Below are 57,083 nucleotides of genomic sequence, written 5' to 3'. Positions count from 1 at the left end.
GCCCAGGAAGGCCAGCTCCGCGGCGGTCTCGGCGGCGTAGACGGTGACGATCTTCCCGGAGGGCTGCTTGAACCGCCCGAGCATCTCGTAGTCCACCGAGGGCGCGGGCATTCCGCATTCCTCCTCGAATTCCCGTAGCGCCACGGCGAACGGATCCTCGTCCTCGCCGTACACACCCTTGGGAATCGACCAGGCCGCCTCGTCCTTGCCGGTCCAGTACGGGCCGCCCGGATGCACGATCCACACCTCGAGCACACCGGCATCGTCGATCCGGTACAGCAGAATCCCGGCGCTCGTGACAGCCATCGATCCACCTTTCCGGCACCGGCCTGTGCGCCCGCACCCACACGGTAGTTCCTCCGGGCAGACTGAGACCCGGCAACCGTGCCCCCGAACCGGAAGGACCCAGCCGTGACCGATACGACCGGCGATCATCCCGTCACCGCCCGCGCGAACGGACCCGGCGTCGTGCTCGACCTGCCGGAAGGCCTCGGTGTCGCTCTCGACATCGCGCAGGCCCGAGCGCTACTGGACCAGCTGCAGGCGGCGATCGAGGAGGCCGAGCAGCTGGAGGTCTGATTCCGGACAGCGGTGCCGGTTCGGGCGAACGCCTGCGCGGCGGGTGTCCGCCGGTGATCATCGAGGGGCGGGTTCCGGCGGAGGACGCGACAGGCTGCCGGGACCGTTCCCGAACCGAAGGAGTCCTCGTGTCGAAGAAGGTCGCCCGCCGGGCCGCCGCCCTCGCCGGTCTGGTCGCCGCCCCGGTCGTCCTCGGTGCCACCGTGGGACCCGGGACCGCCGCTGCGGCGCCGTGGCGCATCGGTCCGCTCTACCGCGCCGAATTCGCGGGGCCGGAAGGCAGCGCCGTCTGCTCCAAGGCCGAGGCGTTCGATCGGTCCATCGGTGCTGTCGTCCTCGTGTCGTGTTCGTGGGATCCCGCGGCGAATGCCTGGTTCTACGTCGTCTTCAACCCGAGGACCTGGTCGTAGCCGACCCGACCGGCGGCGGGCCGCATCGAAACGGGCCTGCCCACCGGCGAGCACATCGTAGAATCGGGAAAACTCCTGTGGGCCTGTTCCGCAACGGCGCCGAGGGACAGACTGCCATGCACTCATCATCCGAGCCGAGCCGATGACCACCCCCACGGTCGAACCGCGTCCCCGTGACCGCCGGCTGTCGGAAATCCCGGACGCCCTGGCATCCCGGCACCAGGCGACCGCCATGCTGCGCACCCGCCGCTACGCCGTGTTCCTGGACTTCGACGGCACCCTCGCCCACCTCGCGGACGATCCCAGTGCGGCCACCCTCGTGGACGGCGCGGCGGAGGAGCTCGCCCGGCTCGCCCGGTACTGCCCGGTCGGCGTGATCAGCGGCCGCGATGTGGCCGACCTGCAGGCGCGGGTCGGCGTGCCCGGCCTCTGGTACGCGGGTAGCCACGGTTTCGAGCTCATGGGTCCGGACGGCACGTACCACCGGCACGAGGCCGCCGATCGCGCGGTGCCCGACCTCGGGCAGCTCGCCGTCGCCCTCCGGGACAGCCTGGCCGCCGTGCCCGGCGTTCTGGTCGAGCCCAAGCGTTTCACCGTCGCCGTTCATCATCGCCACGTCGCCGGGGACCGGATGGATGAGGTCCTCGCGGCGGTGCGCGATGCGGCCGGCCGGGACGGCCCGCTGCGGGTCACGCACGGACGCGGGGTCACCGAACTGCGCCCCGACGTCGAGTGGGACAAGGGACGGGCGGTGGCCTGGGTACTCGAGCACGTCCGCGGCGCAGGCGACCCCATGCCGGTCTACATCGGCGACGACCTCACCGGCGACGAGGCGTTCGGGGCCCTGACGTCGACCGGGATCGGCGTCGTCGTGCGCCACCCCGGGGAGGGTGACCGGCGGTCGACGGCCCAGTTCGCGGTCGACGGCCCGGACCGGGTTCGCGAGATCCTGCAGCGGCTGGCGGATCTGCTCGGCAGCGACCCGGGGATCGCGCCGCCCCCGGACGACGCCTGGACGATGTTCTTCGACGGTTACGACCCGTCCACCGAGAAGCTGCGCGAGGCCCTCTGCACGGTCGGCAACGGCTACTTCGCCACCCGCGGCTGCGCTCCCGAATCCCGGGCCGACGGCGTGCACTACCCCGGCACCTACGTGGCCGGCATCTTCAACCGGCTCGACGACGAGGTCTCGGGGAGCATCGTCGACCACGAGAGTCTGGTGAACCTGCCGAACTGGCTGCCGGTGACCTTCCGCGTCGACGGCGGGCAGTGGTTCGACCTCGACTCGGCCGAACTGCTCGACTACCACCAGTACCTCGATCTGCGCCGCGCTGTCCTCACCCGGCGGCTGCGTTTCCGCGACGCCGCGGGCCGCACCACCTCGGTGCGGCAGCGGCGGTTCGTCGCCATGAACGTCCCGCACGCCTGCGCCCTCGAGACGACGATCGCGGCCGAGGACTGGTCGGGCCGGCTCGAGATCCGTTCCCTGCTGGACGGCACGGTCCGGAACTCCCTCGTCGAGCGCTACCGCGCCCTCGCCGACGAGCACCTCGGGCCGCTGCAGTCCACCGCCCTGTCGGCCGACTCGGTGCTGCTGGCGGTGCAGACCAACCAGTCGCGGATCCCGGTGGCGATGGCGGCCCGGCACACGGTGTGGTGCGGCGGGGAACCGGTTGCGGCCGAGTGCCGGTTGGTCGACGGCGGCGACCGGATCGGACACGAGATCGTCGTCGACGTCGACCCCGACCGGGCCGTGACGCTCGAGAAGATCGTGACGGTGTTCACCGGACGTGACCCGGCGGTGTCCGAACCGGCCGACGAAGCCGCGCGGTGGCTCCCCCGGCTGGGCCGGTTCGACGAACTGCTCGACGGCCACGTGCTCGCCTGGGGATACCTGTGGGATCACCTGGGCATCGACTACGAGGGTCCGGGTCACGGCCACGCCCTGCGCGTCGTCCGGTTCCATCTTCTGCATCTGCTGCAGACCGTCTCCGCGAACACCACCGACCTCGACGTGGGCGTGCCGGCCCGTGGGCTGCACGGTGAGGCGTACCGCGGGCACGTCTTCTGGGACGAGCTGTTCGTGTTCCCGGTGCTCAACCTGCGGCTGCCCGCGCTGACCCGGTCGCTGCTGCGCTACCGCTACCGTCGCCTGCGGGAGGCGCGCCGGATGGCACGCGAAGCCGGGCACCGGGGCGCGATGTTCCCGTGGCAGTCGGGCAGCGACGGCCGCGAGGAGAGCCCGCAGCTCCACCTCAACCCCAGATCCGGGCGGTGGAACCCGGATCCGAGCCGGCGCCAGCACCACATCGGCATCGCGATCGCCTACAACGTGTGGCAGTACTACCAGGTCACCGGCGACCTGGAGTTCCTGATCGAGTACGGCGCCGAGATGCTCGTCGAGATCGCCCGCTTCTACGCCGACCTCGCGTCCTACGACGAGACTCGCGACCGGTACAGCATCCGGGGAGTCATCGGCCCCGACGAGTTCCACTCCGGCTACCCCGGCGCCCCGTACGACGGGATCGACAACAACGCGTACACCAACGTCATGTCGGTCTGGGTGATCCTGCGGGCGCTGGAGACACTCGACCTGCTCCCGCTGCAGATCCGCTCGTATCTGACCCAGGCGCTGGGGCTGCACGCGCAGGAGACGACACGCTGGGAGGACATCACACGCAAGATGTTCGTCCCGTTCCACGACCGTGTCCTCAGCCAGTTCGAGGGGTACGACGAGCTCGCCGAGCTGGACTGGGACGGCTACCGGCGCCGCTACGGCGACATCCAGCGACTCGACCGGATCCTCGAGGCCGAAGGCGACGACGTCAACTGTTACCGGGCGTCGAAGCAGGCCGACGTGCTGATGCTGTTCTATCTGCTGTCCGCCGACGAACTGCAGGAACTGCTCGAACGGCTCGGCTACCGGTTCCCGACCGAGGAGATCCCGCGGACCATCGACTACTACATGGCGCGAACCTCGCACGGCTCCACCCTGAGCGGGGTGGTCCATTCCTGGGTGCTGGCCCGAGCCCACCGGGACGAGGCCGTGGACTACTTCTACCAGGCGCTGAAGGCCGACATCGCCGACATCCAGGGCGGCACCACCATGGAGGGCATTCATCTCGCGGCCATGGCCGGCAGCGTCGACTTCTTGCAGCGGTGCGTCCCCGGCCTCGAAACCCGCGGCGGCCGGCTCGTGTTCTCCCCGCAGTGGCCCGAGCCGCTGGGCGCCCTGGAGTTCCCCATCTTCTACCGGGGTTACCGTCTTCGCCTGCGCATCAAAGGCAGAGAGGTCCAGGTGAGCGCGGGCCCCGGGAACCAGGCGCCGATCGAGATCGAATGCCGCGGCCGCGTCGCGCATCTGCAGCCGGGAGGCACGGTTCGCCTGAGCTAGTGCGACGACGGACCGCCCTGCGGCGCGCGACCGCGAACGTCGATCGCCACGGTTCCCGCGTGCAGGTCGAGGATCATCCGTTCGGTTTCCCCCGCGGCCGTGTCCGACCGCGACATCTGCCTGGAGCGGCCCTCGTCGATCACGTGCCGGTGCGAGGGCGAGAACAGCGCCTGCATCTCACCGAAAAGACCCGCGGCACCGGCTCCGTTCGCCGGTGGCCGATTCTTGCGCCAGTAGACCCAGCCTCGACGCTCCGCCCACAGCCCGAGCCGATCGAGCAGCAGCACGGCGACGACGAGCGCGACGGCACCTGCCAGCAGATACATGACTCTCCTCGGGGCGGCGGCCGACATGTCCGAGGATAGAGCGCCGAGTCCCGTCCACGCCCCGTCGGCGCCGCCCTCTCGGGACCAACGGCCCTGGAACGAGCACGGTTCCGCGGTTCACGATGAGAACGAGCCCGCTCCCGCGGGCCGGGATCGGGAGGATGGGCCGTGGATTCTGCTGCCTCGTATGTCCGGAAGCAGGCCGTCGTCACCGGCCTGGTGAACGTCGTCGTCAATCCACTGCTGGCGTGGGCGGGCAAGCGCGGCACGTCCTTCGTGCCGCTGTGGTCCGCGGACGGGATCGTCGTCGACATCGCGCTGACCGCGATCATCCTCTCCGTGCTCGTCGCCGGGTTCTCCGCCGCCGGGGTGCGTCGGGCGCTGCGCGGAGGGCTCGACGCAACCACCGCAGACGCCCCGCAGGCCGGTCGGTGGCTGTCGCGGTTGCCGTCCGGGACCTGGTCTCTGGGTCTGTCGCTCGGGGCGGCCGCCGCGGCCGTCTCCGTGCTCGCGATCTGGGTGCTGCACCTGCTCGGTGTGTCCGGGCTGTCGACGGGATGGTTCCTGGTGCTGAAGGCCGTCTACGGCGGTGTCCTCGGCTACCTCGTCGCGCGCTGGGTGATGGTCCGGCAGCTGTCGGCGAATCGGACGGCGCAGCTCCCGAGGAGCAACAATGCCGGACGGTGACTCCACTGCGACCGACCGGCAGCTGCCGGTTTTCGAGCAACGGGTCGTACGCGCGCGGGTGGTCGACGCCCCCGCCGGGGACACGTTCGCCGCGATCCGCCGCATCGACTTCATGCGATCCCCGGTGATCGCCGCCCCCAATCTGGCCCGGATGGCCTTCGACGCCGTGCGCGCGCCGCGGCACCGGACGGTGCGGGCGCGCCGCGCGGTCCGTCTCGGGGACCTGATCGGTCCGCAGGGCGGCTTCGAGGTGGTCGCCGAGGAACCGGGGCGCGAACTCGTGCTCGGCTTCGTCGGCCGGTGGTGGGAGCCGGGGTACGGCCGTGTCGACTGGGATCCCGGCACGCCCCTGTCGAGCATCTCGGTTCCCGAATGCGGGGTCGGCACATGGAGTTTCACCGTCCTACCGTATGACGCGCGGACCTGCGTCCTGCTCACCGAGATCCGGGTGCACGGCACCGACGAACGCGCCCGCAGACTCTTCCGCCGATACTGGACGGCGGTCGGACCGTTCGTGCGGGCCATGGCACGGCCGATTCTGTCGATGATCGCGGCCGAGGCCCGGCGCCGACCGGAAGTCCCCTCGTAGACATCGCACCGGCGGAACAGGGTGTGAGCCGCCGCAACCGGCCGCCCGCGCCGGTCAGGCCGAGTCGTCCGGCCGTTCGGCCTCGGGGGCGAGGGTGAAGTAGTTCTCCTCTTCCTGCACGAAGTGCAGCCGCAGCAGCGCGTGCAGCCCGTACAGGCAGGCGAGCAGGTCGTCGCACTGGTCCGGGCTCAGCGCGCCGGCGGCGTCGGCCTGCGCCAGATGTGTACGCATGCGGCGGCTGAGGCGGTCGATCTCGGCGTGCATCCGGCTCATCGTCGCGGTCGCCTCCCCACTGCCGAGCGGGACCGCGAGCGCCGGGTACAGCTCGGTGTCCTCGGCCCGTTCGTGCGGCAGCAGCGTGTCGAACAGGAACGTGTCGGTGCGGCGCAGCGCGGTGTGAGCGGCGGGCAGATCACCGGAGGCGAGCAGCTGGGCGGTGTCGCGCAGGAGCGACAGGTCGTCGCGCAGGACGTCGTGTTCGGCCGAGAACCGGTGCAGCATCGCCTCGGTGTCGTCGGGCAGCGCCAGCTCCCGGTCCCGGTCGCCGCGTAGGGCGCGCAGCGCGTTGAGGATGACCGCGACGTCGATGCCCTCCTGCAGCAGCGCACCCACCGCGGGGGGCAGGTATCCGAACGCGGCGAATCCCATGGCGACCAGCGACAGGCTCATCCCGACGACCGCGCTCTGCACGGCGATGCGCCGGGAGCGGCGGGCGATCTCCATGGCGTCGGCGAGCCGGTCGAGCCGGTCGGTGGTGAGCACGATGTCCGCCGCCTCCGAGCTCGCCGTGGATCCGCGGGCACCCATCGCGACTCCGACGGTCGCCGCGGCGAGGGCCGGTGCGTCGTTGACGCCGTCGCCGACCATCACCGTGACCGCCGCCTCCCGCTCGGCACGGACGCCGTTCACCTTGTCGGCCGGGGTCTGCTCGGCGTACACGCCGTCGAGGCCGAGGACGGAGCCGATCTCCTCGGCCGGTTCGCGACGGTCGCCGGTGAGCATGACCAGCCGGTCCAGGCCGGCCGCGCGCAGCCGCCGCAGGGTGCGCGCGGCGTCGCGGCGCAGGGGGTCCACGAGCAGCAGGGCGCCGGCCAGATCGCCGTCGACGGTGACCCAGGCGACGACGGCGCCGTCGAGGGCGGCGCGGCTGAGCACCGCCCGCGCCCAGCCCGGCGCGTCGTCGGGCAGGACCAGGCTGCCGACGGTGACGCGGTGGCCGTCGACGGTCGCGGCCACGCCGGTACCGGCCTGCTCGGCGACGTCGGTGGGCAGCGACAGGGGCAGCCCGCGCATCTTCGCCTCCTGCACGATCGCCTCGGCGAGCACGTGCGGGGACAGCTGATCGGCGGACGCCGCCAGGCGCAGCACCTCGGTGCCGTCGCCGCCGGGTGCGGTGACGATGTCGGTGCCGGCGGGCCGGCCACTGGTGAGCGTTCCCGTCTTGTCCATCACCAGGGTGGTCGCGTGCCCGAGGTTCTCGAGTGCGCCGCCACTGCGGATCACCACCCCCAGACGCGAAGCGCGGGAGAGACCGGAGACGATCGCGACGGGCGCGGCGAGCAGAAGTGGGCACGGGGTCGCCACCACCAGCACGGCGACGGCGCGGGTGGCCGAGCCGCTGATCAGCCACGCGAGCCCCGCCACCGTCAGCGACAGCGGCAGGAACCACGCGGCGACCCGGTCGGCGATCCGCACCACCGGGGCGCTCTCGGCGGCGGCCTCGCGGGCCAGGCGCACGATGCCGGCGTAGGTGCTGTCCTCGGCGGTGGCGCGGGCGTGGAGCTCGAAGGCGCCGCCGGCAGCGACGACGCCGCTGCGTACGGCCTCCCCGGTGCGGCGCTGCACGTGCATCGGTTCGCCGGTGAGGACCGACTCGTCGAGCACCGCGAGCTCGGAGGCGACCCAGCCGTCGACCGGCACCACCTCCCCTGGCCCCACGACCAGGGTGTCTCCGGGCACCACGTCGCCGAGCGGCACGACCTCCACCTCGTCGCCGACGCGGCGACGGGCGGTGTGCGGGGCGTGCTCGAGCAGGGCACGCAGGTCCTTGGTGGCACGACGTTCCGCGGCCGCGTCGAGGGCCTGCCCGGAGGCGAGCATCACGCCGATGAGCGCCCCGGCGACGTATTCGCCGACGAGCAGGGTGCCGACCAGGGACAGCACCGCGATCAGGTCCACCCCGACGCGTCCGCGCCGCAGCGCATCGATCACCCACCAGGTGGCGGGGACGATCGCGACGACGGTGCCGGCGATCCAGCACGCGTCGGCGACGGCGTGCGCGTCGAGAAGCCACGCGATGCCCCCGACCGTCAGGGCGGTGAGGGTGACGGCGAGCAGCGTGGGTTCGAAGGCACGGCGAAGCTTCTCCCGCCGCGCGGATTCCGGTTGCGTCGCCACTGCCGCAGTCTCCCGTTCCGCACCTGGGCCGTTGTGTCGACCTTCACCGTGCCACCCTCAGCCGTCGGCCGGTAGGGACGGAAGTCGGTCCCGGGTCGCCGTCCCGTCAGATCCCGCGTCCCGGGTTGAGGATCCCGGTCGGGTCGAACGCCGCCTTGACGCGGTGCATGAGGGCGCGCTCGACGGGGCCGACCTGTGTTTCGAGGTACGGCTGCTTGAGCACTCCGATGCCGTGCTCACCGCTGATCGACCCGCCGAGCGCCAGGCATTCGGCGACCATCTCGTCGAACGCCTGCCGGGCGCGTCGCGCGACGGCCTCGTCGGCGGCGTCGAACACGATGGTGGGGTGCAGGTTTCCGTCCGCCGCGTGCCCGAACGTGCCGATGAGCAGGTCGTGCCGCGCGGCGATCGCCTCGATGGCGGCGAGCATCTCGGGCAGGCGGGGCACGGGGACGGCCAGGTCGTCGAGCAGGGTGCTGCCACACCGCTCGAGCGCGGTGAGCGCCACCCGCCGCGCGGCCATGAATTCCTCCCCCTCGACCGGGTCGGCGGTGTCGTACACCTCCGTCGCGCCCGCCGCGGTGCAGGCCAGCGCGCACACCCGGGCCTCGGCGGCGGCGTCGCGCCCGTCGCACTGGACGAGCAGCAGTGCGCCGGCCGTGCGGTCGAGGCCCATGTGCGTCATGTCGTCGACGGCGGCGATGGTGGTCCGGTCCATCAGTTCGACGAGGCACGGTTCGGCCTGCTCACGGATGGCCAGGACCGCAGCGACTGCGTGCGCGGTGCCCGGGAAGCTCGCGACCACCGTGGCGGCCGCGGTTGCGGCGGCGCGCAGCCGCACCGTGGCCTCGACGATGACGGCGAGGGTGCCCTCGGAGCCGACGAGCAGTTGCGTGAGGTTCAGTCCCGCCACGTTCTTCCGGGTGGTGGCGCCGGTGTGGATGATCTGCCCGTCGGCGAGCACCGCCTTGATGCGGGCGACATGGTCGGCCGTGACGCCGTACTTCGCGCAGCAGGTGCCGCCGGCGTTGGTGGCGAGGTTGCCGCCGATGGTGGAGACGGCGCGGCTGCCGGGATCCGGCACGTACCACAACCCCCGCTCGGCGGCCGCGGCGGCGAGATCACCGTTGATCACGCCGGGTTGCACTGTGGCGGTGCGTGATTCGGTGTCGATGTCGAGGATGGCGTTCATCTTCTCGACACTGAGCACGATGCCGCCGTCGAGGGCGTTGGCCGCGCCCGCGAGGCCGGTGCCGGCGCCGCGGGTGACGACGGGGATGCCGTGCCGGTGCGCGACGGTCAGGGTGGCGACGACGTCGTCGGCGTCCCGGGCCCGGACCAGCGCGAGCGGCGTCCCGGCGGGCGTGAGCAGCGACTGGTCGCGCCGGTAGGCGAGCATCCGGTCCGGATCGGTGACGACGGCGTCGCCGACGGCGGCGACGAGTGCGGCAACGGCCTGCCCGGTGCCGGGGACAGAAGTTACGGCGCCGGCGTTCACGGGACCGTCCGATCGAGAACGGGGGTGGGCTGCCGGTAGGCGACGGGGAACCCGAGCGACCCGAGGCTCCAGTCGATCAGGCGGCACGGGACGACGGCCCCGGCCTGGCCGGTCACGGCCGACCAGGCGAGGGAACCGCCGGTCGGGTCGAGTGTCTGCTGGTCCATGAACGCCCTCTCGTCGTGAGGCCTGCCGCCGATCGGGAAGAATTGTCAGACAAGTACACAAGCGTGTCAAGGATGCATGTGCGGCGTCGTGCAAGAATGCAGGGATTCGTGCAGGTCCGTGCGGGTGCGCGGAGAGCCGGAAGGAGCGGAGCGTTGGCCGGACGCGTCGAAGCCCTGTCGATCGTCGACGCCCTCGCCCTCGAACTCCGCCGACGGGTCTTCGCCGGCGAGCTGACACACGAGGATGCGCTCACCGAGGCCGAGGTCTCGCGCGCCTACGAGGTCGCCAGGCCGACCGCCAAGGCGGCCATCGAGAAGCTCGTGGGCGAGGGTCTGCTGCAGCGCAGTGTCCACAAGACCGCCCGCGTGCCCCACCTGGGTCCCGACGACGTGCGCGACATCTACCGCACCCGAGCCCACCTGGAATCCGTGGTGTTGCGGGCGCTGGCCGAGACCCGCACGGTGCCGGCGGCGGCGTCGGCTGCCAATGCCGAGATCGCCGCCATGACCGAGGGGGACCCGCTCACCGTCGTCGATCCCGACATGCGCTTCCACGCCGCTCTGGTGGACGCGCTGGGCAGCCCGCGCACCAGCCGCATGTTCGGTTCGCTCGTGTCCGAGGTCCGGTTGTGCATGGTGCAGGTGCAGGGCAAACAACTGCTCACCACCGCGAGCATCGCCGCCGAACACCAGCAGATTCTCGACGCCGTCCTGAGCGGCGACGGCGAGGCGGCGGTCGAGGCGATCACCCGCCACCTCGGACGCGCACGGGAACGCCTCGTCGCCGCACTCGGCGGCAGCCCGGGTCCGGAAGCCACCCTCCCGGAGCCTGCGTAACCACCTCCCCCGCCGTGCCGGGCCGACGCCGCACGCATGTGGGTGCTCGCCACCCCTCTACGGGACCTCTCGTGGCTGCGCCTAGAATCAACGTGTTAACGCCATGTAACAGTCTCCTCACAGTCAGGTAGGTGAGCGTGTCGACCGCGGACCGCATTGCAGAGATCTACGAACAGGTGAAGGCGCGCAACGCCGGTGAACCCGAGTTCCATCAGGCAGCCGCCGAGGTGTTCGAGTCCCTGCACGTCGTTCTCGAGCGCCACCCCCGGTACTTCGAATCCGGACTCATCGAGCGGCTCACCGAACCCGAGCGGCAGATCATCTTCCGGGTGCCGTGGACCGACGACCAGGGCAACGTGCACGTCAACCGCGGCTTCCGGGTGCAGTACAACAGCGTGCTCGGTCCGTACAAGGGCGGCCTGCGCTTCCACCCGAGCGTCAACCTCGGCATCGTGAAGTTCCTCGGGTTCGAGCAGATCTTCAAGAACGCCCTCACCGGCCTGCCCATCGGCGGCGGCAAGGGCGGCTCGGACTTCGACCCCAAGGGACGGTCGGAGCAGGAGGTCATGCGCTTCTGCCAGTCCTTCATGACCGAGCTGCACCGCCACGTCGGCGAGTACACCGACGTCCCGGCCGGCGACATCGGCGTCGGCGGACGCGAGATCGGCTACCTGTTCGGCCAGTACAAGCGCCTGACCAACTCCTACGAGTCGGGCGTCCTCACCGGCAAGGGTCTGACCTGGGGCGGTTCGCAGGTGCGCAAGGAGGCGACCGGCTACGGCGTCGCCTACTTCGTGGCGGAGATGGCCAAGTCCGTGAACTCCTCGCTCGAGGGTCGCAAGGTCGTCGTCTCCGGGTCGGGCAACGTGGCGATCTACGCGATCCAGAAGGTGCACCAGCTCGGCGGCATCGCCATCGCCTGCTCCGACTCCTCCGGCTACATCGTCGACCAGAACGGCATCGACCTCGAGCTGCTCAAGGAGATCAAGGAAGTCCGTCGCGGCCGCATCAGCGAGTACGTCGACGAGCGTCCCGACGCGCAGTACTTCCCCGGTGGTTCGATCTGGGACGTGCCGTGCGACGTCGCGATCCCCTGCGCCACCCAGAACGAGCTGGACGAGACCGCCGCGAAGACCCTGGTGAACAACGGCGTGCGCGTCGTCGCCGAGGGCGCGAACATGCCCACCACCCCCGGCGGCATCGCGGTGTTCCGCGAGGCGGGCGTCGCGTTCGCCCCGGGCAAGGCCGCCAACGCCGGCGGCGTGGCGACCTCCGCCCTCGAGATGCAGCAGAACGCCTCCCGCGACTCGTGGCACTTCGACTACACCGACGAGCGCCTCGCCGGCATCATGCGCGACATCCACCAGAACTGCGTGGACACCGCCGCCGAGTACGGCAAGCCCGGTGACTACGTCCACGGCGCCAACATCGCCGGCTTCGTGAAGGTGGCCGACGCGATGTTCGCGCTCGGCGTCATCTGACCCGAACCCACGCCGACGGCGAGGGGCGGGCACCCGGATTCCGGTGCCCGCCCCTCGCCGTCTCTGCGTTCTCGGATCGGTCCGTGTGCTACACCTGCCCGCCGGAAGGCTCGGACGACGGACCCGCTCCGCGCTCGTCGTCGGCGCCGGCCTTGCGGGCGGCTTCGCGCATCTCGATGCCGTCGCTGATCCAGTCCCCGATTTCGCGGGTGACCTCCCGGACCGCGCCGGTGATGATGCCGGCGATATTGCCGACGTGCGTCGCCGCGGATTCGGTCAGTTCCTGAAACGTGTCCTTGTTGCGTTCGAACCTACCCACCATGGCGGTACCCCCTTCAGGCGCTGTCGTGGGCGAGGGTACCCGCGACCGGCACGCTGCGCTCGATGAGCACCGACGTCGTGGGCTCCTCCGTGACCCAACTCGGCGGCAGGGCCAGCTTCACGATCTTGCGCCACACCGAACCGACCTGGGCGAGCAGTCCGCCGGTGTTGTAGGGCAGGCCGTGCCGTTCGCACAGCTCCCGCACCTGGGGTGCCAGCTCCGGGTACCGGTGCGCAGGCAGGTCCGGGAACAGGTGGTGCTCGATCTGGTGCGAGAGGTTGCCGGACATGATGTGGAACAACGGCGTGCCGGTGATGTTCGCGCTGCCGAGCAACTGGCGCACATACCATTCGCCGCGGGTCTCGTGCGCGGTCTCCTCCTCGGTGAAGGACTGCACCCCCGACGGGAAGTGCCCGCAGAAGATGATGGAGAAGGCCCACACGTTGCGGACGAGGTTCGCGGCGACGTTGCCGAGCAGCGCCGGCACGAACATCGGCCCGGACAGCAGCGGGAAGGCGACATAGTCCTTGACCACCTGGCCACGCGCCTTGCGCCACCAGCCCCTGGCGAGCGGGATCACGTCGCGCCAGCTCCGTTTGCCGGCGACCACGTTCTCGACCTCGGCGTCGTGCAGCATCACGCCCCACTCGAACAACAGCATCAGTGCCGTCGCGTAGACGGGATTGCCGAGGTAGTACGGGTGCCAGCGCTGCGCCGGGTCCATCCGAAGGATGCCGTAGCCGACGTCGCGGTCCATGCCGAGGATGTTGGTGTAGGTGTGGTGCAGGAAGTTGTGCGAGTGCCGCCACTGGTCGGCGGGACATACGGTGTCCCACTCGAAGTTGCGGGAGTTCAGTTCCGGTTCCCGCATCCAGTCGTACTGGCCGTGCATCACATTGTGGCCGATCTCCATGTTGTCGAGGATCTTCGACACACTCAGCGCCGCCACGCCCGCCACCCAGGCCGGCGGCAGGAAGCCCACGAACAACAGTGCGCGACCGGCGATCTCGAAGCGTCGCTGCGTCCCGACGATGCGATATATGTACTCACGGTCGGCCGCGCCGAGCGAGGCGACGGTGCGTTCGCGCAGCGCGTCGAGTTCGCGGCCGATCTCCTCGACCTGCTCGCGGCGCAGCACGACCGGTGCCGGGTCGGGTTCGCGACGGCCGGCCAGGAATGCGGGAAGGGGAAGGGACAAACCGAACATGCTGTCCTCCAGGTGTTTCGATGGGGTCAGAGGTCGAAGGCCGCGTCGCCGAGGGGGACGTTGACGCAGATCTGCACCTCGGCGCCGGGCTCGTCGTCCGTCTCGCCGGTGCGCACGTCGCGGGTGCAGCCGGACAGCCGGGTCACCGTACAGGAGTGGCAGATTCCCATGCGGCAGCCGTGCTCCGGGGTGAGTCCGGCCGCCTCGGCCTGCTCGAGGGCGGTGACGCCGCTGTTGTCGGCGCGGATCCCGGAGGCAGCGAAGGTCACGGTGCCGCTCGCGTCGTCGTCGCGGACCACCGCGGGCGGCGTGAACTGCTCGGTGTGCAGCAGATGCGTGGCGTCGGCGTCACCGTAGACCGCCCGCACGCCGTCGACGAGGGCTGCCGGGCCGCAGACGTAGGCGGGCGCGCCGGCGAACCAGGGTGCGACCTGCTCGAGATGGTCCCGCTCGAAGTGGCCTCGCACGGCACCGTCCGCCGCCCGGGTGTAGCCGAAGGTCACGTCGATACCGGGGTGGGCGTCGGCCAGGGATTCGATGGCCTCCCGGTGCGGCACGTGCGCGGCGGTCGGCGCGTAGTGCAGGAAGGCGACGGTCCCGGAATGGCCCTCGTCGGCGAGGGTGCGCAGCATCGACAGCACCGGAGTGATGCCGCTGCCGCCGCTGACGAGCACGAGCCGGTCCGGCCGCTGCGCGGGCAGGCAGAACTCGCCGGCGGCGGCCGCGAGGTCGACGACGTCGCCCGCGGCGGCGTGCTCGTGCAAGTGCCGTGAGACGACACCGTCCGGCCGCACCCCGACGGTGAGCTGAATGCGTCCGTCGGGGCGATGCTGGGAACCGACCGGCGAGTAGGTGCGGCTGTGCCGCACGCCGTCCACCACCACGCCGAGTTGCACGTGCTGGCCGGCCCGGAACCCGAGGGGCCGGGCCGGATGCAGCTCGAGCGTCACCGACCCGGGGACGGTTCGGTCAACATGCGTGATTCGGGCCCGGGTGCGCTGCAGGGCCAGGAGAGGATCGGCCAGTTCGAGGTACCGGTCCGGGTGATGCGGGGCGGAGAGCACGTTCAGCGCCTTGATCAGGGCTTTTCGTCCGATATCCGGCCCCGCGGCGCGTCGGGCGCGATGAAGCAGTGTCATGGCGTCGCTCCTCTCGAGCGAGTCTCCAATTTCAGTGTACAAACGTGCACTGAACTCAGTGTGCCAGGCCCGCCCGGCCCGCTGTCAACGTCGATGTGGCCGCCGTCACCCCCGTCCCCGGCCACCGGTTCACCGCACTGCCTAGACTCGAACCCGTGTCCGCAGCCCCCGTTCCCGAACCCGCGACGCGGGCTGCGCGCAAGGAGCGCACCCGCCAGGCCCTGCTCGACGCCGCGCTCGAGCTCTCGGCCGATCGCAGCTTCGCCACGGTGAGCCTGCGCGAGGTGGCCCGTCGGGCCGGAATCGTGCCCACGGCGTTCTACCGCCACTTCGACTCGATGGAAGAACTCGGCGTCGCGCTCGCCGCCGACACCATGCGCATGCTCCGCCGGCTGCTGCGCGAGGCCCGGCGTGCGCGCGGCCCGTCCTCGGCGCGAGCATCGCTCGAGACCCTGGTGCGGCAGGTCCGCGCCCACGAACAGGCGTTCCGGTTCCTCGCCCGCGAGCGCCACGGCGGGCAACCGGCCGTCGCGCGCACCGTCACCGTCGAATTGCGGCTGATCACCAGCGAACTCTCCGTCGACCTCTCCCGCATGCCCGGCATGGCGGACTGGGAGGTCGACGACCTGGAGATGGCGGCCGACCTGCTGGTGACCGCCATGCTCGAGGTGGTGCTCGAACTGCTCGACGTGGACCGGCCCGGCGGACCGGCGGAAGCCGAGGTCCTGGCGCGCGCCGAGAAACAGATGCGTCTCATCGTTCTCGGCATGGGGGCCTGGAGACCTACCCACCGCTGACGGCAACCCGTACGGTGGGCGCCATGTTCGAGACCACGCGCGTCACCCTCGGAGACCTCACCTTCGACGTCCACACCGCCGGGCCCGTCGACGGCACGCCGGTCGTGCTGCTGCACGGCTTCCCGGAGACCGCCCGCAGCTGGGAGTCCGTCGCCCCGCAGCTCGCGGAGGCGGGACTCCGGGTACTCGCGCCCGACCAGCGGGGCTACTCCCCCGGTGCCCGCCCGGACGTAGTGGCGGCCTACACCGTCGACCTGCTCGTCGGCGACGTCGTCGGGCTGCTCGACGCGACCGGGCTCGACCGGGCCCACCTGGTGGGGCACGACTGGGGGGCGGCCGTGGCCTGGCAGGTCGCGGCACACCACCCCGACCGCATCACGACCCTGACCGCGGTGTCGGTGCCGCACCCCGCGGCCTACGGTTGGGCCCTGCGCGAGGACGCCGATCAGCAGGCCCGCGCGGCCTACATCAAGCTGCTCCGGCAGGAGGGAAAGGCCGAGCACGTCCTGCTCGAGGACGAAGCTCGTCGGCTGCGCGCGATGTACGGCGACCGGGTGAGCTCCGAGTCGATCGACGAGTACGTGCGCGTGCTGTCCGAGCCCGGCGCCCTGACCGCCACGCTCAACTGGTACCGCGCCATGACACGCGAGTTCGCCGAACTCGCGCCGGTGCGGGTGCCCACCACCTACGTGTGGAGCACAGCGGATTCGGCCCTCGGCCGGGCGGGCGCCGAGCGCTGCGGCGAGTTCGTCGAAGCGCCATACGAATTCGTCGTCCTCGACGACGTCAGCCACTGGGTTCCCGAGGAGGCGCCGGACGCGCTGGCGAAGGCGATCCTCGCCCGGATCGACGACCGGCCGTGAGCGGATGTCCGCACGAGACGCCGTGACCACGGCACGGCACCGCCGGCTCGGCGCGGTCGCGGCCGCCGCCTTCTCCGTGCTGGCCGCGGCCTGCACCGATCCCGGGCCGTCGACCGGGTCCGGGGCGTCGACCGGGTCCGATCCGGGTCCGGCCTACAGTTCCTATGTGGCCCTGGGGGACTCGTTCACGGCAGGCCCGATGATCCCGCCCCGGGTCGACCCGGCATGCGCCCGCTCGGGCAGCAACTATCCCCATGCCGTGGCCCGGACACTCGGCATCGAGGACTTCCGCGACGTGTCGTGCAGTTCCGCGACGACAGCGAACCTGTCAGGGCCCCAAGTAGTCTCGTCGGGCTCCACTGTGGCCGCCCAGTACGAGGCGCTCACCCCCGACACCGAGCTGGTCACCGTCGGGATCGGTGGCAACGACATCGGCCTGGTCGCCCTGGCCGGGTCGTGTCTCGCGCTCGATCGCTCGTCCGGAAGGGCCTCGGCACCGGCCGGACCCCTGTGCGCGACCGCGAACGTCCGCGACGGCGTCGATCTCGTGGATCGCGCGATCGACGACTTCGCGCCGACCTACGGCGCGATCGTGCAGGAGATCCGCGACCGCGCCCCGCAGGCGCGCATCCTGCTGGTCGGCTACCCGACCGGGATCCGGGACGGCGGCTGCTATCCCGATCAGCCGATCCTGCCGGACGACGCGACGTACCTGCAGGCCAAGATCGACCGACTCAACGCCGCGATGCGGCAGCAGGCCGACGCGGCGGGTGTCGACTACGTCGACCTGCGCGAGTCCACAGTGGGGCACGATGCGTGCCAGCCGGCCGCGCAACGCTGGACCGAGGGCCTGTTCCCGTCCCAGCCGGCGGCCCCCCTCCATCCCAACGCGGACGGCCATCGCAACGCCGCGGAACAGGTGCTGGTCACCATCGCGGACTAGATCGGACCGGATCGCGATCGTCGCTTCGGTCCATCCGAGGAGTGGCGGGCCTCGACAGACCATGACTTTAGAAGCAATTTTAAAGTATGCGCATGGATGAGGTGTCGTTCCCGGACCTGCAGTTGCGGGGCAAGGCCACGGTCGAGCGGCTCCGGCGCTCACCGGCGCAGTCGCTGCGGGTGCGCCGGCGCGATGCGGAGGACCTGGTGCTCACCACCGCGGCGCGGGCGGAGCTCGAGCACGCGGCGGCGTCGGTGACGACGCGGATGTTCGTGGCGGTGATGCGACGTGACACCCGCGCGCGGGAGCTGGTGACCGAGGTGCTGCCCGAGGTGTTCCCGTGGGTGACGTTCCTCTCCCGCGAGGAGGTCCAGGAGTTCGTGCTCGAGCTGGTCTCGACGCTGCGCGCTGCAGAATCGCTCGACAACCCGGCCCCGGCGGTACAGGTGATCGATGCCTGGCGGCACACCGCCGAAGCGCTGGCCGACCCGGACCTTGCGGCCCTGCTCGCCGCCGACACCGACGAAGACCACGGTGTGGTTTCCCCGCCGGGCGCTGCGTGAGCCCCGAACGCGGTGACCGGGTCGCCCCGCCCGCCGACCCCACCGGCGGGTGGGAGTTACGGTTCGCCACCACCGACGCCGTCAAGGGTGGGAAGCGCTGTGTCAGCAGGCGCCGTCGAACACCCTCACCGCGTGGAACGAGCTGCGCGCCCGCCCCGAGACACCGGCACCGACCTCGCGACACCATCAACTCAAAGGCTCTCTGGCCACCGCCGCGCACGGCGGGACGGTGACGGAGCAGTGGCAGTACGAGGTCACCGCCGGCGGACGGCTGTGGTATCTCGTCGACACCGCTCGCCGCACCCTGTGGATCAAGGCCGCCGGCACTGCGCACCCCAAGTCCACCGAATAGTCGACGGTGCTGACACTCGAAGCACTCAGCCGGTGTGCTGCAACAGAAGGCATTCGATCCCCGTCGCAGCGGTGCCGGGCCCTCCCTCGATGAACCCTCTCCGGAATCTCCGCTCATTCAGCGCTCGCGACACGCCTCACCGCCCGAACGGCCTGGTGATTCCACACTTCCGAAATACGGCCCGACAGCAGGGTCGATCGCCGATCGGCACAGGACCGTGAGCTCGTCGACCACCGCGTCGAGCGGCGCCGAGCTGCGTTGTGCCTGGGCGAGCACCAGCGCGCCCTCGAGCGCGCCGACGACGAGCACCGCCAGCGACCGTGCGCGTTCCGGACCGACCCCGTCCGCGACGAGGGCGTCGGCGAGCAGGTCGCACCAGGTCTCGAACGCGGCGCCTGCGACGTCGCGGGCGCCGCGTTCGGTGCCCAGGGCGGCCGCGACGATCGGGCAGCCGACCGCGTAGTCACCGTCCTCGAGCCCGCGGCGCCACAGGTCGGCGAGCGCCCGCAGCGCACTGGAGGTGTCCGAGGCTTCCAGCACCCGCGTCACCCCGTCGCCCAGGTGATCGGCGGCGCTGCGCGTGGCCTCCTCGACGAGCTGCGCCTTTCCGCCCGGGAAATGGTGGTACACCGACCCGCGGGGCGCTCCGCTGTGGGCGAGCACGTCGGCGAACGAGGTCGCGGCGACGCCCCGCTCCCGGATGAGCCGGATCGCGCTGCGGATCATCGCGGCACGGGGGCCGGTGGTCGGGTCGCTGCGCCTCGCCATGTTCCTGCTCCGCTCTTGCCGCCGATTTCTATGTATGTTGTCATACTTAAGTCCGGTTCGCGCCGGAACGGACCCGTTCTTCCCGAGGAGTCGTCGTGACCGAGATCGCCGCCCCGCCCCACCCCTTCGACGCCGCCGTGGCGCTCGAGCCCACGGAGGACGGTCACACGCGGGGGCGGACCAGCCCCGAGTACACGAACATGGTCGGCCCGTTCGGCGGCGTCACCGCCGCCGCCCTGCTGCGGGCCGTCCAGCAGCACCCGGACCGGCTCGGCGATCCCATCTCCCTGACCGTCAACTACGCCGGCCCGGTCGCCGACGGCGAGTTCGACATCACCGTGCGGGCGGTCCGCACCAACCGCACCAACCAGCACTGGCTGCTCGAGCTGACGCAGGACGGCATGGTCACCACCACCGCCACCGCGGTGTTCGGCACCCGCCGCGACACCTGGTCGGACACCGAGCTCGACGTTCCGGAGGTGCCGCCCGCGGAGACGGTTCCCGCCCGGACCTTTCCGGACTTCATCGCCTGGGCCCGCAACTACGAGATGCGGTTCGTCGAGGGCGCGGTGCCCGAGCAGGACGCCGCCGAGCACCCCGACTCCACCACGACACTGTGGGTGCGCGACGCACCGGTCCGCCCACTCGACTTCCCGGCGCTGACGGCGTTGTGCGACGTCTTCTACCCGAGGGTGTTCCTGCGGCGCGGCCGGTACATGCCGGCCGGGACCGTGTCCCTGACCGTGTACTTCCACGCCGACGCCGCACAGCTCGACGCCCAGGGCGACGACTTCGTGCTGGGCACCGCGCGCACGCACCGCTTCTCGCAGGGCTACTTCGACCAGGCCGCCCAGCTGTGGAGCCGCGACGGCACGCTGCTCGCCACGAGCCACCAGCTCGTCTACTTCAAGGACTGACCCTCCGGGGCCCGCACCGCGAGCAGCGCCACCAGCCCGGCGCCGAGCACGACGAGCAGACCGGCGATGCCGGCCCGGTCCGCGCCGAACGTCCAGGCGAAGAGCCCGAACAGGGTCGGGGCCAGGAACGACACGGCGCGGCCGGTCGTCGCGTAGAGCCCGAACATCTGGCCCTCCCGTCCGGCGGGGGTGATGCGTGCGAGGAAGGTGCGGGCCGACGACTGCGCGGGCCCGACGAACAGGCACAGCAGCAGACCGAAAATCCAGAACATCACCGGCCCCGACACCAGAAGCAGCACGATGCCGACGGCCATCATGGCGGTGAGTGAGGCGACGATCACCGCCTTGGGGCCGACCCGGTCGTCGAAGCGCCCCGCCGCGAGGGCACCGAGCGCCGACACCACGTTCGCGGCCACACCGAACAGCAGTACGTCGGCGGCGTCGATGCCGTACACGTTCACCGCGAGCACCGCGCCGAACGTGAACACCCCGGCCAGACCGTCGCGGAACAGTGCCGACGCGCCGAGATAGCCGACGGTGCGCCGGTCCATCGCCCACAGCTCGCGGAGGTCGCGCAGCAGCACCCGGTAGGAGTGCACGATCCCGGTCCGTTCCGCGCCGGGATCGGCGCCGGTGGGCCGAACCTCGGGCACCGCGAGCAGCACCGGGACGGCGAAGATCGCGAACCACACCGCCGCGGCCAGCACCACCAGGCGGATGTTGAGACCTGCCTCGGTGCTCACCCCGAGGAAGCCGCGGGTGTCGCCGTCGCCGGCGATGAAACCGAAGTACCCGAGCAGCAACAGCAGCAGCCCGCCGACGTAGCCCATGGCCCAGCCCAGACCGGAGACCCGGCCCATGTTCTCCTCGGTGGAGACCTGCCGGAGCATGGCGTTGTAGGGCACCTGCGCGAGTTCGACGACGACCGACGACACCCCCAGCAGCACGAGGCCCAGCCACAGGTAACGGTGGTCGTCGCGCACGAACACCATCGCCGCCATGAGCGCGACGCCGGTGTAGGACAGCACCGCGAGGGACCGCTTGCGCCGGCCGGCCGCGTCGTAGCGCTGCCCCGAGACGGGGGCGGTGATCGCGATGACGAACCCCGAGATGCCCAGCGCCCACCCGAGCCACGTGCTCGCCGACATCGACCCCGGCAGGTCGTCGCCCACGGCGTCGGTGAGATACACGGAGAAGACGAAGGTCAGCACCACCGCGTGGTAGGCCGACGACCCGAAGTCCCACATGCCCCAGGCGAAGACCTGGCGCCGCGAGGTGGCCTCCCCGATCCCGGCGACGGCGTCCGTGTGCGCACTCATGCCCGCAGCCTAGGAGATCGTCGCGCCGAGAACCGGCCTCTGACGATCCGCGCGATCCCCCGTCAGCCGCGAACACAATCGCGTTCGCGGCTGACCGGGTGGTTCGCGGACGTCCTCTCCAATGTGCACTTGATTGCATATGCACCTCGGTGCATACTCGCGGCATGGCACTGGAACACGCGCTGCTCGCCGCACTCGTCGAGCGGTCCGGCTCCGGCTACGAGCTCGCCCGCCGGTTCGACAAGTCGATCGGCTTCTTCCACAGCGCAACCCACCAGCAGATCTACCGCGTGCTGCGGCGGATGGAGGAGAGCGGCTGGATCACCGGCCGCACCGTGCCCCAGGACGGGCGACCCGACAAGAAGGTCTACCGCGTCAGCGCCGCTGGACGCACCGAACTGGACCGCTGGATCTCCCAGCCCTCCGACCCCGAGCAACTACGCAGCGACCTCGCCGTGAAGATCCGCGCCGCCGGGCCCGACACCCTCCCCGCCCTCCTCGCGGAGCTCACCCGCCACCGCGACGCCCACGCCGCACGCCTCGAGGTGTACCGCACCATCGAGAAACGCGACTTCCCCGCACCTCACCGGCTCACCGGGCCCTCACTCCACCAGTACTTGGTCCTGCGCGGCGGCATCCGCGTCGAGCAGGGTTTCGCGGACTGGTGCCAGGAAGTGCTCGACGCCCTCACCATCGAGGACAACACGTGACGAATCCGTATCCCCACCTGCTCTCCCCCCTCGATCTCGGGCCGTTCACCGTGCCCAACCGGGTCGTGATGGGCTCGATGCACACCGGTCTCGAGGACCGGGCCAGGAACACCGGTCGCCTCGCCGCGTATTTCGCCGAGCGCGCCCGCGGCGGCGTCGGCCTCATCGTCACCGGCGGCTACGCCCCCAACCGGACCGGCTGGCTGCTGCCGTTCGGCGCCAAACTCACCAACCGGCTCGAGGCCCGCCGGCACCGGACGATCACCGATGCGGTCCACGCGGAAGGCGGCCGCATCCTGCTGCAGATCCTGCACGCCGGGCGCTACAGCTACTGGCCGCTGAGTGTGTCCGCGTCGTCGATCAAGGCACCGATCAACCCGTTCCGCCCGCGCAGGCTCACCTCGTGGGGGGTGCGGCGGCAGATCCGCGCCTACGTCCGCTGCGCCCGCCTCGCCCAGCAGGCCGGCTACGACGGCGTCGAGATCATGGGCGGCGAAGGGTACTTCATCAACCAGTTCCTCGCCGAGCGCACCAACCGCCGGACCGACGCGTGGGGCGGCAGCGCCGAGAACCGTCGCCGGCTGCCCGTCGAGATCGTCCGCCGCACCCGCGAGGCCGTCGGGCCGAACTTCGGGATCTGCTTCCGGCTGTCCATGGCCGACCTCGTCGAAGGCGGCCAGCGCTGGGACGAGATCGTCGCCCTCGCCCAGGAGATCGAACGCGCGGGCGCCACGCTGATCAACACCGACATCGGCTGGCACGAGTCGCGGGTGCCCACCATCGTCACCTCCGTCCCGCGCGCCGCGTTCGCGGACGTCACCGCCGAGCTGGCGAAGCACGTCGGGATCCCGGTCGCAGCCTCCAACCGGATCAACATGCCCGAGACGGCCGAGGAGATCCTCGCTCGCGGCGACGCACAGCTGATCTCGATGGCGCGGCCGATGCTGGCCGACCCGGAATGGGTCCGCAAGGCCGCCGCCGGCGTACCCGACGAGATCAACACCTGCATCGCCTGCAATCAGGCCTGCCTCGACCACGCCTTCGTCAACAAGCACGTCTCGTGCCTGCTCAACCCCCGCGCCGGCCGGGAGACCGAACTGCTGCTCGCCCCCACCCGCCGCCGCAAGACCGTCGCGGTCGTCGGCGCCGGACCTGCCGGACTCGCGGCGGCCGTGAACCTGGCCCGTCGCGGCCACTCCGTCACCCTGTTCGAAGCCGACGACGAGATCGGCGGCCAGTTCGGCATCGCCCGCCGCATCCCCGGCAAGGAGGAGTTCGCCGAGACCGTGCGGTACTTCCGCCGCCAGCTGGAGCTGACGAAGGTGCAGGTCCGCCTCGGTACCCGCGCGGGCGCCGACGACCTGATCGGCGCGTACGACGAGGTGGTCGTCGCGACCGGCGTCACCCCCCGCGTGCCCGCAATCCCCGGCATCGATCATCCCAGCGTGCTGTCCTACCCGCAGGTCGTCCGGGACGGTGCGCCCGTCGGCGCCCGTGTCGCCGTGATCGGGGCGGGCGGGATCGGCGTCGACGTCTCCGAGTTCCTCACCCACGACCGTTCCCCCACCCTCGACCTGGCCGAATGGAAGCGCGAGTGGGGCGTCACCGACCCGAAGGCCGCCCCGGGGGCACTCACCGCGCCCCGCCCGTCGCCGTCGCCGCGGGAGGTGTTCCTGCTGCAGCGCAAGCCCGGCCCGATCGGGAAGGGCCTCGGCAAGACCAGCGGATGGGTGCACCGGGCGTCCCTGAAGCACAAGAAGGTGCACGAGATCTGCGGTGTCAACTACGAGCGGATCGACGACGCCGGCCTGCACATCAGCTTCGGTGCGGAGCGCCGTGACCCGAAGGTGCTCGACGTCGACAACGTGGTGATCTGCGCGGGGCAGGAACCGGTCCGTGACCTCGTCGATCGGCTCACCGCCGCGGGCGTGACCACCCACGTCATCGGCGGGGCCGACGTCGCCGCGGAGCTCGACGCCAAGCGCGCGATCGAGCAGGGCACCCGCCTCGCGGATCGCATCTGAACCGGCCGCCGCTACGCTGAGCGACCATGACTCTGCCGACTCCCACCCCCGACGCCCGAGCCGTCGTGACCGGCGCCTCCTCCGGCATCGGCGAGGCCCTCGCCGCCGAACTCGCCGCGCGCGGGCACTCGCTGATCCTCGTCGCCCGCCGCGGCGACGTGATGGAGGAACTCGCGGCGACGCTGCAGGCGAAGCACGGCGTCACCGTCGAGGTCCGCGCGTGCGACCTGTCCGACCGCGACGCACGAACCGCGCTCGTCGAGGAACTCGGCAAGCGCCCGATCAGCATCCTGTGCAACAACGCGGGCATCGCGACGTTCGGCCCGGTGGCCCAGCTCGATCCGGCCTACGAACGGGCTCAGGTCGAACTGAACGCCGTCGCCGTGCACGATCTGACCCTCGCGGTGCTGCCGCAGATGGTCGAGCGCCGATCCGGGGCGATCCTGATGGTCGGTTCCGCGGCGGGCAACATGCCGATACCCAACAACGCGACCTATGCGGCGACGAAGGCGTTCGTCAACACCTTCTCCGAGTCGCTGCGCGGGGAACTGAAGGACAGCGGCGTGCACGTGACGCTGCTGGCGCCGGGCCCGGTGCGCACGGAGACCCCGGACCCGGCCGAGGCGTCGATCGTCGACAGGCTCGTGCCGGATTTCCTGTGGATCTCGAGCGAGCACACCGCGAAGGTGTCGCTCGACGCGCTCGCGGAGAACAAGATGCGCATCGTGCCGGGCCTGATCAGCAAGGCGATGTCCGTCGCCGGCAACTACACCCCGCGCGGTGTCGTCGCGCCGATCGTCGGCGCCTTCTACAAGAAGCTGGGCGCGTAGCGCCCGGTGTGCCGTTTGGGCTGCGGGAGCAGCCCAAACGGCACACCGGACTCGGCGTCGGATCGACCGTCATCCGGTGTCCTCCTCGTCCACGTGCGGCCGTGGAATGGTCACCGTGACCGTATCGCCACGACCGGGCTGACTACGCTGTGTTTCGTGCAGGACAAACTTGTGTGGATCGATTGCGAAATGACCGGCTTGCGGATCGACAGCGACCAGCTGATCGAGATCGCCGCCCTCGTCACCGACAGTGATCTCAACGTGCTGGGAGACGGGGTGGACATCGTCATCCACGCCGACGACGAGGCACTCGCCGCGATGCCCGACGTCGTCACCGAGATGCACGAGCGCTCGGGGCTCACCGAGGAGGTGCGCAGGTCCACGGTGAGCGTCGCCGAGGCGGAGAAGACGGTGCTCGACTACATCCGGGCACACGTCCCGGAGGCCGGCACCGCGCCCCTGGCGGGCAACTCGATCGCGACGGACCGCGGGTTCATCGCTCGCGACATGCCCGAGCTCGACGCCTACCTCCACTACCGGATGGTGGACGTCAGCTCCGTCAAGGAGCTGTGCCGCCGCTGGTACCCGCGGATCTACTTCGGCCAACCGGCCAAGGGCCTGTCGCACCGGGCGCTCGCCGACATCAAGGAGTCGATTCGCGAGTTGCGGTATTACCGGCGTACCGCGTTCGTCGCGCCTCCGGGCCCCCCGTCCGCCGAGATCGCCGCCGTCACGAAGGAGTTGGGCCCGGCCTGACCTGCGGATTCGCCGTTTCCGGCAAACTCAGGCTAGTATCTGTACCGCAGGCGCAACCGGCCCAGGCCGATCGCGAATGCGATGGTGAGTGTAGTTCAGTTGGTAGAGCACCAGGTTGTGATCCTGGCTGTCGCGGGTTCGAGTCCCGTCACTCACCCCCACAGGGCGAGTCCCTGACCGGCGGAAGCCGGTCAGGGACTCGCCTGTTTTCGGCGGCGTGTATCGAACTCTGCACCAGCGCCCCCGTCCGAACACGGTCCGGGCAGCCATCGGGTTTGCCCAGACGGTGGGGCGGAAGGCGCCGTGCGACGACGCTCACCCGGTGAAGCAGTACGAGTCGCTGGACGCATCCCCGCCCTGCAGGCGCGTCTGGTGCACTCGAAGTCCGCGGAAGTCGTCGCCGTGCGGGAAGAACCCGCGGTCGACGACCAGGCCGCCGGCAGAGACATCGGCGTCGAACTTCGCCATCCACGCCCCCACACCGTCCGGGTAGAAGACCTCGTCCCAGGCCGCATAGAGCGAGTTGGTGGCGTAGACCCGACGCCCGTCGCGACTGATCTCCACCATCTGCGGGCCTCCCGCGATCGGGAGGTCCGGAACCGCCGAATGCGGCGCGCGGCCCACGATCCCACCGAGGCGCACCGATGCCGTCTCCCGCGGGTGGAATGGGTCGCCGACGTCGTACTGCTTGAGTTCTCCGGTGCCCCAACACGAGACGTACAGCCAACGGTCGTCGACCGACAGGTCGATGTCGGAGACGAGCGGCGGTACCGCGCCGAAGGGTTTCAGCGCCGGCGGCAGATCGTCGGGGTCGGCCGGCTCCGCCGGAATGGTGATCACCTTCTCCACCGCCCACCGGTCGTCGCTCTTGTGCCACATCCACACCGACGCCGACAGATCCTCCACGCTGATGACGACGCCCACGAACCCGAACGCCGCGGAAGGATTGTGCGCCGGACGGAGTTCGAGAACCATCTGATGCTCGTCGCCGAGATCGATGCGCTGCGTCGGCTTGCGCTCGGACATGCTCCAGAAATTCAGATGGTGTCCGAACCTGCGGCCGAGGAGGTCCTCGGCGTTCAGTCCGTTCTCGATCATCGACGGCGTGGCCCACTCGGAGGTGATCACCGTGTCGTGCTTCAGGTGCCACCACACGTCGTACGCCAGGGACTGCTCGCCGTGCTCGGCCTCCCAGGCTCCGATGACGTCGAACGTGTCGTGGTCGAGCAGCGCGACACCACCCGGACCCTCGGCGCCGTCGGCGCCTCCCAGGGCGGACATGAAGATGCCACCCGGTCCACAATGCACCGTGTGCGGCCGCGAGTATCCCGCCTTCGTGGCGAGCTCGGCGGCCTCGATCGTGCGTGTCACCACCGGGTGCCGCGCATCGGGTTTGGTGTCGAGGATGTACGTTCTCGACGAGCGGATGCCCGGCACCACCAGGTACCGCCGCTCGAGCGGCTGGCCGTGGTGATCGCCGTGCCCCTCGTGACCGTGCCCCTCGTGACCGTGCCCCTCGTGACCGTGCCCCTCGTGACACAGCGCGCTCGAGCAGGCGTTCCATCCGAAGTGGTGCAACTCGTTGCCCGCCGTCGGCAGCTCGGTCCAGCCGATCACACCACCGTATGTCGGCGAACCCGGCTCGCAATCGACCACTGCGATCGCGTCCTTCGCCCGGCCGGCCGGATCGAAGGCAGCCACATAGGCAAGCCGCTCGGGCGCGGCTGCCACGGCGTCACTCGGGCTGCGGTAGAACGTGGGATCTGTCGTCGCAGACATGAATCCTCCTCGACTCGGACCTGTCCGCCGGGCCACGCTCGGTGGTCCACGGTCGGTCGACGTCACAGGTAGGCATGCCTTCTCCCTGATTCTCCGCCGCGCAGGACCGCATGTCGACCCTCCACGGTCGGGCTGCCCGGCGGTCGGCACCCGACACGGGAAGACCCCCGGGATCGTCGATCCCGGGGGTCTCGTGCCAACCGCTACCGCAGGAGGCGGACCCGGCCTGCCTCACGCCGGGGCGCCGGATCAGGCGCGCGCGTTTCCGGCCTTCCACGTCGACCACGGAATGTTCCAGTCCCCGAGTCCCTCGGTGCCCGAGAGGATGCCGCCGACGGTGTTCTGCACGACGACGATGTCACCGCGCTTGGTGTTGTCGAAGATCCACTTGGCGTTGGCCGGGCTCAGGTTGAGGCAGCCGTGGCTGACGTTGCGCACGCCCTGGTCGCCGAGGGACCACGGCGCCGAATGGAAGAAGATCCCGCTGTAGGACATCCGCGTCGCCCAGTCCACCGGGGTCCGGTACCCCTCCGCGGAGTCGACGGCGACGCCGTAGGTCGACGAGTCCATCACCAGATGCTCGAACCGGTCGCCGATCGTGTACACGCCGTTGGGGGTGGGCGTGCCGTCCTTGCCCATGGACGTGGGCATCGTCATCACGTCGACCCCGTTGCGGTTGACGGTGACCTGCTTGGTGTTGTCGTCGGCGGTGATGACCACCGCATCGCCGATCGTGAAGCTCGAGTGCACGTCCGACTGGCCGAACAGACCGTCGCCCAGATCGCGACCGTAGACCTTCACGTCCACCGTCACCCTCGTGCCCGGCGCCCAGTAGTTCTCGGGCCGCCACCGCACCTCACGGTTGCTCAGCCAGTAGAACGCGCCGTCGACCGGCGGCTCGGTGACGACGGTGATGGCCTGCTCGGCAGCGAGACGATCGGGGATGTTCTCGTCGAACTGGATCGCGACGGGCTGGCCGATGCCGACGACCGCGCCCTCACCCGGCATCACGTACGGCTGGGTGAGATTTCCCGGGGCGCTGGTGGTGAACGAGACGACGGTCGTCGTCGCTCCACCGAGCCCGTACGCGACGGCCTCGAGCCGGTACTGCCGGCTGTAGCCGAGCGGCTCGGTGTTGGCCCACGTGGCTCCGTCCGGACCGAGTGCCCCGGCTACGGGTTCCCCGTCCGGGTTGAGCAGCGTGACGGACTCGAGCTTGCCGTTGACCACCGAGACGGTCACCGGCTCGATGGGCGAGAAGCCGACTCCCCCGTCGACCACGCTCGCCGAGACCGTGGGCTTGATGAGCGCGGCGAGGGGATTCGAATCGATCGGCACCTCCTCGGCCCCGCCGGCGCCGGACGCGCCGGAGCAGGCCGTGACGAAGGTCATGACGCCGACCAACACCGCCCCGAGCACCGCCGCGACGGCATGCCGATTCCGCCGGCGGCGCGGCGCCGCACTGTTCCCAACCACTCTCACCCTCCGATTCCGGGCCTCCCCCGGGCCGCAAAACTGCACGTCGATGCGCGTGCGTTCGATGATGCCAGCCCCGCTCGAGGCACAGCCGCCGCGACGTCGACGACGCGAATAACGTTCGAATACCAATCGCCGCCGGCCCCCTCGGCGTTACGTCCCGCTTCCACCGAAATGCGGCATGACCAGCCGATTTGGTGCGCTCCTGGAAGGTGTGTAGTCTTTCCTTCGTCGCCGGGACAACGCCCCGGAGACGCACCGCCAAGCGCCATTAGCTCAATTGGCAGAGCAGCTGACTCTTAATCAGCGGGTTCGGGGTTCGAGTCCCTGATGGCGCACAGCACGAAGGAAGGCCGGCGATCTGCGAGATCGCCGGCCTTCCTTCTTCTTTCCGTCGTGTCCGCTGTCATCCCCGTCCAGCCCGACACGAACTCGTGCATCCCGCGAAGCAGGTCCCGCCGATCCGGCACTTCGCCGGCGGTGTCGTACACAGATTTCCCCTGTGCGGGATGACGGACTGCACAATTCGCCCGATGCGAGCGCTCGGCCGTCGCGAACAAACTGGGGCCATGTTCACGAAGAGCATTGTGCGAGACGCTGGGACGTCGGCGGACGACGGCCACGCGGGCCTGCGAGCATGGTACGAACGAGTGCTTCCGGAGGGCTCGGGATACAGCCGCAGGGTGGAATCGGACTTGCCCACCCGAGTGCACGTCCTGGAGAAGGGCGCCGGACCGCCGATGATCCTGCTCCACGGCACCGGGGTCGCTGCCGGATTCTTTCTGCCGCTACTCGCCGAACTCGACGGCGTCCGCGCGATTGCCCCGGACCTGCCCGGCCGGGGCCTCAGCGACCCGATCGACCACCCCCGACGGCACTTCCGCACAGCGGCGGTCGGGTGGCTGGATCGCCTGCTCGACGTCCTCGGCCTCGAAGAGACCGTGCTGCTCGGGCACTCCGCGGGCGGTGTGTGGGCCACCTGGTACGCACTCGCGCACCCGGAGCGGGTCGGCCGGGTCGTACTAGTCGGGCCGCCCGCCTTTCCGGGGACGCGGTGCCCGCTGCCGCACCGGGTACTCGCCACTCCGGGGCTCGGCAGGCTGGCGGCCGGTCTCGTTCCGCCCGGCCGGGAGTCCGTGCTCCGGTTTGCCGCCGTCATGGGGGAACGCGCGACGCTGGTCCGGCATCCCGACCTGATCGATCTGCTCGTTGCCATGCGCAGAGACCCCGTCGCCGAGTCGGCCGCGCGCGACGAGATACACGCACTCGTGTCTCCCCTGGCATTGCTGACGCCGTCCGGGTTCCGCCGGCGGACGCGCGTACGTCCCGATGAACTCGGCCGCCTGACCATGCCCACGCTTCTCGTCTGGGGCCGCGACGAGCCGCTCGGCGGCGTCGCCGTGGCCCGTGGGGTGACCGACCTGATCCCCTCGGCGAAGCTGGCAGTCCTCCCGGGCGGACACGCGCCCTGGCTGGGGCAGCCCGCGCAGACAGCTGTCGTGATCCTCGATTTCCTCCGTTAACGCCTCTCCTTCCAGAAGGAGATTCCCGACTCAGACCGCAACCGCACCACCACCGGGAGGGAGGTGATCCGCTTGACTCACGTCGTCGACACCGGTGTGGCCACGCTCCGCCACAGCCAGAATCACTCTGGCAGCGTTCCGGTCCCGGCACGCGGTATGCCCGCACGCCCAGCACCGGAAGATACGTTCCCCGAGTCCGAGGGGTTGCTTGGCTCTCGCGAAACACCTCGAACACGTCATGGTCGTGTACGCGGGCCGCACCAGCACCACCTTCCGGCCGGCCCGCCTGCCCCGCTCGAGCAACTCCCGTTTCACCGTCGCGATCGCGGCATCGGCGGCCGTGCGCGCCATCGTCGACCTCGACAGGAACCGGGGTCGGAAATCCTCCACCGCGACCAGATGATGCGCCTCGACCACGGCCCGGGCGCAGATCCGGCCGTCGTGCCGGCTGCGCCGGGCCGCTTTCTTCTGCACCTTCGCGGCCCGGGTGCGGGCCCGGCGATAGCCCCTCGAGGGTGGGTGCCCCGTGCCTCGGCGGCGCCGCGCCATCGTCCGCTGCGCTCTCGCCACCTCCGCCGCACACCGTCTCCGGTGCCCGTGCTGCGGCAGGTCGAACCGCTCCTCGGTGGCCGTCGCGGTGCGGGCCACGCCCCAGTCGATCCCGACCGCGCTGCCCGGGTCGGCCACCGGGATCGGCTCCACCTCGCGGGTCACCACGAACGAGGCATACCAGTGCCCCAGGCAATCGCGGGTGATGCGCACACTCGACGGCTCCGACGGCAGTGCCCGCGACCACACCACCGGGATACTCACGCCTTTGGGCAGCACCAACCGGCCGTCGCGGATCCGGAACCCGCGGCGGGTGTACTCGAGCGACGGCAGGGTCTTCCTCCGCGCCTTGAACCGCGGCCGGCCCCGGCCCTCGACCGTGCACGACGCGTCGAGCGCCTGCGCGTAGGTGCGCAGCATCTGCTGCTGGGCGACCTGGGAGCCGTCCCGCAACCACGACGAGCGGGCCCGCGCCTCGGTCAACTGCTTGGCCAGCTTCCCGAACGTCGGCCGGCGACCGGCCTTGTGTTGGTGCACCGCCTCGTTCCACAGGAACCGGCAGCGATGCCACTCCTGCATCAGGGCATGTTCGGCGGTGGTGCCCGGCCGCAACCGGTAGTTGTAGCGCACCACCTCGATCCCCATGCCCGGCACGCTGACCGACCCCACCGACAGGTGTGCCCGACACCACCACTACCCCCGAAAGGAGGACGGCGCTTCCTCTCCCTCGTGAACGAGGCAGTATCCGCGCCGCACATCAGATGACGACGAGGCGTGCGTGTCCGGCTCGCACCGGCATGCCGCGACGACTGAGTGTGCCGAGCCGCCTTGCGATTTCGGTCCGATGCCCGTCGAACCCACCTACTGTGGGACGAACATCACACCGAATGCCGGAGGAGTACCACCATGGGTCAGCTCGAGGGCAAGGTCGCATTCATCACCGGTGCTGCACGCGGGCAGGGCCGCAGTCACGCGGTCCGGCTGGCGGAGGAGGGCGCCGATATCATCGCGGTCGATCTCTGCGCGCAGGTCGACTCCGTGGGCTATCCCCTCGCCACGCCGGACGACCTGGCCGAGACGGTTCGGCAGGTCGAGGCGCTGGACCGGCGGATCGTCGCCGGCCAGGCCGACGTCCGCGACAGTGCCGCCCTGAAGTCGGCGGTCGACGACGGCGTGGCCCAGCTCGGCCGGCTCGACATCGTCCTCGCGAACGCCGGCATCGCCAGCTTCGCGCCCGTCGAGGACCTGACGGACGAGATGTGGGACGACATGATCGACATCAATCTCACGGGGGTGTTCAAGACGGTGCGGGCGGCCGTGCCGCACCTGAAGGCCAACGACGGTGGCGGAGCGATCGTGCTCACCAGTTCCACCGCCGGCATCAAGGGACTGGCGAACCTGGCGCACTACGTCGCGGCCAAGCACGGCGTGGTGGGATTGACGAAGACCCTCGCCAACGAGCTCGCCCCGCACATGATCCGGGTCAACTCGGTGCATCCCACGTCGGTGGACACCGACATGATCCACAACGAGCAGACCTACGCGGTCTTCAACCCGGACAAGAAGCCGTCGGAGATCACCCGGGAGGAAGCGGGCGAGTCGTTCAAGACCATGAACGCCCTGCCGATCGAATGGGTCGAACCGGTCGACATCAGCAACGCGATCCTGTTCCTGGTCAGCGACGCGGGCCGCTACGTCACCGGGGTGCAGCTGCCGATCGACGCGGGCGCAGTGATCAAGTAGCCGTCCCGGGTCCGGTGCGCCGGCGGGCGAAGCCCGCCGGTCAGCCCTCCACGATCACGGGATCGCCGATCTTCACCCGGTCGAAGTACCACTGCGCGTTCTCGGTGCTCAGGTTGATGCACCCGTGGCTGACGTTCGCATACCCCTGCGAGTCCACCGACCACGGCGCGGCATGCACGAAGATGCCGCCCCACGTGAGCCGCACGGCGTACTCGGTGTCGATGCGGTAGCCCTCCGGGGAGTCGATCGGGACGCCGTAGGTGGACGAGTCCATGACGAGGTCGCGGAACTTCTCGAGCACCGAGAACGTGCCGACCGGGGTCTCGTAGCCGGGCTTGCCCATCGACGCCGGCATCGTCCGTACCACCTCGCCGTTGAGGAGGACCGTGAACTGGTGCGTCGAGCGGTTCGCGACGGCGACGAACTCGTCGCCCACCTGGAACTGGGTGCGCGCTCCGGCGACGGCGACGGTCACGGTGGTGTGCCCCGGCCAGAGGTCGTCGGGAACCCACTGCACCCGGCGGTCGTCGAGCCACGCGAAGTGGCCGCTCACCGGCTTCGACGTGGTGATCTCGACGGCACGCTCGGCGACGGCGCGGTCGGCGACGGGGGCGCCGAACCGGATGGTCACCGGGTGCCCCACCCCCACCACCGCGCCGTTCGCCGGCTCGAGCGCCGACGTGGGCAGCCGTGTCGGCGAAGCACCGCCGAGCGTCCCAGCAGTGGCCGCAGCCCCGGAGCCGAGCAGGGCCACGGCGGTCAGGATCGAGACGAGAAGAAGTCGTGCAATCCGCTGTGCGTTCGGCATGGCCGTCAGCCCCCTCCGAGATGGCGCGGTGTGGCTCACTCTCAGTCAATCACGCCATGATCGAACTCGGAACGGTCCAAGGTCACCGATCGGCCCGCGCGCCGACGCCGCCCGGAGACGACGAAGGGCACCGCGGTCCGGTACGCCGGACGACGGTGCCCTTCGGGGCCGGAACTCGGCGCGACAGAACTCGGCGCGACAGAATTCAGCGCGACAGAATTCAGCGCAACAGCTTGCGCAGCACCAGCGCACCGACGACGGCGCCCACCGCGACGAGCGCGTACTTGACGTTGGGCTGGTTCACCTTCTCCATCACGGTCTGCTTGGTGTGCGCCATCACGTTCTTCGGGCTGGCGCGCACACTCAATTCGTCGAGGGTGCTCGCAAGCTGGTTGCGGGCGTTCTCGATGTCCCGTTCGATGGCCTCGGTGTCCCTACCCACGTGATCCTCCAGTTGGTCGCTGCACTGTGCTGCGACCACGGTAGTGGACGCACAGGTCCGTTACCCTCTCGGAGGTGACGGAAAACAGCAGCAGGCTCGCTCCCGGCGACACGGCTCCCGAATTCACCCTCCCCGACGCGGACGGCAACGAGGTATCCCTGTCGGACTACCGCGGACGCAAGGTGATCGTGTACTTCTACCCCGCGGCAAGCACTCCCGGGTGCACCAAGCAAGCCTGCGATTTCCGCGACAGCCTCGCCGACCTGAACGGCGCCGGGCTCGCCGTCGTGGGCATCTCCCCCGACAAGCCGGCCAAGCTCGCGAAGTTCCGGGACGCCGAGCAGCTGACGTTCCCGCTGCTGTCGGATCCGGACAGGACCACGCTGACGGCATGGGGTGCGTTCGGTGAGAAGAAGATGTACGGCAAGACCGTCACGGGCGTGATCCGTTCGACGTTCGTCGTCGACGAGGACGGCCGGATCGAGGTCGCGCAGTACAACGTCCGCGCCACGGGGCACGTCGCAAAACTGCGCCGCGACCTGTCGGTCTGACCTCCGGTTCACCGGCCGAGTGAGGCGAGGACCAGCGCCTCCGCGACGGCCATGTGCTCGAGTTCGGACGGGTCGACGCTCTCGTCGGGCGCGTGGATGCGGGCGCCGGGCTCCTCCACGCCGAGCAGCGCGATCTCCGCGTCCGGCAGCACCTGCTGCAGCACGGTGCACAGCGGGATCGAGCCGCCCTGCCCGACCGTGCCGACCTCGCGTCCGTAGACGGCGCCGAGCGCCCGTTGCAGCGCGGCGTATCCCGGCCCGCCGGTCGCCGCCCGGAACGGTTCGCTCACACCCTCCCGGTCGACCCGCACCCGCACGTTCCAGGGCGCGTGCGCATGCAGGTGCGCGACGAGGGCATCCTGCGCGGCGAGCGGGTCCGTCCCCGGTGGGACCCGCAGGTTCAGCCGCGCGGACGCGCGCGGCACGACCGCGGCCGCCGAGCCGACGACGGGTGGCGCGTCGATCCCGAGGATCGTCACCGCGGGCCGCGCCCACACGGCGTCGGCGACCGTCCCGGACGACAGCAACGAGACTCCCTCGAGCACACCGGCATCCGCGCGGAACGTGGTGTCCGGATAGGGTTCGCCCTCCCACGTGCCGTGGCTGTCGAGGCCGTCGATCACGGTGTCGCCGGCCTCGTCGCGCAGGCTCGACAGCAGGCGCACCAGCGCAGCGAGAGCATCGGGGGCCGCGCCGCCGAACTGCCCCGAGTGGATCTCCCCGGCCAGGGCGTCGACGTGCACGACGACGTTCGCCAGGCCGCGCAGCGACGTCGTGAGGGTCGGCCGTCCCGCCTCCGCGTTGCCGCAGTCCGCGACGAGCACCAGGTCGGCGGCGAACAGCTCGGGACGCGCCCGGGCGAGGTCCTCGAGACCACCGCCGCCGGTCTCCTCCGAGCCGTCGCCGACGATCCGGACCCCGACCGGCAGCGGCCCGAGTTCACGCAGCGCCCGCAGCGCGAGCAGATGCATCACCAGGTTGCCCTTGCAGTCCGCGGCACCGCGGCCGTACCACCGGCCGTCGCGTTCGGTGAGCTCGAACGGCGGGCTGTGCCACAGCGACTCGTCGCCCGGGGGCTGCACGTCGTAGTGGCTGTAGAGCAGCACGGTCGGCGCCCCCGGCGGTGCGGGGGTGTGCCCGAACACCGCGAGGGAGCCGTCGGAGGTCTCGATCAGCCCCGTGCCCTCGATGCCCACGGCGGTGAACGCGTCGCGCACCCATTCCGCGGCCGCGACACACTGTTCGGGCGGGAACAGACGCGGATCCGCCACCGACCGGAAGGCCACGAGTTCCGCGAGGTCCGCGCGCGCTGCCGGCAGGAGCCGGCGCACCCGCTCGCACATCTCCGCGACGTCCACGGCACCTCCCGATCGTTGTGTCTCGTTTTCGGTACGGGTACAGCCCGTCCCGATCGAAGCATGCCCGGCGCGCCGATATCCGGCGTACATTTCGCGATGTCGGGGTCGCCAACGGGCGGAACGGTCCACGGGAGGCGGGGGGCCGGCCGACCCTCGAACGGAAGGCACTGCGATGCCACCCAGTCCGCAGACCGCACTCACGCCCTTCTACCGGCAGGTCCAGTCCCACTACGACCTCTCGGACGAGTTCTTCACCCTGTTCCTCGACCCGTCCATGACCTACAGCTGCGCGTACTTCGAGCGGGACGACATGACGCTCGAGCAGGCCCAGGCCGCCAAGGTCGACCTGTCGCTCGGCAAGTGCGACCTGCACCCGGGCATGACACTGCTCGACGTCGGATGCGGCTGGGGCTCGACGATGCTGCGTGCGGCCACGCACTACGACGTGGACACCATCGGGCTCACCCTCAGCCGAAACCAGTACGAGCACGTCCGCGATCTCGCCGCGCGACTGCCCGGCCCCCGCACCGTGGACGTGCGTCTGCAGGGCTGGGAGGAGTTCGACGGGCGGGTGGACCGCATCGTGAGCATCGGCGCGTTCGAGCACTTCCGGAGCGAACGCTACGACCAGTTCTTCACCAAGTGCCACGACATGCTGCCGCCGGACGGCCGGATGCTGCTGCACACCATCGTGGGGCACCGGCTCACCACCCTGCGCGAGCGGGGAATCCCGGTGACCCGCGAGAACGCGCTGTTCCACATCTTCATCAAACGGGAGATCTTCCCCGGCGGGCAGTTGCCGCAGCCGGAGACGGTGGTCGACGGCGCGGAGCGGGCGGGGTTCCGGGTCGACCGCATCCAGGCCCTGGCTCCGCACTACGTCCGCACCCTCGAACACTGGGCCGCGGCCCTGTCGGCCCGCCGCGACGAGGCGGTCGCCCTGTCGTCGGAGGAGATGTACGAGCGGTTCATGAAGTACCTGAACGGTTCCGCCGAGCACTTCCGGACGGGACACATCGACGTCATGCAGTTCACCCTCGTCAAGTGAGCCGACGGCGGCTCCGCGGTGTTAGCTGGGACTCGCCCTCACAGCTAGAAGTTCGGAATTCGGACAACCTCCGGCTAGCCTGGGCGCGTGGAGTCTGCAACGAAGCGCGGCCGTACCCCACGCCGAATCGACCCGGCGCTGGAGGTCCAGGCGGCCCCCCAGGAGCTCGTGCCGCGCCGCCGCCCGACGCAGGAGCGCAGCCGGCGCAAGTTCGACGCGCTGCTCGCCGCGTCCCGCGAACTGCTCACCGAGGTCGGCTTCGAGTCGTTCACCTGCGAAGAGGTGGCCGCCCGGGCCGACGTCCCCATCGGCACCCTCTACCAGTTCTTCGCCAACAAGTACGTCATCGTCTGTGAACTGAACCGGCAGGACCTGGTGGGCGTGCAGGACGAACTCGCCAAGTTCGACGGCGTCGTCCCGTCCGTGGACTGGCTGCGGTTCCTCAACTCCTTCGTCGACCATCTCGCCGGGCTGTGGATGTCGGACCCGTCGCGGCGGGAGGTGTGGCTGGCGATGCAGTCCACCCCGTCGACGCGGGCGACCGGCGCGATCCACGAGAAGGAGTTCGCCGAGCAGATCGCGCGGATGCTGGCTCCGCTGATGCCCGACACCCCCCGCGAGCGCCGCACTCTGATGGCCGAGGTGCTCGTGCACGTCGTGTACTCGATGCTGAACTTCTCCGTGCAGGACGACCAGAGCCACGCCGACGCGGTCGTCGAACTCAAGCGGCTGATGGGCGCATACCTGATGGTGGCCGAGAAGGAGTCGCGGACGAGCGCCAAGCGACGCAAGCGCCGTGAGGAGGCCTCCCGGGCGGAGGAGTCCCGCCGGGCCGACGACCCCGAAACGCGGCAGGCGGAGGAAGTCCGCACTTCCTCCGCCTGAAACCCGGGCCGCTACCCCTGCGGGTCCTCCTCGAGCACGACGAACGCCCCCGCCATGTCTCCGTCGTGCGTGAGCGAGACGTGGATCCGCACCCCGGTCAGGTGCGCGGCGACGTCGCCGTGCAGCCGGATCCCGGGCCGGCCCCACGCGTCGGAGACCACCTCGATCTGCCGGTGCACGGTCTCCGGCAGCACCGGCGGGCTGCCGAACAGCGACGCCGACCACGCCTTGATCAGCGCCTCCTTCGCAGCCCACCGGGCGGCGAAGTGCCGGCCGGGACGGGAGCTGCGGGTGTTCGCGTCCCGACGCTCGCCCGGGGTGAAGTTCGAGAGCATCGCCGTGCCTGCGCGGCCCAGCTGTTCCTCGAACTCCGACACCGTGACCAGGTCGAACCCGATCCCCGCAACTCCCATCCGTCCCGTGACCCGCTCTCTGTGACCGTGCGGCCGTCGGCTACTTGCAGCCGGGCAGACCCGAACGGTACACGTCGCCGTCGCCCAGTCGTGCCTGCGGCGAGAGCAGCACGTCGGCCTCGAGCTGGCGTGCCGCGTCCGCCGGCACCGAGTCCCCGCCGAAGCGGCGGTCGGCGGGCCGCTGGTACAGGGCCGCACCCCCGGTCATCGCCTCCGCGAGGCGGCGCTTACCGGCGACGGCGCGGGCCTGAGCCTGCTCGACGTAGGCCTGCCGGCGCTCCGCCGGGATCGCCTCGACGAACGCCTGCGGGTGGACCACCGCGATCAGCCCCGACACGTGGCCGAACCCGAGGCTGGTCAGCAGACCGGCCTTGAGCGCGTACCGCTCGCCGAAGCGGAGCGGGGTGCGCGGCCACACCAGGTGCTCGAACCCGGCCATCTTGTCGTCGACGCAGTCCAGGCTGCGGTTCGGCGGGACGACGCCCTGGCTGAGGACCTGGCACAGGCCGATCAGCTGGAACGCCGCCGCGCCACCCTTGGCGTGACCGGTCAGCGACTTCTGCGACACCACGAACATCGGCGCACCGTCGCTGCGGCCCAGCGACCCCGCCAGGCGCTCGTGCAGCTCCGCCTCGTTCGGGTCGTTGGCCGCTGTGGAGGTGTCGTGCTTGGAGATCACCGCGATGTCGTCGGCGGTGACACCGAGCTTGCGCAGCTCCCGCGCCAGGCCCGACTCGAGCCCGCCGCGACCCGCGCCGAGGGCACCGATGCCCGGGGCCGGGATCGAGGTGTGCACGCCGTCGGCGAAGGAACCGGCCCAGGCGACCACACCGAGGACGGGCAGGCCCATCTCCAGCGCCAGGTCGCCGCGGGCGAGCAGGACCGTGCCGCCACCGGCGGACTCGACGAACCCGCCGCGCCGGCGATCGTTGGCCCGGGAGAACCGGCGATCGCTGATGCCCTTGGCCGTCATGTCGTCCGACTTCGCGGTGGCCGACATGTCACCGAACCCGACGATGCCCTCGATACCGAGGTCGTCGAAACCGCCGGCGACGACGAGCTGCGCCTTGCCCAGCTTGATCTTGTCGACACCCTCCTCGACCGAGACCGCGGCCGTCGCGCACGCCGCCACCGGATGCACCATCGCGCCGTAGCCGCCGACGTACGACTGCACGACGTGCGCGGCGATGACGTTCGGCAGGGCCTCCTGCAGGATGTCGTTCGCGCGGGACTCGCCGAGCAGCGTGTCGATGTACAGCGACCGCATCGAGGTCATGCCGCCCATGCCGGTGCCCTGGGTGTTCGCCACATACGAGGGGTGCACCCAGCGCATCAGCTCCGACGGGGTGAAACCGCTCGAGAGGAACGCGTCGACCGTGGTCACGATGTTCCACAGGCCCACCCGGTCCACGGACTCGGCCATGTCGGCGGGGATGCCCCACTTGGTGACGTCGAACCCGGTCGGGATCTGGCCACCGACCGTGCGGGTCAGGTTCATCTTGCGGGGCACCCGGATCTCGGTGCCGGCCTTGCGGGTGACGGTCCAGTCACCGCTGTCCGGAACCGAGTTTGCGACGGTGTTCTCCGGGTCGGCGTCGACGAACGCGCGGGCCTCGGCCTCGGACCCGACGACGAACGACAGGTCCTTGTCCAGGAACACCGAGGTCAGCAGCGGCGCCGCATTGTCGATCATCGCGCCGTCGTCGCCGTAGCGGCGGATGCCGCAGCGCTCGACCACCGCGTCGTGGTACCGGTCGGCGATCTCCGCCTCGGGCACCAGATCGCCGGTCTCCGCGTCGTACCAGCCCGGCGTGGGATCGTTCTCCCACGCCACCAGGCCGGTGACCCAGGCCAGCTCGAGCACACCGGCGGCCGACAGTTCCTCGTCGACCTCCATCTCGAAGCGGGTGCGGGCCGAGCCGTACGGGCCGAGCTCGCCGGCGCCGACGATGACCACCAGATCGGCGGGATCGACGTCGAGCGCCTTCCATTCCGGCGCGGGCGTCGTCGCGTCCAGGCGCGGCGGCGCGGGCAGCGCCGCAATGGTGACCTCGTCGGACTCGGTCTCGGCCGCGGCGTTCGCCTCGGCCTCCTCCTGGGCCTGCTTGGCCAGAGCCGGCAGGTCGATGTCGGCCTCGGACAGGCCCCCGGTCAGGTCCGCCACCAGCGGTGCGGACGCGGCGGACTCCTTGGACCCGGCGGTGACGAGCTTCAGCAGCTCGACGGCCATCTCGTCGGTCGACCAGGTGCGCACCCCGGCGGCCTCGGCGGCCTCGACCAGCGGATCGTTGCCGCCCATCAGGCCCGTGCCCCGGACCCAGCCGATGAGGGCGTGGGCGAGGGTGACCCGCTCGGCCCACGTGCGCTCGGCGTGCCAGCGGTTGACGATCGCGTCCAGCGCGGCCTTCGCCTCGCCGTACGCACCGTCGCCGCCGAACTTGCCGCGGTTCGGCGAACCCGGCAGCACGACGTGCAGGTGGGTGTCGACGTCGCGGTCGTAGCCGATGTCGGCCAGCCCCGCGATGAGCCGCTCCACCGACCACAGCAGGACCCGCATCTCCATCTCGGCGCGGGCACCGGCGTCGGCCATCGACCCGACCACGCGCGGCGCGGCGAACGGGAACAGCAGCGTCGGGGTCAGGGCCTCCTTGATCAGCTTCTTGGCGCCGCCCGCGGTCTCCACGGTCTCGGTGCCGAGCCACTGCACCAACGCGTCGACGTCGGAGTAGGACGCCATGTTGGCGGGGACCACCCACAGGGCCGCACCGGACCGCGCGTTGCCTGCGTACAGCTCCTTGTAGAAGCCCAGGCGGCTGTCGCTCAGGCTCGATGTGGTGACCACGACCGTCGCGCCGCCGGCGAGCAGCTTCGCCGCGACCGCGGCCGCGATCCCGCCCTTGCTGGCGCCGGTGACGACGGCGACCTCGCCCGCGTACTCGGCGTCGCCGGTCTGCCGGGCAGCCGTCGCGATCGCCTCGAAGGTCTGCGCGAGCTCCGCGCGGCCGGCCTCGGTGGCCTTACCCGCCCAGAACGTCGCGTGCGCGGCCACCGTGGCGCCCGCACCGGCGAAGCGCTCCGCGGCGATCTCGGCACCGAGCCACACGCGGGCCAGGTCCTCACGAGCCGTCGCCCACCGGTCGTCGATCAGCACGGCCTTGCGGGCGTCGAACGCCGGGGCGACCAGCCGCGGCCAGTCGGAACCGAGCTCCGCCGAGACCAGGTCGACCAGCTCGGTGTCCGCCTTGTCCGCGAGGTCCGAGACCGCGTCGGCCAGGCCCAGCTCGGACAGGATCAGACGCGCGGTCTTGGCGAGCACACCGTTCGAGCCGGTGATGCCCTCGGCGAACTCCCCGAGCGCGGCAGCGTCGACGGTGGCGCCGCCACCGCCACCGGCGGACGGCATCGACACCGCGACGCCGCGGCGACCGGCGACCGACTGCACCGCCGCATCGATCAGCTTGTCGACGGCACCGCCGTCGGACAGCGCGCCGTCGGACAGGCCGCCGAGCGCACCGCCGCGGACGGACGAACCGTCCCGGCTGCCGAGCGCGACCTCCGCGGTCACATGCGACGCCCAGCCCTCGCCCAGACCCCACACCTTGGTGACACGGTCGGCGACGTACGCGGGACGCTTGCCCGACGGGCCGAACACCTTGCGCAGGTGGTCGTTGATGGAATCCGACAGCACCGGGCCGAAGGGCCGGTAGGTGCGGGCCAGGCGATCGACCGTGGCGGCGAGCGCGCCCATGTCGGCGTCGGCCGCACCGTCGATGGCACCGAGCGACAGCTCCGAACCGAGGTCGACGAGCAGCTGGTTACGCCGCGAGGACACCCCGTCGCACAGCGCCTCGATCGTGTCGGCGGGACCGACCTGATCCGGGCGCAGCTTCGTCCACAGGGCGATGAGCACCTTTGTGGCGTCGGCGGCCTTGAACGCGATGTCGTCCGGGCGCGGTCCACCCGCCGGAGCGGCAGGTGCGGCGGCCGGAGCGGCAGCCGCGGCCGGGGCGGCAGCGGACGTCTCGGCCGAGGCCGGCTCGTCGTCCTCCACCGGCGCCGGATCGACGTCCGTGGAGTACACGACCGAGGCCTCACGCTCGATGTTGAGCACCTCGACCGGCTGCCCGAAGCGGCCCGGCAGCTTCAGCGTCTGCGACGCCAGGTTCGCGACCGTCGGGGCGGCACCGAGGCCGACCTCGACGAACCGCTCCACGCCCAGGCCACCGTCGGCCTCGTCGGCGAACAGCAGGTCCTGCGTCTCGATCCAGCGGACCGGGGACGCGAACTGCCACGCGAGCAGCTCGGCGAGCACCACGCGGCACAGCTTCGAGCGATCGGCCGCCCAGGTGTCGAAGTCCGCGAGGACCTCGGCCAGCGGCTCGGACGGCACCAGGTCGGCGATCTCCTGGACGAACTCCCGGCCCAGGTCGAACGGCTTGGGCACCAGGTTCGGGATGTAGCGGCCGATGAGGATGTCGGGATCGATCTGCTCCGGCAGCAGGTTCAGCAGACGCTCCCGGAAGTCGTCCACGCCGCCGCGCAGGACGGTCGAGTGGAACGGCACGTCGATACCCGGAACCAGGATGAACGCCCGCTTGCCACCGAACTCGGCGACCTTGCGCTCGATCACGGACTCGAGGACCTCGAGACCGGCGACCGTGCCGGCGATCGCGTACTGCGAGCCGCGCAGGTTCAGGTTGACGATCTGCAGGAACTCCCCGGTCTCCTCCGCGACCCCGGCGACGAACGCCTCGAGATCGGCGTCGGCGACACCGAACTGCGACGGACGGATCGCGGCCATGCGGTAGTTCGAGCGGCCGTGCTCGTCGCGCGGCACGAGGGCGTGCATCGCCGAGCCACGGCTGAACACCACCTCGAGCACCGCCTCGAGCGGCAGCACCCCGGCCACCGCGGCGAGGGCGTTGTACTCGCCCACCGAGTGACCGGCCAGGAACGCGCCCTCGACGAAGGCGCCGGCCTCACGCAGTTCCGCGATCTGGGCGACACCCAGGGTCGCCATCGCGACCTGCGTGAACTGGGTCAGGTGCAGCACGCCGTCCGGGTGCTTGTGGGTGACACCGCGGGCCTTGAGCACGGTCGGGTTGTCGCGCACCACGGCCAGGATGGAGAAGCCCAGGGCCTTGCGGGTGTGCTTGTCGGCGCGATCCCAGATCTCCCGGGCGGCCTTGCTGCGGGCACGCGCGTCCAGGCCCATGCCGGGCCGCTGGATGCCCTGGCCGGGGAACGCGTACACCGTGCGCGGGGCAGCGGTGCGGCCGGTGGCGACCATCACCAGGTCGCCGTCCACGCGGCAGCCCACCTCGACGATCTCGGCGCCGCGGTCGGTCGCGATGCGGTCGACTCGCACGTCGATCTGCGCGCCGGGGCGCACCATGCCGAGGAACCGCGCGGTCCACGCCGTCAGGCGGCGGGCCGGCAGCTTGGCGTCGGCCTCGAGGGCGGTGACGACCTGCTGGGCGGCGGCCGAGAGCCACATGCCGTGCACGATCGGGGTGCCCAGGCCGGCCAGCAGGGCGGCATTGTCCGAGGTATGGATCGGGTTGTGGTCGCCCGAGACACGCGCGAAGGCGCTCATGTCGATCGGGGCGACGATCACGGCGTCGCGGCGACGACGACGCGGGGTCTCCACCGCGTCCTCGCTCACGGCACCGCCGGCGCGGACCGGATCGGCCAGCTCCGCCTTGCCGATGCGGCCACGGATCGCGAAGCGCTCGATCAGCGTCGCGACCGTGGCGTCGCCGGAACCGTTGCCGTTGTCGGCGGTGATCTCCACGTGCACCTCGACCACCCGGCCGAGGTCGGTGTCGACCACGTCCTGCACCTCGGCCTTGACACCCAGGATGGACGGATCGGTCGGCAGACCGTCCTTCACGTCCACGGCGTGGTCGAGGTGGACCAGGTCCAGCATGCCCTCGATCACCGACAGGCTGGCGTCGGTCTGCGCGGCGCCGAGCGCGGCGAACACCGCCGGCCAGCACGCGCCGACGAGGACGTCGGGGACACCGTGGGCACTGGGGGTCAGGGTCGACGGCAGTCCCGAACCCGTGACACCGGCATGGTCGGCGATCTTCTCCGGCAGCCAGCCGAGGGTGATGCGGGCCGCGCCCTTCTTCACGGCGGGCAGCTCCTGGCCCGCGGCGACACCGAGCAGCGCCGACATGGACGCCGACGCGTCCTCCGCGGTGACCACAGGAGCGCCACCGGTGTGCACGGCGGCCGGAACGGTCAGGCGGATCTCGACGGTCTTGTCCCCCGCGAGCGGCACCGTCAGGCCCACGTGCTCGGCGTCGAGGACGCTCAGGGTGGCGCCCGTCGCGGCGTGCACGGCGGCCGTGTCGGACTCGACGGACCACTCGTCCAGGTCGCCGAGGCGGTGCACCGGGTTCACGGTCTGCCGGCCGGCCCAGTTCACATCCGGAGCCGACAGCACGGCGTCGAGCAGACCGGACGCAAGGTCCTGGTGACGACGAGCCGCGATCTGCACCGGCTCGACACCGGCCGCGACCAACTCGTCGACGGTGGCCTTCTCGAACCGGTCGAGCAGCTCACCGACGGGCTCGTCGGCGCGGGTGATGCCCGCGACGGCGACGGTGCCCGGGATGATGCAGACCTGATCGGCGCTGTAGCGCGGATCGTGGGCCTGCCACAGGGAATCGGACCGCCACCAGCGACGCACGTCCTGGTCGACCACCGGCACGAAGTTCACCGGCTTGCCCGGGGTGCGGCACAGCGCGACGAAGAACGGAACGTCGGCCGGGTGCAGGACCACCGACTCGGCATCCGGGAACTGCCCGGTCAGCGCCGCCAGCGCCGCGTACGGCCGGTCGAGGGCCGCATCGTCGGCGAACAGCGTCGGGATCGGGCCACGATCGGCCGGGTGCAGCCGGGACTCGGCGCGCTGCAGCATCTCGCGGAAACGCTCACGCCAGGTGACGTCGATCCACGGGTTCTCGGCCGCGTCGGCCACCTCCTGCGAGCCGACGGCGAGCTCGAGGTAGCGGGTGAGCCACTGCCCGTAGGTCATCTCCGCGACGTCGCCGAAGTACGGCTTCGCGGTGACGTCCAGCGCGGCGATGATCTCGTCGCGGCGTGCGGCCACGGCCTCGGCATCGCCCGCGACCTCGTCGAGCAGGCGGCCCGTGCGGGACGCCGCGTTGTCGATCTCGTGGATGTCCGCGCCCAGCTGGCTCCGGCCGGAGGCCATGCCGCCGGAGGCGGTGCCGGCGCCGACCCAGTCCGGAGTGCCGGGGGTCTCGACGAGCATCCGCTTGACCTCGGGCGACGTGGTCGCCTCGAGGGTCGCCATCGCCGCGGTGCCGACCAGGATGCCGTCGAGCGGCATCGCCGGGAAGCCGTGGGCGGTGGACCAGCGGCCGGTCAGGTAGTCGGCAGCCCGCTCGGGGGTACCGATGCCACCGCCGACGCACAGCACCAGGTTGGACCGGGTGCGCAGCTCGGCGTAGGTGGCGAGCAGCAGGTCGTCGAGGTCCTCCCACGAGTGGTGGCCACCGGCGCGGCCGCCCTCGATGTGGACGATGACCGGGTAGTTCGGCACCTCGTTCGCGATGCGGATCACCGAGCGGATCTGCGCGACGGTGCCCGGCTTGAACGCGACGTAGCTGATGCCGGCCTCGGTCAGCTCCTCGATGATCGAGACGGCTTCCTCGAGCTCGGGGATGCCGGCGGTGACGACCACACCGTCGAACGGTGCGCCCGCGGCGCGGGCCCGCGGCACGAGCCGCTTGCCACCCACGTGCAGCTTCCACAGGTACGGGTCGAGGAACATCGAGTTGAACTGCACGGCGCGGCCCGGCTCGAGCAGCCCCTTCAGCTCCTCGACGTGGTCGGCGAAGATCTGCTCGGTGACCTGACCGCCACCGGCGAGCTCGGCCCAGTGGCCGGCGTTGGCCGCGGCGGCGACGATCTTCGGATCGACGGTGGTCGGCGTCATGCCGGCCAGCAGGATCGGCGAACGGCCGGTCAGGCGCGTGAACGCCGTCTCGACACCCTGACGGCCGTCGGGCAGGGTGACCGGCTTCGGCGCGAATGCGGACCACGGCTGCGGCACCTCGGGCTCCGCGCCCGGGGTCAGCAGGTTGCGCTGACCGCCGCGGGTCGCGGCGGCGATGATGCCCACACCCTGGCCCCGCAGGCCCGAGCTGGTCATCCGCGTCAGCAGCTCACCGGGACCCAGATCCAGGATCCACGAGGCACCGGCCGCGACGGCGTCGTCGACGAGGGCGACCCAGTCGACAGGGTCGACGAGCACTTCCTGCGCCAGCGAACGGGCGAGGTCGGCGTCCAGGCCGCAGCGCGACGCCCAGTCGGCGACCTGCTCGACAGCGTCGGCCAGCGCGGGGTGGTGGAAACCGATCTCGGCGGAGACCGGCTCGAAGGTCGGGGCGAACACGGCACCGCCGCGCTTCTTCGCCTCCCGCTCGCGGGTCTCCGCGGCGGCGATCTCCTCGCAGCGCTGCTGCACGCGCGCCAGTGCGGCCGGCGGACCGGACAGCACGACACGGCGACGGGCGTTGCGGATGGCGACGACGGCGGACCGCTGCGGATCCTGGTCGGCGAAGACCTCGGCGACGACGGCGCGCAGGCGCTCGGGGTCGACGTTGGCGACGGCGAGCATCGGGAAGCGCTCGGCGCCGGAGATGATGCCGCGGCGACGGCCGACGAGGGTGGCAGCGGCACCGATGAGCTGGGCGATCGCGAGGATCTGCCCGTCCTTGGCGCCGGCGGCCTCGGTGGCCGCGACGGCGAGCACGCCCTGGGAGTGGCCGATCACGGCGGCCGGGGCCTGCGCGGTCACGTCGAGGCCCTGGTTCGCCAGCGCGCGCAGCGCGGCCACCTGGGTCAGGAACACGCCGGGCAGCGACACCGCGGCGGAGGTCAGTGTGGTCTCGGAGGGACCGGCGACGGGCGTCTCGTCCTCGTCGGCGACTTCCTGCTCGAGCATCCAAGCGATGGGGTCGAAGCCGCTCGGGCGCACCACGACGAGGTCGTGTGCGACGGGCGCGAGCAGCGCGTCGGCCTCGTTGACCAGTTCGGTCAGGACCGGCTCGAGTCCGTTGTCGCGGCTGAGTTCCTCGAGGGAGCTGAGCCACGGGGCACCCTGGCCGCCGAAGGCGAGGGCGTACGACTCCCCGGCGAGGAGCTTGTCGACCAGCGCGCCCTTTCGGGAGGCGGGGCCGATCCCCCGGTCGCCGGTGCGTCGTGATGCCTTCGAGTTCCGTCCGTTGTCGGCTGGTGTGGTCTCGTCGATCGTCACGCGTGTAGTTCCTCTCCTGAACACCTCGAGGGCGTGGTTCTCTCGTTGGCCGCCCGCGCCGCCGTTGGCGTTCTGATGGCTCTGATCTGCTCGTTCGGGCTACCCAAGAGTGACACAAAATCATGAGGGGTTCCTCATGTTTTGTTCCGTGCGGGTTACCGGGTACGGAAGGGCGCGTGAGATCACTCACAGCAGGTCGGAGAAGTGACTCACCGGTAGGGAGAGTCGGCGCAGGCTGCGCGGCTACGAGGACGTCCATCAACCTGAGGAATCCCTCACGTTTATCGTTACACAATCGTTACCATCTTGACGGGCCGCGAAACGCGTGCATGAGAGCGTTTTCCGCGTTTTGTCAGAACCGCCGGATACAGTCTTCGAATCGAACACACATTCGATACGGGGGGGGATGATGGGGCGGTCGACGAAGCACACATTGGAAATTCTCGAGGAAGCGGTCCGAAGCTCGACGAGCGTGGCGGGGGTCATGCGCTACCTCGGTCTCGTTCCGAGCGGGGGTTCGCACCACCACCTGAGCCGGCGGATCAAGAAGCTGGGCATCGACACGTCACACTTCACTGGATCGGCGCACACCAGGGGTGGGCGTGCGCTGAACCGTCTCGAATGGAAGGAGGTTCTCGTCCGCAAACCGACCGGCGCTCCCCGACAGAAACCGCCTCTGCTCCGCCGCGCCCTCGTCGAGTCCGGCCGCGCGTACAAGTGCGAGAGATGCGGCCTCGGGGATCAGTGGTGCGATTATCCGATCACGCTCCATGTCGATCACATCGATGGGAATCCGAACGACTCCCGTCCGGAGAACATCCGATTCCTGTGCCCCAACTGCCACAGTCAAACGCCGACGTGGGCAGGGAGAAAGCGCTTCGGAGCCCTATAGGTCGAGCGAAGAAGCACCGATGTGATCGCGTAAAGTGACGCTGGTACGCGCGAGTGGCGGAACAGGCAGACGCGCGGCGCTTAGGACGCCGTGTCTTCGGACGTGGGGGTTCAAGTCCCCCCTCGCGCACTACGTGACCTCTCCCACGGCCCCCGACCGCTCTTGGCAGGTCGGGGGGCCGCTCGGGTACTTTTGAGGGCGTGTCCGAGAACCGCCCGCCGCGTCGCCTTGCCCTCGTCGTACTGGTGACGGTCGCCGCGGCCGGCTGCCTCGGTCTCGGCTTCTGGCAGTGGACCCGGTTCGAGGCCGTGGGCGGCACGTTCCAGAACCTCGGCTACGCACTGCAGTGGCCCGCGTTCGCCTTCTTCTGCGTGTACGCCTATCGCCGGTTCGTGAAGCTCGAGACCGAGGACGCCGAGAGTCAGGCCACGGGGGCGCCGCGCGCGTCGGAACCGAAGGAACCCACCGAGATTCCCGAGGATCTCCTCCCCCAGCGGCCCCGCGCGCAGTTCGATCCGAACGCGGACGTCGATCCGGACGACCCGGAGGCCCGGCAGATGCTGGAGTACAACGATTACCTCGCGCAGCTGGCGCGCAGGTCCGATAGGAGCGCTCAGTGAGCACGACCCCCGAGCAGGCACCCGACCAGACGAGCGGTTCGACCACGCCGCAGTCCCGCCCGGAAGCCGACCGGAAGAAGATCGCCTCGGCTCTGACCCGGTATCGCGCGCTCGCGTGGATCACCGGCGTGTGGCTGCTCGTGCTCACCGGCGAGATGGTCGCGAAGTACATCCTGAAGGTCGAGAACGTTCCCGGCTGGATCGCCGTGGTCCACGGCTGGGTCTACGCGGTGTATCTCGTGCTCACGCTCGACCTGGCGATCAAGGTGCGCTGGCCCGCGGGCCGCACGATCGGCACCCTCCTCGCCGGGACGATCCCGTTCCTGTCGTTCTTCGTCGAGCACCAGCGCACGAAACAGGTCAAGGCCGATTTCGGCGTCTGACGCCGGCCCACATCCACGCGATCGACCGGAATCCGCCCACGCCACGGCGTGGGCGGATTCCGTTTATCCGCTCGAATCCCCAGCCCTCGAATCCCAGCCTTCGAATCCTCAGCGCTCGAATCCTCGGCTCGGTGCGGCGGTCTAGCGCGCGAGCGCGGCGAGGTCCGGCACGAGCTGTGCCAGCGCCCGCCCGCGGTGCGACGACGCGTCCTTCTCCTCGGCGCTGAGTTCGGCTGCGGTGCGGTCCTCGCCTTCCGGCCGGAACACCGGGTCGTAGCCGAACCCGTTGGCGCCTCGGGGGCTGTGGACGATGGCGCCGCGCCACTCCCCGCGCACGACGTGCACCGCGATCTCGCCGTCGTCACCGGGGACGGCGAGGGCGCAGGCGGAGACGAACGCCGCCCCGCGTCGCTCGTCGGGGACGTCCTGCAGCTGCCCGAGCAGCAGTTCGGTGTTGGCGTGGTCGTCGCCGTGCCGTCCCGACCAGCGCGCGGACAGCACCCCGGGCATCGCGTTGAGGGCATCGACTTCGAGACCGGAATCGTCTGCGACGCAAGCCATTCCGGTCGCGGCTGCGCCGTCGCGCGCCTTGGCGGCCGCGTTCTCCTCGAACGTCGCGCCGGTCTCGGGCGCCTCGTCGTAGGGCGGCACCGCGTCGAGGCCGACGAGGTCGATCCCGGCGATCCCGGCGGAGTCGAGGACGCGCTGCAGCTCGCGCAGCTTCTTCGCGTTGCGACTCGCCACGAGCACCCGCACCATCTCAGACACCGAACTTCTTCCGGGTGCGCTCGGGTGTCACGGGCTGCGGGAGCGTGCCCGGGTAGGGCGCTTCGAGCGCCTGCTTCTGGATCTCGCACAGTTCGGCGATGCCGGCGAGCGCGGAGTCGAGCATCTTGTCGAGGGTGGAGCGGGCGAACGTCGCACCTTCGCCGGTGCCCTGGACCTCGACGAGGGTGCCGGTGTCGGTGGCGATGACGTTCATGTCGACCTCGGCGCGCACGTCCTCCTCGTAGGGCAGGTCGAGACGGACGCGGCCGTCGACGACGCCGACGCTCACGGCGGCGATGGCGCACGAGATGGGCTGCGGGTCGGTGAGGCGGCCCGCAGCGCTGAGCCACGTGACGGCGTCGGCGAGCGCGACGTAGGCGCCGGTGATGGCGGCGGTGCGGGTGCCGCCGTCGGCCTGCAGGACGTCGCAGTCGATGGCGATGGTGTTCTCGCCGAGCGCGGCGAGGTCGATGCAGGTGCGCAGGGCGCGGCCGACGAGGCGGCTGATCTCCTGGGTGCGCCCGCCGAGCTTGCCTTTGACGGATTCGCGGCCGCTGCGGGTGTGTGTGGCGGCGGGGAGCATCGCGTATTCGGCGGTGAGCCAGCCGAGACCGGAACCCTTGCGCCAGCGTGGTACGCCTTCTTCGACGCTGGCCGTGCACATGACGCGGGTCTGGCCGAATTCCACGAGCACCGAGCCCGCGGGGTGGTTGGTGAATCCTCGGGTGATCCGGATGGGGCGGAGTTCGTCGTCCGCTCTGCCGTCTTCTCGTGTGGTCACCCGGACGAGCCTATTAGATGCGGTAGACGTCCCCGGCGGACACCGCGTGGACGGGCCCGGAATACTGCTCCTTGGCTTCGGCGATGACGTCCTCGCGCGAGGTCCACGGCGGGATGTGGGTGAGCAGCAACTCCCCCACCCCGGCACGCGCGGCGACCAGGCCGGCTTCGGTGCCGGAGAGGTGGATGCCGCCGGGCCGGTCGTCGGGCGCATGGGTCCAGGAGGCTTCGGACAGCAGGACGTCGGCACCGCGCGCGAGGTCGACGACCTCGTCGCACATGCCGGTGTCGCCGGTGTAGACGACGGTGCGTCCGGAGTCGCTGGTGATGCGGAATCCGTATGCCTCGGGCGGGTGGTCGACCCGGCCGGGGCGGATGGTGAGTGCGCCGAAGCGGAAGGCTTCTCCGTCGGCGAGGGGACGCACGTCCAGGGTGTCGCTGACGTCGTCCATCTCGCCGGCGATCTCGGCGGAGGCGGCTCCGATGCGGACGCTGGTGTCCGAGGGGCCGTAGACGAGGGTGCGTCCGGTGGGGCGGTTCGGGGAGTAGCGCCGCCAGACGAGCAGGCCCGGGATGTCGAGGCAGTGGTCGGCGTGCAGGTGCGAGAGCAACAGCGAGACCTCGCCGGGATCGGCGTACCGCTGCAATGCCCCGAGGACCCCGGGGCCGAAGTCGATCACCAGGGGCGGGGTGCCCGGGGCGGTGATCAGGTAGCCCGACGCGGCGGAATCCGGACCGGCCACGCTGCCGGAACACCCCAGGACGGTCATGCGCATGGGGCTCATGCTGCCACGTCCCTGTGGTTGCGACGAAGCCAACACGGGTATTGATCGAGAGATGTCACAGTCGCGCCGACGCTGTGATCCTACCGATCGGTCAGTTGCCGGGAGGGGGTGCGTCTCACCGGTACGGCGAGGTCGGCACGGCCGGCGAACGCCGCCGGCGACGCTCGTCGGCGGAGAGCAGCCACGCGGCCAGAACGCCGCCCACGGCGCCGAAGAGGTGTCCCTGCCAGGAGACCCGCGGGTCGCTGGGCAGCACGCCCCACAGGATGCTGCCGTAGACGAACAGCACGATCACGCCGATGACGATCTGGTTCGCCTGCCGGGTGAAGATGCCGCGCGTGATCAGGTAGGTGAGCCAGCCGAAGACGAGGATCGACGCACCGATGTGCACGAAGCCGGCACCGGCGGTGAGCCAGGTACCGAGTCCCCCGACGATCCAGATGATCGCGGTGGCGGCCAGACCGCGGCCGATCCCGGAGACGAGCACGAGGAATCCGAGCACGAGCAGCGGAATGGTGTTGGCGCTCAGGTGCGCCCAGTCGGCGTGGAGCACGGGGGCGAACACCACTCCCCACAGTCCGTCGGCGCTTCTCGGTTCGATGCCCGCGGAGTCGAGTTCGGCGGGCGCGGCGGCGTCGACGGCCTCGATTGCGTAGAGCAGGGCGACGAATCCGGCGATCAGGAGCGCGGCGCGCTGCCAGACGGGCCGGAGCCCGGGACGGGAACCGTCGGGTACGGTCATGCGCTCGCCCTTCGCGTGTGTCCTGCGTGGTGTTCCTGGCCTTCGAGCCTACCGGCGTGCGCCCCGCTCGGCACCGGGCGCGAGCCCCGGGAAAGCGCAGTATTCCGGCGGTGCGGTGGCTACCGTGGAACTCACCGTCCACCCGGGGAGGCAGTCGTGCCCAGAAGCGTCGGAGATCGCTACGCCTGCGAGAAGTGCGGTGCGCAGCTCGTCTACGAGAAGTCGTGCCCGTGCAACGAGGAGATGGCGCATTCGGAGATCTGTTGCGGTGACCAGATGAAGCGTGTGCCGGAGGGTGCGCCGGGCTGAGCCCGTCAGCGCGACGTGGCGCCCCCGGTCGTGAAGGCGGACGGGAACAGGTCGCGGTAGGCGGGGATGCCCGCGACCGCGGTCGCGTGCAGCACCGCGTCGACGACGGCATGCTGGACGACCTCGGCGGCCACCTCGCACACGGCGGCCAGCACGGGTAGTTCGGGGGCGAAGGCGTCGGGGATCGGGCGCGCCGGCGCGGGCACCGTCGCGGTCCCGGTGGCCAGGGCGAAGAGGGTGTCGCCGTCGAGCGGCGAGTGCGCGGGGCGGACGGCCCGCGCGAGTCCGTCGTGCCCGGCGACGGCGACGCGGCGGCAGGCGGCGGCGGTCAGGTCGGCATCGGTGGCGACGACGCCGATGGTGGTGTTGAGGGCGGTGCCCTTCGGTGTGAGGGCGTTGGCGGCGGCGATCTCGGTGGCGGCCGGGGCGACGAGTCCGAGCCGGGCGGCCCGGGTGGGCCCGAGGCCCCACGGCAGGCCCGTCTCGGGATCGAACACGGCCCCGACGGGGTTGGCGACGACGAGGGCGGCGACGGTGACGCCGGCGGCGGGGCCGTCGGTCAGGGTCAGGCTCGCGGTGCCGATGCCGCCCTTGAGGGTGCCGGCGCGTGCACCGACCCCGGCGCCGACGGTGCCGCGCGCGACGGTCGTGCCGGCCGCCGCGGCGGCCCGGTATCCGCTGTCGGCGGTGGGGCGGGCGGTCCATGCCCCCACGGGCAGGTCGAAGACGACTGCGCCGGGCACGATGGGCACGACGGCGCCCGGCGGCCCCATCGCGATGCCGCGTCCCTGTTCCTCGAGCCACCGCATCACGCCGTCGGCGGCGGCGAGACCGTAGGCGCTGCCGCCGGTGAGGAGCACGGCGTCGACGCGCTGCACGGAGTGGCTGGGGTCGAGCAGGTCGGTTTCCCGGGTGCCGGGACCGCCGCCGCGGACGTCGACGGCGGCCGTGACGGCGCGGTCGGGGACGACGACGGTGCATCCGGTGGCCCGTCCCGTGCCGTAGGTGTCGTCGGAGCCGAGGGTGACCTCGGCGTCGAGGGCGTGCCAGTGCCCCACGCGGATGCCGGCGACGTCGGTGAGCGAGTCGGTGGGTCCGGGCGCGGCCGTCACGGCATCAGCGCCTGGACGAGGGAGTCCTGCATCCAGGTCAGCCAGTGGTAGACGTCGAGGTGGGGGGCACGCGGGTCGTCTTCGTCGAGCGCCTCGGGGGTGTCGTCGTCGATGCCGAGGGTGGTGCCGAGCGCGAGCCGCAGGTCGTTGAGCCCGTACAGCCAGGCATCGGCCTGTTCGGGGGTGAGCACCACCTTCCCGCCCGATTCGGGGACGGTGCGCAGGATGACGGCTCCGGCGGCGAGCTTGGCGTCGATGATGTCGGGTTCGTGCAGGCTGCGCAGGGCGCCGTTGAGGTCGGCCGATTCGTCGTCGGGATGCACGGTGGCGTCGGCGTCGGGCCGGTGGAAGTCGGGCAGCAACCGTCGCAGGGCGGGGACGTCCGGCGGGGCGGAGTTGCCGGTGCGCAGGCCGGTGAGCGCGGCGAGGTCGTCCTGGGGTGCGCCGGCGGCGCGTTCTTCGAGCATGCCGAGTACGGATGCGACGAGCGAACGCAGCACCGACGCCTCGTGTGCGTCCATCTCGGATCGCAGCTTCACGCCTCCGAGCGAGTTCTTCCTGCTCCACTGCCGCACGTCGGTCGGCTCCTCCTGGCTCCGCGGTCGGAATTGTCGGCGAACGGGCGGCCGGTCACTCGGCCCGCTGCATCGTCGCCCACAGCCCCGCGGCGTGCAGGCGTTGCACGTCGTGTTCCATCTTGTCACGCGAACCGCTCGAGACGACCGCCTTGCCTTCGTTGTGCACCTTGAGCATCAGTTCGGTGGCTTTGGCCTTGCTGTACCCGAACAGCTTCTGGAAGATGTACGCCACGTAGTGCATCAGGTTGACCGGGTCGTCCCACACGACGGTGACCCAGGGCCGGTCGACGGCTTCGATCTCCTCGACGGCTTCGGCTTCCGCCGGCATTGCCTGCCCTGCCGCCAGGGTGACCGTGGGGAACGAAGCCACGATGACTGCGTCGGACGGATCCGTGGGGGCGGTGTCGAACGGGCTTGTCGAGGAACACATCGCCATGGCTCCAGGGTACGGCGTCCGCGCCTGCCGATACAGCGGCATCCCACCGTGCCCCTCTACAGTGATCGGGTGCCCGATTCCCTTCTCCGACCGACCGCGACGGCGAGCACCGCCCTGTTCACGGACGTCTACGAGCTGACGATGCTCGAGGCTGCCCTTGCGGACGGCACCGGTTCCCGCCCTTGCACGTTCGAGGTGTTCGCGAGGCGTCTGCCGCCCGGGCGCCGGTACGGCGTGGTCGGTGGGACCGGCCGGCTGATCGATGCGCTCGGGACGTTCCGCTTCGGCGAGGAGGAACTCGCGGTCGCGGGACGATTCCTCGACGCGTCGACCGTGGAGTGGCTGCGGGACTACCGGTTCTCCGGCGACATCGAGGGCTACCGCGAGGGCGACTTCTACTTTCCCGGTTCGCCGGTGCTCGCGGTGCGCGGCACGTTCGCCGAGTGCGTGCTGCTCGAGACGTTGATCCTGTCGATCCTCAACCACGACAGCGCGGTGGCCTCGGCGGCGGCCCGGATGGTCAGCGCCGCGGACGGCCGCACACTGATCGAGATGGGGTCGCGCCGCACCCACGAGGAGGCGGCGGTCGCGTGTGCGCGGGCCGCGTATCTGGCGGGCTTCGATGCGACGTCGAATCTCGAGGCGGTACGCCGGTACGGGGTGCCGGGCACGGGTACTGCGGCGCACGCGTTCACGTTGGTGCACACGACGGGTGCGGGTCGCGACGAGGCGGCGGCGTTCCGCAGTCAGGTCGAGACGCTCGGGGTGGGAACCACGCTCCTGGTGGACACGTACGACATCACCAACGGGGTGCGCACGGCCGTCGAGGTGGCCGGCACCGGCCTCGGGGCCGTCCGGATCGATTCGGGTGATCTCGGCGTGCTGGCCCGGCAGGTGCGCGATCAGCTCGACGAGCTGGGCGCGACGAACACGAAGATCGTGTTGTCGGGTGACCTGGACGAGTACGCGATCGCGGGTCTGCGCGCCGAGCCGGTCGACGTGTACGGCGTGGGTACGTCGCTGGTGACCGGGTCGGGCGCGCCGACGGCCGGGATGGTCTACAAGCTGGTCGAGGTCGACGGCATTCCGGTGGAGAAGCGCAGTGCCCACAAGGAGTCCCGGGGCGGCGCCAAGCGGGCGGTGCGGTTCGCGCGCCCGACCGGCACGTTGGTGGAAGAGGTGATCTACCCGGCGGACGCCCCGGTCCCGGAGGGCGACGGCGAGGTGGTGCACGAGCTGATGGTTCCTCTGATCTGTGACGGCGAGCGCGTCGACGACGTGGCTACGCTGGAGGAGAGCCGGGCGTTGCTCGCCCACGGGCTGATCAGTCTTCCCTGGGAGGGTCTGACCCTGTCGGCGGGTGACGCGGCGGTGCCGACCCGATTCGTGAGGTGAGGACGATGTCGCGGGCGTTGATCGTCGTCGACGTACAGAACGACTTCTGCGAGGGCGGGTCGCTGGCCGTGGCCGGCGGTGCCGCGGTCGCCGCCGATATCAGCCGGTATCTGACGGCGCACGCGCGGGACTACGCGCACGTGGTCGCCACCCGGGATCACCACGTCGATCCGGGTGCGCACTTCTCCGACGAGCCGGACTTCGTCGACTCGTGGCCACCGCACTGCCGCGTGGGAACGCCGGGTGCGGAGTTCCATCCGGCGCTCGACACCGCCCGCGTGGAGGCGGTCTTCTCCAAGGGGAGGTTCGAGGCCGCGTACTCGGGCTTCGAGGGCAGTCACGACACGGGCGAGTCGCTCGACGAGTGGTTGCGCCGGCACGGCGTCACCGAGGTCGACATCGTGGGCATCGCGACCGATCACTGCGTGCGGGCGACCGCGCTCGATGCGGCGGCCGCGGGGTTCGAGACCCGGGTGCTGCTGCCGTACACCGCGGGGGTGAGCGCGACGACCGTCGAGTCGGCCCTCTCGTCGCTCCA

General features: G+C 70.8%; 53 protein-coding genes and 3 tRNA genes (2 of these 56 cut by a window edge). 31 read left to right on the top strand and 25 right to left on the bottom strand.

The features are described 5' to 3' along the window. Positions 1 to 306, bottom strand: partial view of an NUDIX domain-containing protein gene (locus LZP97_RS04770; protein WP_006554822.1) — the 5' portion only. It extends 216 nt beyond the left edge of the window; 306 of the gene's 522 nt are visible here — the first part of the coding sequence; its start codon is at positions 304 to 306; its stop codon lies off the left edge, out of view. 105 nt (positions 307 to 411) lie between these two features. Here LZP97_RS04770 and LZP97_RS04765 point away from each other — a divergent pair, with 105 nt between their 5' ends. From LZP97_RS04765 to otsB, 3 genes are all read left to right on the top strand, one after another. After that, positions 412 to 579, top strand: a complete 168-nt coding sequence (locus LZP97_RS04765; RefSeq protein WP_017681093.1) for a hypothetical protein — start codon at positions 412 to 414, stop codon at positions 577 to 579. A gap of 128 nt (positions 580 to 707) precedes the next feature. Further along, on the top strand, positions 708 to 989 hold the full coding sequence (locus tag LZP97_RS04760) for a hypothetical protein (protein ID WP_029540205.1): 282 nt from the start codon (positions 708 to 710) through the stop codon (positions 987 to 989). A gap of 142 nt (positions 990 to 1,131) precedes the next feature. Continuing rightward, on the top strand, positions 1,132 to 4,383 hold the full coding sequence (gene otsB / locus LZP97_RS04755) for a trehalose-phosphatase (RefSeq protein WP_048773886.1): 3,252 nt from the start codon (positions 1,132 to 1,134) through the stop codon (positions 4,381 to 4,383). On the opposite strand, the gene LZP97_RS04750 is transcribed toward otsB, so the two are convergent. Continuing rightward, positions 4,380 to 4,709 carry a DUF6191 domain-containing protein gene (locus LZP97_RS04750; RefSeq protein WP_006554824.1) on the bottom strand — a complete coding sequence of 110 codons (330 nt, stop codon included), beginning with the start codon at positions 4,707 to 4,709 and terminating at the stop codon, positions 4,380 to 4,382. The genes otsB and LZP97_RS04750 overlap by 4 nt on opposite strands. Positions 4,710 to 4,877: 168 nt before the next feature. Between LZP97_RS04750 and LZP97_RS04745 the strand changes: the two genes are divergently transcribed. After that, positions 4,878 to 5,396, top strand: coding sequence for a hypothetical protein (locus LZP97_RS04745; RefSeq protein ID WP_010596356.1), 519 nt, complete (start codon positions 4,878 to 4,880; stop codon positions 5,394 to 5,396). Continuing rightward, a complete protein-coding gene (locus tag LZP97_RS04740) occupies positions 5,383 to 5,985 on the top strand; it encodes a hypothetical protein (protein ID WP_048773888.1) in 603 nt (200 codons plus the stop codon). The genes LZP97_RS04745 and LZP97_RS04740 overlap by 14 nt, the downstream gene beginning before the upstream one ends. A gap of 54 nt (positions 5,986 to 6,039) precedes the next feature. Here LZP97_RS04740 and LZP97_RS04735 read toward each other — a convergent pair whose 3' ends face one another. The 3 genes from LZP97_RS04735 to LZP97_RS04725 all read right to left on the bottom strand — a co-directional run bounded on the left by LZP97_RS04735 (position 6,040) and on the right by LZP97_RS04725 (position 10,047). Continuing rightward, positions 6,040 to 8,382: a heavy metal translocating P-type ATPase gene (locus LZP97_RS04735; RefSeq protein WP_048773889.1), complete on the bottom strand. Its 2,343-nt coding sequence runs from the start codon at positions 8,380 to 8,382 to the stop codon at positions 6,040 to 6,042. Between the two features lie 106 nt (positions 8,383 to 8,488). Beyond that, on the bottom strand, positions 8,489 to 9,880 hold the full coding sequence (locus tag LZP97_RS04730; RefSeq protein ID WP_048773891.1) for an FAD-binding oxidoreductase: 1,392 nt from the start codon (positions 9,878 to 9,880) through the stop codon (positions 8,489 to 8,491). Beyond that, on the bottom strand, positions 9,877 to 10,047 hold the full coding sequence (locus LZP97_RS04725; protein ID WP_161800554.1) for a hypothetical protein: 171 nt from the start codon (positions 10,045 to 10,047) through the stop codon (positions 9,877 to 9,879). The genes LZP97_RS04730 and LZP97_RS04725 overlap by 4 nt, the downstream gene beginning before the upstream one ends. 153 nt (positions 10,048 to 10,200) lie before the next feature. On the opposite strand from LZP97_RS04725, the gene LZP97_RS04720 reads away from it, so the two are divergent. Further along, positions 10,201 to 10,884 carry a GntR family transcriptional regulator gene (locus tag LZP97_RS04720; RefSeq protein WP_017681086.1) on the top strand — a complete coding sequence of 228 codons (684 nt, stop codon included), beginning with the start codon at positions 10,201 to 10,203 and terminating at the stop codon, positions 10,882 to 10,884. A 137-nt stretch (positions 10,885 to 11,021) separates the two neighbouring features. Continuing rightward, positions 11,022 to 12,365, top strand: coding sequence for an NADP-specific glutamate dehydrogenase (gene gdhA, locus LZP97_RS04715; protein WP_048773892.1), 1,344 nt, complete (start codon positions 11,022 to 11,024; stop codon positions 12,363 to 12,365). 88 nt (positions 12,366 to 12,453) lie between these two features. Here the strand turns inward: gdhA and LZP97_RS04710 are convergent, their stop codons facing one another. Genes LZP97_RS04710 through LZP97_RS04700 form a run of 3 tightly spaced genes read right to left on the bottom strand, consistent with a single transcriptional unit; the run spans position 12,454 to position 15,033 of the window. Further along, positions 12,454 to 12,687: a hypothetical protein gene (locus tag LZP97_RS04710; RefSeq protein WP_017681084.1), complete on the bottom strand. Its 234-nt coding sequence runs from the start codon at positions 12,685 to 12,687 to the stop codon at positions 12,454 to 12,456. Between the two features lie 13 nt (positions 12,688 to 12,700). Continuing rightward, the gene (locus tag LZP97_RS04705) at positions 12,701 to 13,894 is read right to left on the bottom strand and encodes a fatty acid desaturase family protein (protein ID WP_048773894.1); all 1,194 of its coding nucleotides are present in this window, start codon (positions 13,892 to 13,894) and stop codon (positions 12,701 to 12,703) included. 26 nt (positions 13,895 to 13,920) lie between these two features. Beyond that, positions 13,921 to 15,033, bottom strand: a complete 1,113-nt coding sequence (locus LZP97_RS04700) for a ferredoxin reductase (RefSeq protein WP_048773895.1) — start codon at positions 15,031 to 15,033, stop codon at positions 13,921 to 13,923. A gap of 95 nt (positions 15,034 to 15,128) precedes the next feature. Between LZP97_RS04700 and LZP97_RS04695 the strand changes: the two genes are divergently transcribed. The 5 genes from LZP97_RS04695 to LZP97_RS27250 all read left to right on the top strand — a co-directional run bounded on the left by LZP97_RS04695 (position 15,129) and on the right by LZP97_RS27250 (position 18,551). After that, positions 15,129 to 15,830, top strand: a complete 702-nt coding sequence (locus LZP97_RS04695) for a TetR family transcriptional regulator (protein ID WP_010596349.1) — start codon at positions 15,129 to 15,131, stop codon at positions 15,828 to 15,830. 23 nt (positions 15,831 to 15,853) lie between these two features. Next, a complete protein-coding gene (locus tag LZP97_RS04690) occupies positions 15,854 to 16,693 on the top strand; it encodes an alpha/beta fold hydrolase (protein WP_048773905.1) in 840 nt (279 codons plus the stop codon). 22 nt (positions 16,694 to 16,715) lie between these two features. After that, positions 16,716 to 17,636 (top strand): SGNH/GDSL hydrolase family protein, encoded by a 921-nt coding sequence (locus LZP97_RS04685; RefSeq protein WP_043822750.1) that lies wholly within the window; start codon positions 16,716 to 16,718, stop codon positions 17,634 to 17,636. A gap of 86 nt (positions 17,637 to 17,722) precedes the next feature. Next, positions 17,723 to 18,199, top strand: coding sequence for a hypothetical protein (locus LZP97_RS04680; RefSeq protein ID WP_017681079.1), 477 nt, complete (start codon positions 17,723 to 17,725; stop codon positions 18,197 to 18,199). 229 nt (positions 18,200 to 18,428) lie between these two features. After that, positions 18,429 to 18,551: a hypothetical protein gene (locus LZP97_RS27250; protein WP_010596345.1), complete on the top strand. Its 123-nt coding sequence runs from the start codon at positions 18,429 to 18,431 to the stop codon at positions 18,549 to 18,551. A gap of 117 nt (positions 18,552 to 18,668) precedes the next feature. On the opposite strand, the gene LZP97_RS04675 is transcribed toward LZP97_RS27250, so the two are convergent. Further along, a complete protein-coding gene (locus tag LZP97_RS04675; protein WP_017681078.1) occupies positions 18,669 to 19,319 on the bottom strand; it encodes a TetR/AcrR family transcriptional regulator in 651 nt (216 codons plus the stop codon). Positions 19,320 to 19,414: 95 nt separating this feature from the next. Here LZP97_RS04675 and LZP97_RS04670 point away from each other — a divergent pair, with 95 nt between their 5' ends. Further along, positions 19,415 to 20,236 carry an acyl-CoA thioesterase gene (locus LZP97_RS04670; protein WP_048773896.1) on the top strand — a complete coding sequence of 274 codons (822 nt, stop codon included), beginning with the start codon at positions 19,415 to 19,417 and terminating at the stop codon, positions 20,234 to 20,236. On the opposite strand, the gene LZP97_RS04665 is transcribed toward LZP97_RS04670, so the two are convergent. Continuing rightward, on the bottom strand, positions 20,221 to 21,555 hold the full coding sequence (locus tag LZP97_RS04665; RefSeq protein WP_010596342.1) for an MFS transporter: 1,335 nt from the start codon (positions 21,553 to 21,555) through the stop codon (positions 20,221 to 20,223). The genes LZP97_RS04670 and LZP97_RS04665 overlap by 16 nt on opposite strands. 164 nt (positions 21,556 to 21,719) lie before the next feature. On the opposite strand from LZP97_RS04665, the gene LZP97_RS04660 reads away from it, so the two are divergent. The 5 genes from LZP97_RS04660 (at position 21,720) to LZP97_RS04640 (ending at position 26,036) form a co-directional block, all read left to right on the top strand. Then, a complete protein-coding gene (locus LZP97_RS04660) occupies positions 21,720 to 22,265 on the top strand; it encodes a PadR family transcriptional regulator (protein ID WP_010596341.1) in 546 nt (181 codons plus the stop codon). After that, positions 22,262 to 24,289 carry an NADPH-dependent 2,4-dienoyl-CoA reductase gene (locus LZP97_RS04655; protein ID WP_040271650.1) on the top strand — a complete coding sequence of 676 codons (2,028 nt, stop codon included), beginning with the start codon at positions 22,262 to 22,264 and terminating at the stop codon, positions 24,287 to 24,289. The genes LZP97_RS04660 and LZP97_RS04655 overlap by 4 nt, the downstream gene beginning before the upstream one ends. Positions 24,290 to 24,315: 26 nt before the next feature. Then, positions 24,316 to 25,119, top strand: coding sequence for a mycolate reductase (gene cmrA / locus LZP97_RS04650; protein ID WP_010596339.1), 804 nt, complete (start codon positions 24,316 to 24,318; stop codon positions 25,117 to 25,119). Positions 25,120 to 25,275: 156 nt separating this feature from the next. After that, positions 25,276 to 25,875 (top strand): oligoribonuclease, encoded by a 600-nt coding sequence (gene orn / locus LZP97_RS04645; RefSeq protein WP_010596338.1) that lies wholly within the window; start codon positions 25,276 to 25,278, stop codon positions 25,873 to 25,875. Between the two features lie 83 nt (positions 25,876 to 25,958). Continuing rightward, a tRNA-His gene (locus LZP97_RS04640) sits at positions 25,959 to 26,036 on the top strand. Positions 26,037 to 26,190: 154 nt separating this feature from the next. Here the strand turns inward: LZP97_RS04640 and LZP97_RS04635 are convergent. Beyond that, a complete protein-coding gene (locus LZP97_RS04635; protein ID WP_026137845.1) occupies positions 26,191 to 27,654 on the bottom strand; it encodes a selenium-binding protein SBP56-related protein in 1,464 nt (487 codons plus the stop codon). A 249-nt stretch (positions 27,655 to 27,903) separates the two neighbouring features. After that, positions 27,904 to 29,046, bottom strand: coding sequence for a L,D-transpeptidase (locus LZP97_RS04630; protein ID WP_225223300.1), 1,143 nt, complete (start codon positions 29,044 to 29,046; stop codon positions 27,904 to 27,906). 349 nt (positions 29,047 to 29,395) lie between these two features. Here LZP97_RS04630 and LZP97_RS04625 point away from each other — a divergent pair. Together LZP97_RS04625 and LZP97_RS04620 are read left to right on the top strand one after the other, a co-directional pair. Then, positions 29,396 to 29,468 (top strand) — tRNA-Lys (locus LZP97_RS04625). Between the two features lie 357 nt (positions 29,469 to 29,825). Beyond that, positions 29,826 to 30,653, top strand: a complete 828-nt coding sequence (locus LZP97_RS04620; RefSeq protein WP_228287165.1) for an alpha/beta fold hydrolase — start codon at positions 29,826 to 29,828, stop codon at positions 30,651 to 30,653. 30 nt (positions 30,654 to 30,683) lie between these two features. On the opposite strand, the gene LZP97_RS04615 is transcribed toward LZP97_RS04620, so the two are convergent. Next, on the bottom strand, positions 30,684 to 31,847 hold the full coding sequence (locus LZP97_RS04615) for an RNA-guided endonuclease InsQ/TnpB family protein (RefSeq protein ID WP_048773906.1): 1,164 nt from the start codon (positions 31,845 to 31,847) through the stop codon (positions 30,684 to 30,686). A 261-nt stretch (positions 31,848 to 32,108) separates the two neighbouring features. On the opposite strand from LZP97_RS04615, the gene LZP97_RS04610 reads away from it, so the two are divergent. Beyond that, on the top strand, positions 32,109 to 32,945 hold the full coding sequence (locus LZP97_RS04610; protein WP_010596776.1) for a mycofactocin-coupled SDR family oxidoreductase: 837 nt from the start codon (positions 32,109 to 32,111) through the stop codon (positions 32,943 to 32,945). Positions 32,946 to 32,985: 40 nt separating this feature from the next. Here the strand turns inward: LZP97_RS04610 and LZP97_RS04605 are convergent, their stop codons facing one another. Together LZP97_RS04605 and LZP97_RS04600 are read right to left on the bottom strand one after the other, a co-directional pair. Then, entirely contained in the window at positions 32,986 to 33,753 is a 768-nt protein-coding gene (locus LZP97_RS04605; protein WP_010596775.1) for a L,D-transpeptidase, read from the bottom strand. 220 nt (positions 33,754 to 33,973) lie between these two features. Then, positions 33,974 to 34,195, bottom strand: a complete 222-nt coding sequence (locus LZP97_RS04600) for a DUF3618 domain-containing protein (protein ID WP_003938940.1) — start codon at positions 34,193 to 34,195, stop codon at positions 33,974 to 33,976. A 74-nt stretch (positions 34,196 to 34,269) separates the two neighbouring features. Between LZP97_RS04600 and bcp the strand changes: the two genes are divergently transcribed. Beyond that, positions 34,270 to 34,746 carry a thioredoxin-dependent thiol peroxidase gene (gene bcp, locus LZP97_RS04595; RefSeq protein ID WP_010596774.1) on the top strand — a complete coding sequence of 159 codons (477 nt, stop codon included), beginning with the start codon at positions 34,270 to 34,272 and terminating at the stop codon, positions 34,744 to 34,746. A gap of 8 nt (positions 34,747 to 34,754) precedes the next feature. Here bcp and LZP97_RS04590 read toward each other — a convergent pair whose 3' ends face one another. Beyond that, positions 34,755 to 36,089, bottom strand: a complete 1,335-nt coding sequence (locus LZP97_RS04590; protein ID WP_040271734.1) for a dipeptidase — start codon at positions 36,087 to 36,089, stop codon at positions 34,755 to 34,757. Between the two features lie 187 nt (positions 36,090 to 36,276). On the opposite strand from LZP97_RS04590, the gene LZP97_RS04585 reads away from it, so the two are divergent. Both LZP97_RS04585 and LZP97_RS04580 read left to right on the top strand, forming a co-directional pair. Continuing rightward, a complete protein-coding gene (locus LZP97_RS04585; RefSeq protein WP_040271629.1) occupies positions 36,277 to 37,152 on the top strand; it encodes a cyclopropane mycolic acid synthase family methyltransferase in 876 nt (291 codons plus the stop codon). An 87-nt stretch (positions 37,153 to 37,239) separates the two neighbouring features. Beyond that, positions 37,240 to 38,037 carry a TetR family transcriptional regulator gene (locus LZP97_RS04580; RefSeq protein ID WP_026137844.1) on the top strand — a complete coding sequence of 266 codons (798 nt, stop codon included), beginning with the start codon at positions 37,240 to 37,242 and terminating at the stop codon, positions 38,035 to 38,037. 11 nt (positions 38,038 to 38,048) lie between these two features. Here the strand turns inward: LZP97_RS04580 and acpS are convergent, their stop codons facing one another. Continuing rightward, on the bottom strand, positions 38,049 to 38,450 hold the full coding sequence (acpS, locus tag LZP97_RS04575) for a holo-ACP synthase AcpS (RefSeq protein WP_010596770.1): 402 nt from the start codon (positions 38,448 to 38,450) through the stop codon (positions 38,049 to 38,051). Positions 38,451 to 38,490: 40 nt separating this feature from the next. Continuing rightward, on the bottom strand, positions 38,491 to 47,745 hold the full coding sequence (locus tag LZP97_RS04570; protein WP_040271625.1) for a type I polyketide synthase: 9,255 nt from the start codon (positions 47,743 to 47,745) through the stop codon (positions 38,491 to 38,493). 409 nt (positions 47,746 to 48,154) lie between these two features. Between LZP97_RS04570 and LZP97_RS04565 the strand changes: the two genes are divergently transcribed. The 4 genes from LZP97_RS04565 (at position 48,155) to LZP97_RS04550 (ending at position 49,640) form a co-directional block, all read left to right on the top strand. After that, positions 48,155 to 48,637 carry an HNH endonuclease signature motif containing protein gene (locus LZP97_RS04565; protein WP_040271622.1) on the top strand — a complete coding sequence of 161 codons (483 nt, stop codon included), beginning with the start codon at positions 48,155 to 48,157 and terminating at the stop codon, positions 48,635 to 48,637. Between the two features lie 47 nt (positions 48,638 to 48,684). After that, positions 48,685 to 48,766: transfer RNA gene (locus tag LZP97_RS04560), tRNA-Leu, on the top strand. A 71-nt stretch (positions 48,767 to 48,837) separates the two neighbouring features. Continuing rightward, a complete protein-coding gene (locus tag LZP97_RS04555; protein WP_010596766.1) occupies positions 48,838 to 49,257 on the top strand; it encodes a hypothetical protein in 420 nt (139 codons plus the stop codon). Further along, entirely contained in the window at positions 49,254 to 49,640 is a 387-nt protein-coding gene (locus LZP97_RS04550; RefSeq protein WP_010596765.1) for a DUF3817 domain-containing protein, read from the top strand. Before LZP97_RS04555 ends, LZP97_RS04550 begins: the two co-directional genes overlap by 4 nt. Before the next feature lie 141 nt (positions 49,641 to 49,781). On the opposite strand, the gene rdgB is transcribed toward LZP97_RS04550, so the two are convergent. The 4 genes from rdgB to LZP97_RS04530 form a co-directional block, all read right to left on the bottom strand. Then, complete coding sequence (gene rdgB / locus LZP97_RS04545; protein WP_010596764.1) at positions 49,782 to 50,399, bottom strand: RdgB/HAM1 family non-canonical purine NTP pyrophosphatase; 618 nt, start codon at positions 50,397 to 50,399, stop codon at positions 49,782 to 49,784. A gap of 1 nt (position 50,400) precedes the next feature. Beyond that, on the bottom strand, positions 50,401 to 51,189 hold the full coding sequence (gene rph / locus LZP97_RS04540; RefSeq protein WP_040271620.1) for a ribonuclease PH: 789 nt from the start codon (positions 51,187 to 51,189) through the stop codon (positions 50,401 to 50,403). A 13-nt stretch (positions 51,190 to 51,202) separates the two neighbouring features. Further along, a complete protein-coding gene (locus LZP97_RS04535; protein ID WP_010596762.1) occupies positions 51,203 to 51,964 on the bottom strand; it encodes a cyclic nucleotide-degrading phosphodiesterase in 762 nt (253 codons plus the stop codon). Positions 51,965 to 52,088: 124 nt separating this feature from the next. Continuing rightward, positions 52,089 to 52,715, bottom strand: a complete 627-nt coding sequence (locus LZP97_RS04530; RefSeq protein WP_010596761.1) for a rhomboid family intramembrane serine protease — start codon at positions 52,713 to 52,715, stop codon at positions 52,089 to 52,091. A 156-nt stretch (positions 52,716 to 52,871) separates the two neighbouring features. Between LZP97_RS04530 and LZP97_RS04525 the strand changes: the two genes are divergently transcribed. Then, the gene (locus LZP97_RS04525) at positions 52,872 to 53,024 is read left to right on the top strand and encodes a hypothetical protein (protein ID WP_010596760.1); all 153 of its coding nucleotides are present in this window, start codon (positions 52,872 to 52,874) and stop codon (positions 53,022 to 53,024) included. Between the two features lie 5 nt (positions 53,025 to 53,029). Here LZP97_RS04525 and LZP97_RS04520 read toward each other — a convergent pair whose 3' ends face one another. From LZP97_RS04520 to clpS, 3 genes are read right to left on the bottom strand one after another with little or no spacing between them, the layout of a single operon-like run. Next, positions 53,030 to 54,136, bottom strand: a complete 1,107-nt coding sequence (locus LZP97_RS04520; RefSeq protein ID WP_040271615.1) for a P1 family peptidase — start codon at positions 54,134 to 54,136, stop codon at positions 53,030 to 53,032. Further along, a complete protein-coding gene (gene aosR, locus LZP97_RS04515) occupies positions 54,133 to 54,711 on the bottom strand; it encodes an oxidative stress transcriptional regulator AosR (RefSeq protein WP_010596757.1) in 579 nt (192 codons plus the stop codon). The genes LZP97_RS04520 and aosR overlap by 4 nt, the downstream gene beginning before the upstream one ends. A 55-nt stretch (positions 54,712 to 54,766) precedes the next feature. Next, on the bottom strand, positions 54,767 to 55,150 hold the full coding sequence (gene clpS, locus LZP97_RS04510; protein WP_017681065.1) for an ATP-dependent Clp protease adapter ClpS: 384 nt from the start codon (positions 55,148 to 55,150) through the stop codon (positions 54,767 to 54,769). Positions 55,151 to 55,198: 48 nt separating this feature from the next. On the opposite strand from clpS, the gene LZP97_RS04505 reads away from it, so the two are divergent. Together LZP97_RS04505 and LZP97_RS04500 are read left to right on the top strand one after the other, a co-directional pair. Beyond that, positions 55,199 to 56,545 (top strand): nicotinate phosphoribosyltransferase, encoded by a 1,347-nt coding sequence (locus LZP97_RS04505; protein ID WP_010596755.1) that lies wholly within the window; start codon positions 55,199 to 55,201, stop codon positions 56,543 to 56,545. 5 nt (positions 56,546 to 56,550) lie between these two features. Beyond that, positions 56,551 to 57,083, top strand: the 5' portion of a protein-coding gene (locus LZP97_RS04500; protein WP_017681063.1) for an isochorismatase family protein. The gene runs 46 nt beyond the window's last position; 533 of the gene's 579 nt are visible here — the first part of the coding sequence; it begins with the start codon at positions 56,551 to 56,553; its stop codon lies beyond the right edge, outside the window.

This window comes from Rhodococcus sp. DMF-1, from assembly GCF_021441945.1.
GTDB classification, from domain to species: Bacteria; Actinomycetota; Actinomycetes; order Mycobacteriales; family Mycobacteriaceae; genus Rhodococcus; species Rhodococcus ruber.
This window is presented reverse-complemented; position numbering and strand designations above follow the sequence as displayed.

Coding starts and splice junctions, on each gene's coding strand:
- otsB (WP_048773886.1), top strand. CDS start 1,132: ATGACCACCCCCACGGTCGAACCGCGTCCCCGTGACCGCCGGCTGTCG.
- LZP97_RS04750 (WP_006554824.1), bottom strand. CDS start 4,709: ATGTATCTGCTGGCAGGTGCCGTCGCGCTCGTCGTCGCCGTGCTGCTG.
- LZP97_RS04740 (WP_048773888.1), top strand. CDS start 5,383: ATGCCGGACGGTGACTCCACTGCGACCGACCGGCAGCTGCCGGTTTTC.
- LZP97_RS04725 (WP_161800554.1), bottom strand. CDS start 10,047: ATGGACCAGCAGACACTCGACCCGACCGGCGGTTCCCTCGCCTGGTCG.
- LZP97_RS04710 (WP_017681084.1), bottom strand. CDS start 12,687: ATGGTGGGTAGGTTCGAACGCAACAAGGACACGTTTCAGGAACTGACC.
- LZP97_RS04705 (WP_048773894.1), bottom strand. CDS start 13,894: ATGTTCGGTTTGTCCCTTCCCCTTCCCGCATTCCTGGCCGGCCGTCGC.
- LZP97_RS04700 (WP_048773895.1), bottom strand. CDS start 15,033: ATGACACTGCTTCATCGCGCCCGACGCGCCGCGGGGCCGGATATCGGA.
- LZP97_RS04690 (WP_048773905.1), top strand. CDS start 15,854: ATGTTCGAGACCACGCGCGTCACCCTCGGAGACCTCACCTTCGACGTC.
- LZP97_RS04680 (WP_017681079.1), top strand. CDS start 17,723: ATGCGCATGGATGAGGTGTCGTTCCCGGACCTGCAGTTGCGGGGCAAG.
- LZP97_RS04675 (WP_017681078.1), bottom strand. CDS start 19,319: ATGGCGAGGCGCAGCGACCCGACCACCGGCCCCCGTGCCGCGATGATC.
- LZP97_RS04665 (WP_010596342.1), bottom strand. CDS start 21,555: ATGAGTGCGCACACGGACGCCGTCGCCGGGATCGGGGAGGCCACCTCG.
- LZP97_RS04660 (WP_010596341.1), top strand. CDS start 21,720: ATGGCACTGGAACACGCGCTGCTCGCCGCACTCGTCGAGCGGTCCGGC.
- cmrA (WP_010596339.1), top strand. CDS start 24,316: ATGACTCTGCCGACTCCCACCCCCGACGCCCGAGCCGTCGTGACCGGC.
- LZP97_RS04635 (WP_026137845.1), bottom strand. CDS start 27,654: ATGTCTGCGACGACAGATCCCACGTTCTACCGCAGCCCGAGTGACGCC.
- LZP97_RS04630 (WP_225223300.1), bottom strand. CDS start 29,046: ATGACCTTCGTCACGGCCTGCTCCGGCGCGTCCGGCGCCGGCGGGGCC.
- LZP97_RS04615 (WP_048773906.1), bottom strand. CDS start 31,847: ATGGGGATCGAGGTGGTGCGCTACAACTACCGGTTGCGGCCGGGCACC.
- LZP97_RS04610 (WP_010596776.1), top strand. CDS start 32,109: ATGGGTCAGCTCGAGGGCAAGGTCGCATTCATCACCGGTGCTGCACGC.
- LZP97_RS04605 (WP_010596775.1), bottom strand. CDS start 33,753: ATGCCGAACGCACAGCGGATTGCACGACTTCTTCTCGTCTCGATCCTG.
- LZP97_RS04590 (WP_040271734.1), bottom strand. CDS start 36,089: ATGTGCGAGCGGGTGCGCCGGCTCCTGCCGGCAGCGCGCGCGGACCTC.
- LZP97_RS04585 (WP_040271629.1), top strand. CDS start 36,277: ATGCCACCCAGTCCGCAGACCGCACTCACGCCCTTCTACCGGCAGGTC.
- acpS (WP_010596770.1), bottom strand. CDS start 38,450: ATGGGAGTTGCGGGGATCGGGTTCGACCTGGTCACGGTGTCGGAGTTC.
- LZP97_RS04565 (WP_040271622.1), top strand. CDS start 48,155: ATGGGGCGGTCGACGAAGCACACATTGGAAATTCTCGAGGAAGCGGTC.
- rdgB (WP_010596764.1), bottom strand. CDS start 50,399: ATGGTGCGGGTGCTCGTGGCGAGTCGCAACGCGAAGAAGCTGCGCGAG.
- LZP97_RS04535 (WP_010596762.1), bottom strand. CDS start 51,964: ATGCGCATGACCGTCCTGGGGTGTTCCGGCAGCGTGGCCGGTCCGGAT.
- LZP97_RS04530 (WP_010596761.1), bottom strand. CDS start 52,715: ATGACCGTACCCGACGGTTCCCGTCCCGGGCTCCGGCCCGTCTGGCAG.
- clpS (WP_017681065.1), bottom strand. CDS start 55,150: ATGGCGATGTGTTCCTCGACAAGCCCGTTCGACACCGCCCCCACGGAT.